This is a genomic window from Microbacterium sp. MM2322 (assembly GCF_964186585.1).
Taxonomy (GTDB): Bacteria; Actinomycetota; Actinomycetes; order Actinomycetales; family Microbacteriaceae; genus Microbacterium.
Genome location: NZ_OZ075067.1, coordinates 167,361 through 225,031 on the forward strand (window position 1 = coordinate 167,361; position 57,671 = coordinate 225,031).

Below are 57,671 nucleotides of genomic sequence, written 5' to 3' on the forward strand. Positions count from 1 at the left end.
ATAGGCCAGATGGCGCGTCAGGAGCTCGGCCGCATCGGCGGGACGGCGGCGATCATCGCCTCGCTGCTGATCATGCTGATCATCGTCGCGATCCTCGCGCTCGTCGTCGTCAACGCGCTCGGTGAGAGCCCGTGGGGCGTCTTCTCGGTCTCGATGACCATCCCCATCGCCCTGTTCATGGGCTTGTACCTGCGGTACCTCCGCCCCGGCAAGGTGACCGAGGTCTCGATCATCGGCTTCGTGCTGCTGATCGGCGCAATCGTCGCCGGCGGCTGGGTCGCCGAGACGGCGTGGGGCCAGGAGTACCTGCACCTCGACCGCACCGTCATCGCGTGGGGCATCATCATCTACGGCTTCATCGCCGCGATCCTCCCCGTCTGGCTGCTGCTCGCTCCCCGCGACTACCTGTCGACCTTCATGAAGATCGGCGTCATCGTGATGCTGGCCGGCGCGATCGTGCTCGTCCGCCCCGAGATCACGGTGCCGGCGGTGACCGACTTCGCCATCGCCGGAACCGGGCCGGTGTTCGCGGGGCCGCTCTTCCCCTTCTTGTTCGTGACGATCGCGTGCGGCGCCCTGTCGGGCTTCCATGCGCTCATCGCGTCGGGCACGACCCCGAAGCTCGTCGAGAAGGAGCGCCAGACGCGCTTCATCGGCTACGGCGGCATGATCATGGAGTCCTTCGTCGCGATCATGGCGCTCGTCGCCGCGATCTCGATCGACCAGGGCATCTACTACGCGATGAACGCGTCGGCGGCGTCGACGATGGGCACCGTGGAGGGCGCTGTCGCGTTCGTGAACTCGCTCGGCATCACCGGGGTGAACCTCACCCCCGAGATGCTGACGAGCACCGCGGCGGCCGTCGGTGAGGAGTCGATCGTCTCGCGCACCGGTGGCGCACCGACGCTCGCGCTCGGGCTCGCGCACATCATGCAGCAGGCCCTCGGCGGCCAGGCGATGATGGCGTTCTGGTACCACTTCGCGATCATGTTCGAGGCGCTGTTCATCCTCACCGCGGTGGATGCCGGTACCCGCGTCGCGCGCTTCATGCTGCAGGACTCGATCGGCCACTGGGTCCCCAAGTTCCGTGACGTCTCGTGGCGTCCGGGCGTCTGGATCACGACGGCGATCATGGTCGCCGGCTGGGGAGCGATCCTCATCCTCGGCGTCACCGACCCGCTCGGCGGCATCAACACGTTCTTCCCGCTGTTCGGCATCGCCAACCAGCTGCTCGCCGCGATCGCGCTCGCCGTCGTCCTTGCGATCATCGCCAAGCGCGGTCCGTCGTACGTGCGGTGGCTGTGGATCGTCGCCCTGCCGCTCGCGTTCGCCGCGGTCGTGACGATCACCGCGTCGGCGTACAAGATCTTCTCGCCGAACCCGGCGATCGGATACTGGTCGAACCACTTCCGCTACCGCGACGCCCTCGCCGCCGGCGACACGACCCTGGGCGAGCCCGCGGTCATGGAGGCCGTCATCCGCAACACCTTCGTCCAGGGCACCCTGTCGATCGTGTTCGTGGTGCTCGCCATCATCGTGATCATCGCCGCGGTGTGCGTCACGATCGCCGCGATCCGCCGCGGCGGCGGGGACAACAACGAGGACGAGCCGGTGCCCTCGCGCCGCTTCGCCCCCGCCGGGTTGCTGGCGTCGTCGAACGAGCGCGAGCTCGAGAAGCAGTGGGAGCCGATCCTGGCCGACGAGCGCGCGACGAACAGGCACTGACATGACTGCACAAACGGATGCCGCGGTCTCACCGATGCGGGCGATACTCGACCTCGTCGTGCGGGCGGGCCGCGGCATCCGCTGGTACATGACCACGCTCATGGGCGACACGGCCTACGGGACCTACGTCGCGCACCACCGCCGGGTTCACCCCGACGAGGAACCCATGACCGAGCGGCAGTTCTGGCGTCAGAAGATGGACGACCAGGACCGCAACCCGGGCGCCCGCTGCTGCTGACCCCCGGGATCTAGGCTCGTCGCATGACCGATGCCGTCGTCCTCGCCGCTGTGCTCGGCGTGGTCGGCGGCATCGTGCTGTCGGCGCTGCTCCTGCTCGCCCGGCGCTACGCGCGCGGGCCGGGCGGACTCGGGAGCGAAGCTGAGGAGGCGACCTACCGGGCGCTCCACCAGGCGAGCCTCGCCGCTCCCTATCTGCGCGGCGGGCTCGACACCGCCGACGTCGCTCGGGCTGCGCGGCACCTGCGCGCCGTCCTCGGGAGCCCGGCCGTGATGCTCGTGGTCGGCGATGTCGTCGTGGCCCGTGATGGACAGACCGAGGGATTGGATGCCGCGGCCCGCCGCATCGCGGCGCAGGTCGCCGAGACCGGCAAGCGCCGGGTCTTCCCTCGTGCCGACGGCGGGGACGGTCTCGAGGCGGTGGGCGCGCCCGTCCGCGTCGATGGCGCCGTCGCAGGGGTACTGATCGCCTTCGCCGCTCCCGTTCGCGCCGCGCTCGTCCGCGCGGCCGGCGAGGTTGCGGACTGGTGCGCGGCGCAGGCCACCCTGGGCGAACTCGACGCGTCGCGGGCAGCGCTCGCCGAGGCCGAGCTGAGGTCGCTCCGCGCGCAGATCTCGCCGCACTTCATCTACAACGCGCTCACCGCGATCGCCTCGTTCATCTCCACCGACCCACCGCGCGCCCGCGAACTGGTGCTCGAGTTCGCCGACTTCACGCGCTACTCGTTCCGGCGCCAGGGGGAGTTCACCACCGTCGCCGAGGAGCTCCGCAGCATCCACTCCTACCTCGAACTCGAGCACGCGCGCTTCGGCGGGCGGCTGTCGGTGACGCTGCGGATCGCACCCGAGACGCTGGCGACCGTCATCCCGTTCCTGTCGGTGCAGCCCCTGGTCGAGAACGCCGTCCGCCACGGGCTCGAGCCGGGGGAGGGTGGCGGCACGATCCTGATCGCGTCGGAGGATGCCGCGACCCACACCGAGATCACGGTCGAGGACGACGGCGCGGGGATGGACCCCGAAGAGCTGCACGCGCTCCTGACCCGCGCCGATGACGGCCGGAACGTCGGGCTGCGGAACGTCGACACGCGCCTCCGCCAGCTGTACGGCGCCGAGGGCGGACTCGTCGTCGAGACCGCGCCGGGCGCGGGTACCCTCGTCCGCATGCGGATCCCGAAGTCGCAGCCGCACCACCTGACGCGGGGCGAGGAGTGAGCGTCGTGATCGACGTCCTGGTCGCCGACGACGAGAAGCCCGCGCTCGACGAGCTCGCCTTCCTCCTGCGCTCCGACGACCGCATCGGCGAGGTGTTGACGGCGTCGTCGGGTGCCGAGGCGCTGCGCCTGCTCACCGAGCGTCCCGTCGCCGCGGCGTTCCTCGACATCCACATGCCGGGGATCACGGGCCTCGAGCTCGCCGGTGCCCTGCGTGGGCTCGCGACGCCCCCCGCCATCGTGTTCGTGACCGCCGACGACGCGCACGCGGTCGACGCGTTCGAGCTGCGCGCGCTCGACTACCTGCTCAAGCCCGTGCGGGTGGAGCGCCTGCGCCGCGCCGTCGACCGGATCGCCGTGGACGATCGCCCCGCCGAGTCCGACGAGGTGCTGCCCGTCACGGTCGGGTCGGCCGTGCGCTTCGTGCACCGCAGCGACGTCCGCTGGGTGCGCGCCGAGGGCGACTACACCCGGCTCCACACCGACGGCCCATCGGGGCATCTCGTCCGCATCCCGATCTCGGAACTCGAGACCCGGTGGGGGGATGCCGGCTTCGTCCGGGTCCATCGCTCGTTCCTCGTGCGGGCGGCATCCGTCACCGAGGTCCGTCTCGCGGGAGCCGAACCGACGGTCTGGATCGACGACATCGCGCTGCCGGTGAGTCGGCGCTTGCTACCCGCGGTGCGCGAAGCGCTCGTCGGGCGAGGCGGATCGTGACCCGGGAGCGGGTGCGCGTCACCGCGGGAGCCGGGCGCCCGGGCGCCCCGACGCGCGGCATCGCCCTGCCGGGTGCGCCGGTCGACGACGCGGAGGCGGCCTACGCGCGGGCGCTCCGGCGCTCGCAGTTGCGCCTCGCGCTCGGCACACTGCTCGGCTTCGTGACGGTGACCCTGGTGCTGCTCGGCGCGCTCACCCTCATCCCCGAGCTCGACGACATCGTGCTGCTCGGCGTGCCGCTGTCGTGGCTGCTGCACGCGTTCGGCTTCTACCCCGTGATCGCCGGGTTCGCGATCCTCTACGTCCGCGGAGCGAACCGCAACGAGCGGCGCTGGCGCGCGCTCCGCGACGAGGGCGCGTGAACGCGCTGCTCGACCTCGTCGCGGTCGCCGCCGTCGTCGGGGCGACCGCGCTCATCGGTGCGTACGGGCTGCGGGTCTCGCGGACCACGAGCGACTTCTTCGTGGCATCCCGCACCGTCCGGCCGGTGTGGAACGCCTCGGCGATCAGCGGGGAGTACCTCTCGGCGGGGACGTTCCTCGGCCTGTCGGGACTCGTGCTCCTGAGCGGTGCGGAGGGGTTCTGGTTTCCCATCGGGTACGCCGCCGGATACCTGCTCGTGCTGCTGTTCGTCGCCGCTCCCCTCCGCCGGAGCGGGGCGTACACGATCCCCGACTTCATCGAGGCACGCCTCGAGTCGCGCCTCGCCCGTCGGGTCACGAGCGCGGGATGCCTGCTCATCGGCTGGCTGTACATCGTGCCGCAGCTGCACGGTGCCGGCATCACCCTGCAGGTCGTGGCCGACATCCCGCCGTGGGTCGGTGCGGTCCTCGTCGCTGTGCTCGTCGCTGCCGCTGCGGCGGCGGGCGGGATGCGGTCCATCACCTACGTGCAGGCGTTCCAGTACTGGCTGAAGCTGACGGCGCTGCTCGTCCCGGCCGTGCTCATCGTGTTCGCCGTGACCGGGGGCGCACGCGACGTGGACCCGCTGGTCGTGTTCCCGGCAGAGGCGGGACCGTCGGGACTCGACGCGTACGCAGCGGGATCGCTGCTGCTCGCACTGCTGCTCGGCACGATGGGGCTCCCGCACGTGCTCGTGCGGTTCTACACGAGCCCCACGGGCGGCTCCGCGCGGCGGACGACGGTGCTCGTCATCGTCATGGTGAGCGTCTTCTACGCCGTCTCGAGCGTCATCGGTCTCCTCGCGCGGGTGGTCGCGCCCGACCTCGCCCGGCCGGGCGTCGCCGACACCGTCGCGCTCGTCCTGCCCGCGCGCGTGTTCCCCGGGGTCGTCGGTGAGCTGCTGACCGCGCTCGTCGTGGCCGGTGCGTTCGCGGCGTTCCTCGCGACCTCCGCGGGTCTCACCGTCTCGCTCGCCGGCGTCATCAGCCAGGACGTCTTCTCGGGGTCCGTCCGCTCGTTCCGCCTGTCGGCCGTCCTCGTCGCACTCGTCCCGCTCGCGATCGCGCTGCTCACGGTCCCGGCCGGGCTTGTCGCCTCGGTCGGTGCCGTGTTCGTGTTCGCGGCATCCGCTCTGTCGCCCGTCCTGCTGCTCTCGATCTGGTGGCCGCGGCTGACGGCCCGTGGCGCCGTGGCCGGCATGGTGACCGGCGCGGCGGCGTGCGGGGCGGCGTTCCTCGTGCACGCGGCGGTCGGCGGGGTCGGACTCGCGGCGCCGCTCCTCGCGCAGCCCGCCGCGTGGACGATCCCGCTCGCCACGACCGTCACCGTCGTCGTGTCGCTGACCGACCGCGCGGGCGCGCCCGTGAGCGCGGGCGCGTACCTCGCCCGTCTGCACACACCGGGGCGTGCCTGACCGCGCCGTGCCGCGCTCACCCGCGTGCGGCCGGCACAACTCCGGATGAATCGCAGTTGTGACCCACGAACGGCCCCGCGCGGCGGCATCCATCCGGAGAACGGCCGCCGGCCGGTCACTGCAGTGCGGCGAACCGTTCCGTTCGCGCGACGGGGCCGATGACGATGAGCGTGTCACCCTCGCCCACGACCGACGACGCGCCCGCGGCGTGCCACTCGCCGTCGGCGGCCTTGATTTTGACGATCGTGACACCGTGGCGGCGCCGCACCGCCGACTCCTCGAGGGTCCGGCCGACGATCTCGCTGGGCGCCGTCGTCTTGGCGACGACGAGGTCGCGGTCGAACTCGACGTAATCGAGCATCTGACCGCGCACCAGGTGTGCGACCCGGCGGCCCATGTCGGCCTCGGGGAAGATGACGTGCTCGATCCCGAGCTGCTCGAGGATGAGGCCGTGCTGCTCGCTGATGGCCTTCGCCCAGACCGAGCGCACCCCCATCCGCTTCAGCAGCGACGTCGTGAGGATGCTCGCCTGGATGTCGGACCCGATGCCGACGACGACGCGGTCGAAGTCGGCGATGCCGAGCTGATCGAGGGCGGCCTGCCGAGTCGAATCGGCCCGAACGACGTGCGTGAGCACCCCGTTGAGCGATTGCACGATGTCCTCGTCCGCGTCGACGCCGAGCACCTCCGTGCCGGATCGCGCGAGTTCGACGGCGAGGGCGCCGCCGAAGCGGCCGAGTCCGATGACGGCCACGGAGGTGGCTGAGCTGTCGCGGCGGCGCGACCAGAAGTGGTTATCCAATGATCGGACGCTCCTTCGGGAGTTCGTATTGACGTTTCTGCACGGTCAGGGCGAGAGCCGACCCGAGCAGCACGGGCCCGAGTCGTCCGATGAACATGAGGACCACGAGGATCGCCTGCGCCGCGATCGGCAGATCGGCGGTGATGCCCGTCGACAGGCCGACCGTCGCGAACGCCGAGATGACCTCGAACAGCACGCGGTCGAAAGCGAACGGACTCATCAGCATGATCGCCAGCGTGGCCGAGACGACCAGGCCGACCGACAGCAGCGCGACGGTGAGCGCCTCGCGGTGGGTCGAGCGAGGCAGACGCTTGCCGAACATGTTGACCGCTTCGCCGCCGCGGAGCTCGGTCACGATGATGAAGAACAGCACCGCGAACGTCGTGATCTTCAGGCCACCCGCCGTGCCGGCAGGGCCGCCGCCGATGAACATCAGGATGTCGGTGACGAGCCAGCTCTCGGAGTTCATCTGCGAGATGTCGATCGTGTTGAACCCGGCGGTGCGGGGCATCACCGAGGCGGTGAACCCGGCGAGCAGGCGCCCCGCCGGGTCGAGCGCGCCGAGGGTCGCGGGGTTCGACCATTCGAGCGCCGTGAGGGCGATCGTGCCGGCGACCAGCAGGACGAGCGTGCCGATGACGACGGTGACGGTGTTGAGGGTCCAGTGCCGCGGGCGACCCAGACGCCGTCGCAGCTCCATGATCACGGGGAAGCCGAGGCCGCCGAGGATGATGGCGCCGCAGATCGGCAGGCAGATCCACGGGTCGGTCACGAAGCCCATGAGGTTGTCGCTGAAGAGGGCGAACCCGGCGTTGTTGAAGGCGCTCATCGCGTGGAAGACACCGAGCCAGATCGCGTCCGGCAGGGTCTCGCCGTAGCCGAGCCACCAGCGGAGCGTCAGCATGGCGGCGACGACGGACTCGACGGCAAGGGTGATGAGGGCGACACCGGCGAGCACCCGTCGGACGTCGCCCACGGCGACCGTGTGCGTCTCGCTGACCGCGGTGAGCCGGGTGCGGAGCCCGAGGCGCCGCGCGACGAGCAGACCGAGAAGAGTCGCGAACGACATCACGCCGAAGCCGCCGATCTGGATGAGCGCGAGGATCACGCCCTGCCCGAACGGCGACCAGAAGGTCGGGGTGTCGACGATGACGTGACCGGTCACGCAGAGCGCGCTCGTGGCCGTGAACAGGGCCTCCATGAACGTCGCCGACCGCCCCTGCGTCGCCGCGGGCGTCAGCAGCACGCCGGTGCCGAGTGCCAGCACGGCGCCGAAGGCGAGGGCGATGGTCTGTCCCGGCCGCACGCGGGCCAGCAGCAGGGAGAGGCGGAGGGGTCTCATCGGTCGGGTCCTGATCGGTGGATGCCGGGGCGCACGCACCGTCGGCACCGAGGTTACTCTGCGGTTCTCCGGATGAACGGCGTCTGCCGCGCCGGAGATGGGCGTGCCGCGGCGTTCATCCGGAGAACGGCACACTCGTGCAGGAGCAGAATGTCGGTGTGCGTCGGTCACTGAGATGGTCTGCCCTCGGCGCGGTGCTCACCGCGTCGATCCTCGCCGGATGCTCGGCGTCGCCCGCGGCTTCCCCGCCGCCCGCGTCGAGCCCGTCGGCATCCACACCGTCTGCCCCTTCTCCGGCGCCGTCCGCCACGCCACCGGCGACACCCTCGCCGACGCCCTCGCCGACGCAGAGCCCGGTCGACGCCCTCACGCTCGAAGAGCGGGTCGGTCAGCTGTTCATGGTCGGGACGACAGCCACCGCCGCGTCACCGGCGACCCTGTCGGCCGTCGAGGACCGCCACGCCGGCGGCGTGTTCCTGAGCGGCCGATCGCACGCCGGCGTGCAGGCGACGGCCGATGTCGTCGCCCGCTTCACCGCCGCCGCGGGGACGCAGATTCCCTTGTGGGTCGCGACGGACCAGGAGGGCGGGGAGGTGCAGGTGCTCCAGGGCCCCGGATTCGATGCGATGCCCTACGGCATCCGCCAGGCCGACCTTTCCGACGATCAGCTCCGCGCGTCCGCCGAGACCTGGGGGAGGGAGCTCGCCGCCGCCGGCGTCAACGTCGACCTCGCTCCGATCGCCGACATCGTCACGAGCAAGGCGACCCGCTTCGACAACCCGCCGATTGGCGGCTTCGGACGGCAGTACGGGTACGACGCGTCGACCGTCGCCGCCAAGGCGGGCGCGTTCGCGGAGGGGATGCGGGATGCCGGGATCCTGCCCACGTTCAAGCACTTCCCGGGCCTCGGCCACGTCTCCGCGAACACCGACACCACGGCGGACGTGGTCGACTCCGTCGTCACGCCGGACGGGCCCGATGTGGACGTCTACCGTCCGCTCACCGAGGCGGGGCCGTCGACGGTGATGGTCTCGTCCGCGATCTACGACCGGATCGACGGGTCGACACTCGCCGTGTTCTCGCCGAAGGTGATCGGTCTTCTCCGCGGCGAGGTCGGCTTCGACGGCGTCGTGTTCTCCGATGACCTCTCGAAGGCGGTGGCCGTGTCGGCCTGGTCGCCGGCGGAGCGGGCCGTGAAGGCGATCTGCGCCGGCGTCGACGTCGTGCTGGTCTCGGCGGATCCGTCGGTGTTCCCTGCCATGTACGACGCGGTGCTCGCCCAGGCGAAGAAGGAACCGCAGTTCGCCGCGGAGGTCGACGCGGCGGCCGCGCGCGTGCTGGCGGCGAAGTCCGACATGCCCTGACGCGCCCGTCGCGTGTGCCCAGTGCAGGGCGAGACGCCGTCGGAGCCGGTTCGACGGCGCCCGGAGCCGATCCGACCTGCACCGGGCACACCGTCCCGACGCCCGTGAGGCAGACTCGAGGGATGAGTGCGACGCTGCGGGACCGGATCCCGGAGGGGTCGACTGCTGACGCCGTCTACGAGGGCTTCCTCGAATGGACGATCGAGCGCGGCATCGACCTGTACCCCGCGCAGGACGAAGCCGTCATGGAGCTCGCCTCCGGCTCGCACGTGATCCTCGCGACGCCGACCGGCACGGGCAAGTCGCTCGTCGCCGTCGCGGCACACGCGGCATCCCTCGCCCGCGGCGGCCGAACGTACTACACGGCTCCCATCAAAGCCCTCGTCAGCGAGAAGTTCTTCGCCCTCGTCGACATCTTCGGACCGGATGCCGTGGGCATGGTCACTGGTGATTCGTCGGTGAACCCCGACGCGCCGATCATCTGCTGCACCGCGGAGATCCTCGCGAACGTGGCACTGCGCGTCGGCCCGGATGCCGAGATCGACCAGGTGGTGATGGACGAGTTCCACTACTACGGCGATCCCGATCGCGGGTGGGCGTGGCAGGTCCCGCTGCTGCTGCTCCCGAAGGCGCAGTTCCTGCTGATGTCGGCGACCCTCGGCGACGTCTCGGCTATCAAGAGCGACCTCGAGCGGCGCACCGGTCGACTGGTCGCGCACATCGCGGGCGTCGAGCGCCCCGTGCCGCTCGACTACTCGTACGCCCGGCGGCCCGTGCACGAGGTGGTGGAGGGGCTGCTCGAGAACCGCGAAACGCCCGTCTACATCGTCCACTTCTCCCAGGCCGCGGCGCTCGAGCGGGCGCAGGCGCTGTCGAGCGTGAAGATCACGACCCGTGAGCAGCGCGACGAGATCGCCGATGCCATCGGCGGGTTCCGCTTCACGACCGGGTTCGGCAAGACGCTGTCGCGCCTCGTCCGCTCGGGCATCGGTGTGCATCACGCCGGGATGCTGCCGCGCTACCGGCGGCTCGTCGAGACGCTCGCGCAGCGCGGCCTCCTCCGCGTCATCTGCGGCACCGACACTTTAGGCGTCGGCATCAACGTCCCCATCCGGACGGTGCTGATCACGGCGCTGTCGAAGTACGACGGCACGAAGATGCGGCAGCTCTCGGCGCGCGAGTTCCACCAGATCGCCGGCCGCGCGGGACGGGCGGGGTACGACACGCACGGCAGCGTCATCGTGTTGGCGCCGGAGTGGGAGATCGAGAACGCGGTGGCGCTGGCGAAAGCCGGCGACGATGCCGCCAAGCGCAAGAAGATCGTCCGCAAGAAGGCGCCCACGGGTGTTGTGAACTGGGGCGAGGGCTCCTTCGAGCGGTTGGTCGCGGCCGAGCCCGAGCCGCTCTCCCCGCAGCTCAAGCTGACGACGGCGATGCTCATCAACGTCATCGGACGCGGCGGCGACGTGTTCGCGAACGTCCGCTCGCTCGTCTTCGACAACCACGAGCCGAAGGCGCGGCAGTACGACCTGGCCCGGCGGGCGATCGCGCTGTTCCGGACCCTCGTGGCGGCGGACATCGTCGTGGCGGATGCCGACGGCATCCGTCTCACCGTCGACCTGCAGCCGAACTTCGCACTCAATCAGCCCCTGTCGCCGTTCGCGCTCGCCGCGATCGACCTGCTCGATCCGGATGCCGGTGACGCCGGCGTCGGCAGTGGTCACTACGCGCTCGACGTGGTGAGCGTGATCGAGTCGACGCTCGACGATCCCCGCGCGATCCTGTCGCAGCAGGAGTACAAGGCGCGCGGCGAGGCGGTCGGTGCGATGAAGCGCGACGGCATCGAGTACGACGAGCGGATGGAGTTGCTCGAGTCGGTGACGTGGCCGAAGCCGCTCGCCGAGCTCCTCGCGCAGGCCTACGAGACGTTCGCGTCGAGCCAGCCGTGGGTGCGGGACTTCGAGCTGTCGCCGAAGTCGGTGGTGCGCGACATGTTCGAGCGGGCGATGTCGTTCGGCGAGTTCGTGTCGTTCTATCAGCTGGGGCGGAGCGAGGGACTGGTGCTGCGGTACCTGTCCGACGCGTATCGCGCGATCCGGCAGACGGTGCCGGCCGAGGCTCGCACTGACGAACTGCTCGATCTCATCGAGTGGCTCGGCGAGCTGGTGCGTCAGGTCGACTCGAGTCTGGTCGACGAGTGGCAGGCGCTGATCAACCCGGCCGCGGACCCTGAGGCGCCGGTGGTTCCGCCCGCGCCGCCGTCGGTGATCGCGAACCGGCGCGCGTTCGTCGTGCTGGTCCGCAACGAGATGTTCCGCCGGGTGCAGCTTGCCGCGCTGCAGAACGACGATGCGCTGGTCGAGTTGGATCCGGATGCCGGTTGGCCCGACGTCCTCGACCGTTACTTCGACGACCATGACGAGATCCTGACGGGCGGCGCCGCCCGCAGCCCCGCCCTGTGCGTCTTCGACGAGTCTGATGCCGCGAACGGCATATGGCGGGTGGAGAAGATCATCGACGACCCGGCCGGCGACCACGATTGGCGGATCCGGGCGGAGGTCGACCTCGAGGCATCCGTCGAAGAGGGCGCCGCCGTGGTGCGCGTGACCGAGGTCGTGCGGCTCTAGCTTTCGCGGGTCCAGCCGTCGCCGCTGCGCGCGTACACGATGCGGACGTGTCGACGGTCGGGCGATCCCTGCCAGAACTCGATGCGCTCGGGGATGAGCCGCCACAGCACCCACTCGCCGGGTTCGATGAGGGCGCCCGCGGGGCTGCCGCCGATGTCGGCCGCGCTCTCCTCTGGCGCCGCCTCGTTCACCGTGCCGCGAACGCGCACTGCTTGCATGACGGGCTGCCACCAGAAGTTCAGAGCGGCCGCAGGGTTCTCGGCGAGCTGGGCGCCTTTGGCCGATGATCGAGGGCCGGCGAACGCCCAGCCGTCGGTGTCGACGCCCTTGAGGATGAGGGTCCGCGCGTCGGGGCGACCACCGGCATCCGCTGTCGCGAGGGTGGTGGCGCGCGGCTCGGCGACGCCCACGTGGACGGCGTGGCGGATCCACGTGTCGAACAGCTCGTGCGGGTCTGCGGGGAGGTCGGTGGCGTCGAGCGGCGGCGGGGTTCCGATAAGGGAGGGCTGCTCGCGGAGCCAGCGCGTGAGCTCGTTCATGCTGTCCATCCTGCTCCTGTCGGCGGCGATGTCGGTTCGAGCGGGCAGACTGAGCGGGTGACGACGTATCTGGCGTTTCTGCGGGCTATCAATCTGGGGGCGAAGCGCGTGTTCCCGAAGGGCGACATCCGTCGTGTCGTCGAGGATGCCGGTTTCGGGAGCGTCGAGACGCACATCAACACGGGGAACGTGCGGTTCGAGTCGCGGATGCGCTCCCGCGAGCGGATTGAGCGAGTCCTCGAGGAGGCGTTCATGGCGGACCGGGGTTTCGAGGTGCCGACGATCGTGTATTCGGCCGCGGAGTTCCGGGCCGTCGCTCAGCAGACTCGTGAACTGGCCGACGCGCACCCGGGGATCGCGCGGCACTACGTCTACCTGCTGAAGGACGACCTGACCCCGGGGCAGGTCGCGGACGTCGAGGCCCGCGCCGACGGGCGGGGTCGGATGGTGGTGAGCGGGCGTGCCGCGCATGCGCTGCTGGAGCCGGGGTACCAGGAGGGCGCCGTCGACCCGCTGAGTGCCGCGAAGCTGCTGGGCGTCGCGACGAACCGCAACGCGAACGTCATCCGTACCCTCGCGGAGAAGTGGTGCGGCGCGTGACGTTCGTGGTGCGTGAGCCGCAGATGACGGATGCCGAGGCGATCGCCGCGCTCCACGTGGCGACGTGGCGCGAGACGTACGAGCATCTGCTGCCGGAGGGGTTCTTCACCGCTGACGTGGCGGACATGCGACGCCGGATGTGGACGCAGATCCTGTCGACGCGGCGGCCGGAGCACACCGTGCGGGTGGCGGAGGCGGGCGGGGGTCTGGTCGGCTTCGCGATGTCCGGCAGGTCGGCCGACGACGGCGCGCAGCTGTACATCCTGTACGTGCTGGCCGCACATCACGGGACAGGCGTGGGGCAGGCGCTGTTCGATGCGGTACTCGGTGAGGGTCCGGCGTCGCTGTGGGTGGCGACCGAGAACCCGCGGGCGATCGCGTTCTACCGCCGCAACGGTTTCGCGTTCGACGGCGCGGAGCAGTCCGACCCGGGCACGCCGGGGATCGTCGAGGCGAGGATGGTTCGGTGACTTCCGGGACCGATGCAGTGATTGCGGTGCTGAACGACGTGGACCCGTATGGGCTGGCGCCGGGTGAGCCGGATGGCGCTCCGCCGGACGAGTATGCCCCTGAGGCGTCGGAGCTTGCCGGGATACTCGCGCAACAGGGCAGCGTGTCATCGCAGGATGTCGACCGCGTGTGGCGGCACTGGTTCGGTGACGCTCTCACGGGCGTGATCGGCGCCGATGCGATGACGGCTTTCGTGGTGCGGCTGAACGAACTCGCGTCCGCGTCCTAGAACGGTGGTGGGTCGGTGGTGAACTGCGGGATGCGGCGTTCGGGCTGAACGAGGTAGACCCGTCCTGCGGGTGAGGTCCATTCGAGGGTTCCGCCGGGTTTCGCTCTGACCCGCCAGTCGGTGTGGTGTTTGAGGGTGTGGTGGCCTCGGCAGAGCGGGGCGAGGTTGCTCGCGTCGGTGTGGCCGCCGTGGTGCCAGTCGATGGTGTGGTCGATGTCGCACCGGTCGGCGGGAATCCCGCATCCGGGCGCCATGCACCGTGCTGCGCGCCACGCGACGAGGCGTCGGAGGTCGGCCGGTGGCCGGTACTGCTCGCGTCCGACGGAGAGGACGACACCCGTTTCGGGGTGGGTGAGAACCCGCATCCACCCGGATGCCGCACCACACAACTCCCGCGCCCGGTCGAGGGGGATCGGGCCGACGCCGTCGACCTGCGCGGCGGGACCGTCACCGGTGAGGAGTGTCAACGCGGGGACGGTGATCGCGACGGTCGGGCGGATGCCGCGGGCAGAGTCGGGGAGGGAGGTGGTTTCCCCGTCGATGAGGAGGTCCCCGAACACGTCGGCGCGTTTGTGGTCGAGGGTGCGTTCGTCGTCGAGGGTTTTCGCGATTGCGGTGAGCCTGCCGAGGATCGCGTGTGCTTCGACGGCGGGCAGGTGCGCGGTGAGCCACGCCATCCCGTCAACGCCCGGCTCTACGCGCACGTGGCGGTGGGTCACGGCGGCGGCGTGCTGCTCGGCGAGCGTCGCTTCTCGTTCCCGATCCACGATCCGTCGCACGTGGCGGCGGAATGGCCCGGTGGCCATCTCCTCCGCGGCCGCGAGAACCTCCGCGACGAGGTCCTCGCGCACACTCTCGAGCTGATCGAGTCCGTCGACGATGATCGTCGCGTGCGTGTCGGTGATCGCGGCCCGGCTCATGGAGTCGAGCACTGTCGGGTACCGGTAGACCAAGGCGCGCCCGAGGCCCATCAGCCGTCCGGCGGCGTGCTCGGTGATCCGCAGTGCGCCCGCGACTTCGAGGCGTACTGACCGTTCCACGAGCACTGCGTCACGGTCGTTCCTGTGTTCCTCCGCGATCGCGTCGTCCCAGAGTGCGACGATGCACCGGTAGCGCTGCGCTGCGTGAACGGTCGCCATGTCCGCGCACATCACCACCCAGTCCAGGGTTGACGGGACGTCGGGCGGCACCTCGGTGGGCCACCGCTCGAACTCCTCATCACCGGACATAGTCCCAGACTAGGAGGGGGTTCCGACATCGTCCCTGGAGTGGGAAACCGCCGCATCCGCTACCGTGACCACGGTGTTCCAGGTGCGGTGCACCCCGAAAGGATCCCCCGATGCCTCCCGCCGACGCAGCTCTCGTCACCATCCGCGACTACCGGGAATCCGACGCCGACGGCTGGGTCACGTGCCGGGTGCTGAGCTTCGTGCAGACCCAGTACTACGACGATGTGAAGCCGTCGCGGACTCGACTTCCCGATGGCGCGATCGAGCTCGTCGCAGTGGCGGACGGCGGTCGGATCGTCGGCATCCTCGACATCGAGGTCGACGGCGCAGAGGCCACGATCGACTCCGTCGCGGTGCGTCCCGGATGGCAGCATGCGGGCGTCGCCACGCGGCTTCTCTCGCATGCGCTGGTCGTGCTCGAGGGCCGCGGCGTCCGGACCCTCGATGCGTGGACCCGAGAAGATGCTGCCGCGAATCGCTGGTATCAGCGGAACGGCTTCGCGGAGACCACCCGCTACCTCCACGTCTACCTCGGCGACGGCGACGATCCGTCCGACTTCACCACGCCGGACGGTCTGAGCAGTCCGGTCACCGTATTCGTGCACGGACGCATCGAGGACGAAGCCGACCTCCGCGCGCGATATCGGCGGGTCTACGTGTGCCGTCGGTACGCCCGCGACCTCACCGTCCGCTGACCCCCGGCATCCCTTCCCCTTCCCCCGTCGCAAACTGCAGCACCCGACGGCGCGTCGTGACAGGGGAGCGACACCGAGCGGCATCCGCGCTTCCCCTGTCGCACACTGCAGCCCTCGACGGCGAGTCGGGACAGGCGAACGCGCGCCCCGAACGCGCCGAGCGACCTAAACCGAAAGCCCCCGCGCCCACGCGACCTCGCGCGCCAACTGCCCGGTCTCGACGAACGTCCGCACCTGGTGCGTGTCCGCCAGAACCCGCGCGAGCTCCGCGCGATCCGCCGCGGCGAACCCGAGCGACTGCCAGAACCCACCCGACCGGCGGCTGAACAGCCACGCCGTGGTCGCCCCGTCGGCGGCGGCCAGCTCCAGCGCCCACGTCGCCAGTTCGCGTCCGCGCCCGGCCAAGCGGCCCTCGGGACGCACCGCCACGCTCCGGATCAGCGCGTGCTTCCCGTCGCCGCTCAGCTCATATCCCGTGCTCCCGACGATCCGACCGTCGTCGTCGCGCTCGACCCACAGGCGCACTGCGGGCGCCTCCAGACCGGTCACGGTCAGGTCGACCTCACGCAGGAACGCCTCGACCTCACCGGCATCCGCCGCCGTGCACCTGATCAGTTCCATGCTCGCCCCTCCTCCCCATCCTCGCAAGGACGCCGAGACTCTCCACATCCGCAGATCGTGTCGGATGCCGCGGCTAGGGTTGACCGGGTGAGTGACGGCGGATGGCAGAACGACCCCTACGCCGATCTCGTGTGGGATCCCGATGACGTCGCGCCGCCGGAGGACTACGACTCGCCGCCTCCGCCAGACCCGCGTTACGACGACTACGCCGCATCCGTCGCACGCGCCTCGCGCGCCGAGCCCACGCCGCCCGCACAAGTGCGCCCCGCCCGCGCTCAGCCCGCCCGCCCCGCGGCACCGCCGGCATCCGTCCTGCAACTCGAACGACGTGATCACGTCGGAGACGATCCGGTCAAGGTCCTGACCGAGGTCTTCGGCTACACCGCCTTCCGCGGCGATCAGGGCGACATCGTCTCGCACGTCATCGCCGGCGGTGACGCGGTCGTCCTCATGCCCACCGGTGGCGGCAAGTCGATCACCTACCAGGTGCCTGCGCTCGTGCGTCCCGGCACGGGACTCGTCGTCAGCCCCCTCATCGCGCTGATGCACGACCAGGTCGAGGCGCTCATCGCTAACGGCGTCCGCGCGGCTTTCCTGAACTCGACGCAGAGCCCTGCCGAACGCGCCGGGGTCGAGCAGGCGCTCCTCGACGGCGAACTCGACCTCATCTACGTCGCGCCCGAGCGTCTCTCCGTTCCCGCGACCACCGCGCTCCTGCAGCGCGCGCAGCTCAGCGTGATCGCGATCGACGAGGCGCACTGCGTGTCGCAGTGGGGTCACGACTTCCGCCCTGACTACCTCGCGCTCGGCGATCTCGCGGAACGGTTCCCCGGCGTCCCGCGCATGGCGCTCACCGCCACCGCGACCCGCGCGACGCACACCGAGCTGACCGAGCGTCTGCACCTTCCCGACGCGCGCCACTTCGTCGCGAGCTTCGACCGGCCGAACATCCAGTACCGGATCGAGCCCAAGGTCGACATGCGCCGCCAGCTCGTGCAGTTCATCCGCTCCCAGCCCGAGGGCGCTGCCGGCATCGTGTACGCGCTCAGCCGCAAGTCCGTCGAGCAGACGGCCGAGTATCTGCGGACGCAGGGTCTCGACGCCCTGGCCTATCACGCGGGGTTGGATGCCTCGATCCGCGCCCGGCACCAGTCGCGCTTCCTCCGCGAAGACGGCGTCGTCATGGTCGCCACGATCGCGTTCGGCATGGGCATCGACAAGCCCGACGTCCGCTTCGTTGCGCACATCGACCTGCCGAAGTCCGTCGAGGGTTACTACCAGGAGACCGGTAGAGCCGGCCGCGACGGTGAGCCCGCCGTCGCGTGGATGGCCTACGGCCTCGGCGACGTCGTCCAGCAGCGACGCCTCATCGACCAGTCGCCCGGCGACCGCACCTACAAGATGCGCATGGGGCAGCACCTCGATGCGATGCTCGGCCTCTGCGAGACGGTCTCGTGCCGTCGTCAGAACCTCTTGAACTACTTCGGGCAGTCCTCGGATGCCTGTGGCAACTGCGACACCTGCCTCACCAAGCCCGACACCTGGGACGGCCTCATCGCCGCTCAGAAGCTCCTCTCAACGATCGTGCGACTGCAGCGCGAGCGGAACCAGGCGTTCGGCGCCGGCCACCTCATCGACATCGTCCGCGGCGCCTCGACCGAGCGCATCCGCCAGCAGGGCCACGACAAGCTCTCGACCTACGGGGTCGGGAACGATCTGTCCGAGCAGGACTGGCGCTCGGTGGTCCGTCAGCTGCTGGCCCGCGGCATCCTCGTCGCGCAGGGGGAGTACGGGGTTCTCGTTGTCGGCGACGCGGGCATGCCGGTGCTCCGCGGCGAGGAGCCGGTGCCGCTCCGCCGCGACGTCCTGGGCCGCACCGGCGGCGGATCGACTCGCGCGAAGAAGCAGTCGGCCGCCGACGCGCTGCCCGAGGGCGACCGCGACCTCTTCGAGGCGCTCCGCGCGTGGCGTGCCGAGCAGGCGAAAGAGCAGGGAGTTCCCGCCTACATCGTCTTCGGCGACGCGACCCTGCGCGCCCTCGCCGAGCACCGTCCGACGTCGGTCGCCGACCTCGACGGCATCACCGGCATCGGCGCGAAGAAGCGAGAGGCGTACGGCGAGGCCGTCGTCGCCGTCATCGCGAACGCCTGAGCCGAGTCAGCCCCAGACGTCCCGCTCGACCCGCACATCGACACCCGTCCGGGCCGACTCGCCGATCGCGAGTCCCAGCAGGTGGTCCTGGCAGGCATCCGCCAGTGGGTAAGGCTCGGGCTCGTCGCCGCGAGCCCACTCGCCGGTGAGTTCGAGCAGCGAGGCGACCGCGATGTCGTCCTCCGACAGGCGTGTCCCCACCCACGGGTTCCGATAGACGACGCGCCCCTCGAAGGCGGCCGACACCACGTCGTTGCCCTCGAGGTTCAGGTCGACACCGGTGCGGCGGTAGGTGATCGGCGACGTGATAACCTCGTCGCCCTCGAAGCGGCGCACCGTGTCGTCGACGAGCTCGCCGTGCGAGCCGCGGAGGACGATCCGGCGCGACAGGATCGGGTTCCACCACTGGTTGTCGACGAAGTCGTAGAGCCCCATCCGACCATCGCCGAAATCGAGCGTCGCGATCGTCGTCATCCGCTCCTTCGGGGCGAGATCCCCCGACCAGCCCGCCGGGCTCAGCGGGTCGACGAGCGGCGCGACGAAGGTGCGCGCCGACACGGTCGCCGCGGCCATCCCGGCATCGAGGAACGTCCGGATCATCGAGGTCGCGTGGTACAGATGCGTCGACGAGACCTGCACCCCGCCGATGGTTCCGAGTGCCCCCGAGCGCACCACCTCGAGGCGGGCGGCGTGGCCCGGCATGAGCATGTACTGCTCCGCCACCTGCACGAGTCGGCTGCCGCCGACGTCGTGCCAGAGCTTCCGGAGACCGTCGGCATCGGGCGCCGGCGGCGTCTCGGCCAGCACGCGCACTCCGCGTTCCACGAGCTCGGTGACGACCCCCGGCATGGCCGGCCAGCTCACCGACGCGATCACGAAATCGGGTCGCGCGGCGAGCAGGTCGTCGAGCGACCGATGCACCGGCACGTCCCACCCGGCGACTCGGGCAGCAGACGCATCGGACCGGGCGAGCACGCCCACCGCCTGCAGCCGAGCGGGCGCCGCAGCAGCTACCCGCAAGAAGAACTCCGAGCGCCAGCCCGTGCCGATGATCGCGAATCGCGCCGGTTCCGTCATGAGACTCCTTCGTCGTGCCCCGATGCGGGCGCCCCCGGCATCCTTCAGGTCTGCCCGTCCCGGGTCAACCCCGGTGCGTCACTCCCCGGCGCCGAGTCTCCCGCTGAGTCGACCGTGGAACGCGGATGCCGTGTCGTTCAACCCGACGATCGTCACCGCCGTCCCGATCCGGTCGTACTTGCTGACGATCGCGTCGAGCGCGGCGACCGTCGAGGCATCCCACACGTGCGAGCGCGACATGTCGATCACGACGTTCGCCGGATCGATCGAGTACGAGAACTGCGTCGTCAGGTCGTTGCTCGACGCGAAGAACAGCTCGCCGTCGACTGCGTAGTGGGCGGTGGATGCCGCGGCATCCACCGTTCGCGTGACCGTCACGAAGTGCGCGACGCGGCGCGCGAACATGACCATCGCGGCGATGACGCCGAGCACCACGCCGATCGCGAGGTTGTGGGTCCAGACGGTGGCGACGACGGTGATGACCATGACGGCGGTCTCGCTCTTGGGCATGCGACGCAGCGTCGAGATCCGCACGCTGTGCCAGTCGAACGTGCCGATGCAGACCATGATCATGACGGCGACGAGCGCGGCCATCGGGATGATCGCCACGACGTCGCCGAGCGCGAGCACGAGGATGAGCAGGAACACGCCGGCGAGGAAGGTCGAGATGCGCGTGCGCGCGCCCGAGGCCTTCACGTTGATCATCGTCTGGCCGATCATGGCGCAGCCGCCCATGCCGCCGAACGCTCCCGACAGGATGTTCGCGGCGCCCTGACCCAGAGCTTCGCGGGTCTTGGAGGAGTGCGTGTCGGTGATGTCGTCGACGAGCTTCGCGGTCATGAGGGACTCGAGCAGCCCGACGACCGCCATCGCGATGGCGAACGGGGCGATGATCTGCAGGGTCTCGAGCGTCAGCGGCACGTTCGGGATGAAGAGCGACGGGAGGCTTTCGGGGAGCTCGCCCTGGTCGCCCACGGTGGGTACGTTCCACGCGAAGATGACGACGGCGGCGGTGATCAGCACGATCGTGACGAGGGGAGCGGGGACCGCCTTCGTGAGTCGGGGCATCGCGTAGAGGATGAGGAGTCCCACCGCCAGCAGCGGCCACACGAGCCAGGGGATGCCGTCGCCGAACAGCTGCGGCAGCTGCGCGAGGAAGATCAGGATCGCGAGGGCGTTCACGAAGCCGACCATCACGCTCCGGGGGATGAAGCGCATGAGCTTCGCGACGCCGACGGCACCGAACAGGATCTGGATGGCGCCGCCGAGCAGCACCGTCGCGATGAAGTAGTCCATCCCGTGCTCGCGGGCGACGGGGGCGATGACGAGCGCGACGGCGCCGGTCGCGGCCGTGATCATCGCGGGGCGTCCGCCGAGGAACGAGATGGCGACCGCCATGATGAACGACGAGAAGAGCCCCACGCGGGGGTCGACGCCCGCGATGATCGAGAAGGCGATCGCCTCGGGGATGAGGGCGATGGCCACGACGAGTCCGGCGAGGACTTCACGGGTCAGCAGTCGCGGGCTTCGTAGCGCCTGCAGCACGGTCGGTTCGATCCGGGGGCGCACGGGTGCGGTGGTGGTCATGAGGGCTCCGATGACTCGGGGATGCGCGCGGCATGCCGGCAACGCGGAAGAATGGGGGCGCGCACATCGCGCACGACCGAACCTAACGTAACGTGAGGTTTGCGTCCATTCGAAGGGAAGAACGTGGCGGAGAGCACGATGCGCATCGGCGAGGTCGCCGAGCGGACCGAACTCTCGTTCCGCACCCTCCGGCACTACGACGAGATCGGACTCGTCACCCCGTCCGCCCGCACCGACGGCGGCTTCCGGCTCTACACGGAGGGCGACGTCGCCCGCATCCTGCTCATCCGGCGCATGAAGCCGCTCGGGTTCACGCTCGACGAGATGCGAGAGCTCCTCGAGGTGGTCGATGCGATCGAAGCGGATGCCGCCGACCCGCAGGTGCGGGCTCGCCTCGACGGTGTGCGCGCCGAGGCCGCGGCCCGTCGCGAGAAGCTCAGTCGTCAGGTCGAGATGGCCGACGAGTTCCTCGACCAGCTCGAGCGGATCTGACGACTCGCGTCAGAGTGCGGTGAGCTCGACGACGACGGACTGCTGCGGGTTCTGCACGGGCGGTCGGAGGCCCACGACCGCGAGCTGACGTCCCGTCAGGACCGTCTCGTGGTGCGCCCACTCGAGCGGCGACTGCGCGGGGATCTGCACGAGCCCGCCGGGCGTGACCAGCTGCACCCGGTACGTCCGATCCGCGTCCAGCCCCGGGAGCCGCACGCGTCCCGCCGGCGACGAGATCAGCGTCTGGGTCTGCGTGATCGTGAAGAACGCGGATGCCGCATCTGCCGCGACCACGCCGCGGACATCGAGTCCGGGGTCGGCGACATCCGCGTTCATCAGGCGGCCCGTGGCGACGAGGGGGCGCACGCGCTTGGCGAGCGCGACCCACGCGCCGACAGCCGCGGCATCCGTCTCGGACAGCGTCGTGACGTCCCACTCGATGCCGAAGTGGCCGAAGAGGGCCACGGCGCCGCTCATCGTGAGCGACACGGTGCGGCCGGTGGAGTGGACGTGCGGGGTGGTGAGGTGCATGCCCATCATCTCCGGCGGCACGACGAGCGCGGTGTATCGCTGGTTCTCGAGGCGTTCGACGGGGTCGAGGCAGTCGCTCGTCCAGATGCGGTCGGTGCGGTCGAGGATGCCGAGGTCGACCCGGGCACCGCCCGATGCGCAGCTCTCGATCTCGAGACCCGGGTGGGTGGCTTTGAGCTCGTCGATGAGGCGGTAGACCGCGAGGGTCTGCGCGTGCACGCGTGCGGCACCGCCGGGGCCGGCCGCGGCGTCGACGAGGTCGCGGTTGTGGTCCCACTTGATGTACGAGATCGGATACTCGTCGAGGATCGCCGAGATGACGCCGAGGACGTAGTCGTACGCCTCGGGGTGGGCGAGGTTCAGTACCTGCTGCTGACGGGCCGAGGGCGGCAGGTCGGTGCGACCGCGGAGGATCCAGTCGGGGTGCGAGCGGGCGAGGTCGCTGTCGGGGTTGACCATCTCGGGCTCGAACCAGAGGCCGAACTCCATGCCCTTCGCCACGACGTGGTCGGCGATGGGGTGGAGGCCCTCGGGCCAGACGGTCTCGTCGACGTACCAGTCGCCGAGGCCCGCCGTGTCGTCGCGGCGGTGGCGGAACCAGCCGTCGTCGAGGACGTACCGCTCGACGCCGACCTCGGCCGCCGCGTCGGCGAGGGCGACGAGCTTGGGCAGGCGGTGGTCGAAGTAGACCGCCTCCCACGTGTTGAGGGTGATCGGCCGGGGCCGCGTCGGGTGCTGCGGCCGCGCGCGCCACTCCCCGTGGAACCGTGCCGCGAGCTCGTCCAGGCCGTCGCCCCACGAGCCGAGGAGTTCGGGCGTCGCGATCTCCTCACCCGGGGCCAGACGGATCTCGCCCGGCAGATAGAGCTCGCCGGCGCCGAGGAAGGATTCGCCCGTCGGGATCCGCTCGGCGAAGATGCGCGAGTTGCCGCTCCACGCGAGGTGCGCGCCGTGGACGAGGCCCCGTTCGAATCCGAACCCGGGGATGCCGGCCGCCAGCAGCAGCGTGGCGTCGGCGCCGGGTCGACCGCGGCGCGATTCGCGCAGGTGCGTGCCGAAGGTGAGCTCGTGTCGCTGCGCCGACCGCTCGCGGAGGTGACGCCCGGTCGTGTCGAGAATCTCGGTCGCGTCCCACGGCAGCGGCAGCGTCGTGTGCAGCGCCTGCACCGTGTAGACACCCGCGCCGTCGTTGCGCAGCGTCGTCCGCACTCGCACGAGACCGGATGCCGTCACCCGCAGCTCGTAGCGAGCCGACAGCTCCGCCTCGGGGTCGGTGAACTGCAGCGCGAGCGAGTCGCCGGTCGCGTTCACGTCGGTCAGCGCGAAGAGTGTGCTGACCGCCTCGCCATCGCGGTGACCCTCGATCGAGGGAGTGCCCGCCCATCCGGATGCCGCGGTGCGGACGACACCGAGCCGCACCGTGTGGTCGAGTCCGCCGGAGATCCGCTGGAGCCGCGCGGCCGTGGCGAGCGACACCAGCGTCTCGTGCGGGGCGTCGCCCAGATCCTCGCCCCAGTGGACGATCGCCGGGACCTCGCCGGGCTGTAGGTCGACGACGACGCTGGTGCCGCCGGAACGAAGGTGGACGACGCTCGCGTCGGAGGGGAGAACGGGCATCCCACAAGTGTGTCAGGACTCTGGGAGCGTGCACACTCGGTGGCGCACACCTATGACGGGCACTTCTCCCCATCGCCGCCGAGCGGCGGAGTGGATAGTGTCGGAGCGGAGGGTGACGCTATGGCGATGGCCGATGGACTGAGCGGGGGTGCGGAACGATGAGTGCGGTCAAGTCCCTGTTCCGCCAGCTGCGCGAGTCTGTCCTGACCGGGACTTCTCGAGCGAAAGACAAGCTCCACCAGTTCACGGACAATATCGACTCGCATCTCGACACCGTGGTGAAACGGGTTAACGACCGTGACACCTACGACGGTCCCGGCGGCGGGTCTGGCAACGGGGCCGGCAGCCCCGGCGGCGGCTCCTCCGGTCCCGGCGCATCACCCACGGGTTCCGGCCCCTCGTACACGCACGGTGTCCGGTTCTTCGGCGCCGAGCAGCTGAAGTACTACACAACCCCCGGCTCCACGCTCGGCCCTCCCGGTTCCGCGGTGTTCATGATGCCGGCGGAGGACGCGGTCAACGTCCACGACGCGATGAGTGCCGCCATCGAGAGCGGTATGGCCCCGAGCGTCACTCAGGCGTGGCGCAACGGCGAGCCCGTGTACGGAGCCCTGATCCCGATCGACCACCTCCCCCAGCGGCTCCCCACCTCGGCCGACGCCGGTGGCTTCGAGCACTACCTGCCCGGTGGCAACACGGCGGTCAACGTGGGCGGCATCCACTTCGTGAACCCGACGCGGGAGATCGTCGTCGACGGAGGCACGCCGCTGCGGCCGGGGACCGCCGTCTTCGAGCTGGGCAACGGGGGGACCTGGGATATCTTGGGCATCTATGGCTAGCGCAGACGCATCACAGCGGTCCGAGCTCGACCGGCTCGCGACGCGGGCCCAGTCGGGCGGGCAGAACGATCAGGACGCGCTCATCGAGGCGTTCCTCGCCGCAGTGATCGTCGTGCCGTTGGCGTCGGACCCGACGACGGGGCCGTTCGAACCGGTGATGACCGACATCGACGGCGTTCCGCACATGCTCGTCTGCGACTCGCTCGCCGCGACGCATGAGGTGCAGGATCTGGCGAGGTTCGCGACGTCCATGCGAGGTCTCGACGTCGTCAGAGGGCTGCAGCCCGGTTACGCGATCCTCGTGCGCACCCCGTCGACGCGGTTCGCCCTCGACGAGGCGCTGCTCGGCGAGGCGCGGGCACGGCACGCGTGACGCAGATCGCTCGCCCTGGTGCGTGCGAGGTGTGCACGGCGTACTGGGTGACCGGCGTCGGCCGTTTCGTCACACTGGGCGAGAGTCCCGCCCGGATGGCGGAGATCTGGAGATGCCGGGTGTGCGGTGCCTACTGGCAGGTCGGGGACTTCGATCGGCCGAAGGTGATCCGAGCCGACGACGCGCGCAGTGCGCTCCCCGATCTCGACGTCATCGAGGCGACGCTCGGCGTGGATTTTCCGCAGGCGCCGCCGTTGCCACCGGCGCCGTGACGGCCGCCGCGGACGCTCGCGTGTAGGCGCCGCACAACCGTGTCGGACCACGTCCGCCCTCGCTCTTGTCCGTCCTGCACAACCAAGTTGGTCAGGCGTTAGAGGACTCCTACCGTGAATGTCGAACTTCCCTGTCCCGTCGCCTCACCCGGCGTCCTCAGAAAGGCCAGTGATGACCGACACCGTCGTCCGCTCCTCCACCCCCGCCACCGACAAGCGCACGCCCGCCGGCGGCGCTCCTGCCGCGCCCCACTCCGCTGACGAGGCGCACGAGGCCCGCATCGATATCGACGCCGTGGGAGCGATGCTCCGCGGCACGTGGGGCGAGACCCGCCTCACGGTCCGTGAGCTGATCAAGGACCCCGCGTACTGGCGCATCGACGGGCAGAGCGTCGCCGACCACCGCGAGCGCGTCATGGGTCAGGTGCGCCTGCTCGCGAAGAACGGCGGCTCCACCCGTGCCCTCCCGAAGGAGTACGGCGGTGAAGAGGACAACGGTGCGAACCTCGCCGGCTTCGAGGAGCTCGTCCTCGCCGACCCGAGCATGCAGATCAAGTCCGGCGTGCAGTGGGGGCTTTTCGGCTCCGCCGTTCTGCAGCTCGGCACGAAGGAACACCACGACAAGTGGATCCCCGACATCCGCGATGCCACGCTCCCCGGCGCCTTCGCCATGACCGAGATCGGACACGGTTCCGACGTCGCCGCCATCGGTACCACGGCGACCTACGACCCCGAGGCCGAAGAGTTCGTCATCCACACCCCGTTCCGCGCGGCGTGGAAGGACTACCTCGGCAACGCCGCCGTCCACGGCCAGGCGGCGACCGTCTTCGCGCAGCTCATCACGAAGGGCGTGAACCACGGGGTTCACTGCTTCTTCGTCCCGATCCGCACCACCGACGGTGAGCTGCTCCCGGGCGTGCAGAGCGAGGATGACGGGGTCAAGGGCGGCCTCAACGGCATCGACAACGGCCGTCTCGCCTTCGATCACGTCCGTGTGCCGCGGACGAACCTCCTGAACCGCTACGGCGACGTCGCCGCCGACGGCACGTACTCGAGCCCCATCGAGAGCACGGGCCGTCGCTTCTTCACGATGCTCGGCGCCCTCGTGCAGGGCCGCGTCTCGCTCGACGGTTCGGCGACGATCGCGTCGTCGCTCGCCCTCCACATCGCGCTCACCTACGCCAACCAGCGTCGCCAGTTCGACTCGGGCGCGGGTACCGACGAGGTCACCCTGCTCGACTACGGCAAGCACCAGCGGCGCCTGCTGCCGCTCCTCGCGCAGAACTACGCGCAGTACTTCGCGCACGACGAGCTCCTCCGCACCTTCGACGGCGTCTTCAGCGGCAAGGCCGACACCCCCGCCGAGCGCGAAAACCTCGAGACGCTCGCCGCGGCGCTCAAGCCCCTCAGCACCTGGAACGCGCTGAACACGATCCAGGAGGCCCGCGAGGCCTGCGGCGGGTCCGGCTTCATGGCCGAGAACCGTCTCGTCGGTCTCCGCTCCGACCTCGACGTCTACGTCACCTTCGAGGGCGACAACAACGTCCTCCTGCAGCTCGTCGGCAAGCGACTGCTCGCGGACTTCGCGAAGCAGTTCAAGGGGGCGGATGCCGCGACCCTCGCGAAGTTCGCCGTCGGTCAGACTGCGGGCAACATCTTCCACGGCGCGGGCCTGCGGAGTCTCGGCCAGACGGTCGCCGACTTCGGTTCGACGGCACGCTCGGTCGAGCTCGGGCTCCGCGCCGAGCAGCAGCACGAGCTGCTGGCCGGACGAGTCGAGCAGATGGTCGCCGACATCGCGGGGGCGCTGCGCCCGGCATCCAAGCTGCCCTCCGACCAGGCGGCGGTGCTGTTCAATCAGCACCAGGCCGAGCTCATCGAGGCGGCGCGCGCGCACGGCGAACTGCTGCAGTGGGAGGCCTTCTCCGATGCGGTCAAGGCGACCGCCGACGACGGCACGCGCCAGGTCCTGACGTGGCTCCGCGACCTCTTCGGTCTCGTGCTCATCGAGAAGCACCTCGCGTGGCACCTCATCAACGGGCGGCTGTCGACTCAGCGCGGCGCGGCGGTGTCGAAGTACATCGACCGGCTGTGCGCGCGGCTGCGTCCGCACGCGCAGGATCTCGTCGACGCGTTCGGTCTCGCTCCCGAGCACGTCCGCGCACCGATCGCATCGGGCGTCGAGCAGGAGCGGCAGAACGAGGCTCGCGCCTATTACGCCGATCTTGCGGCCCGCGGCGAGGCGCCGATCCCCGAGAAGTCCCTCAAGAAGAAGTGAACGTCGGAGGCCGTCGGTAGCCTGAGCGCGTGGAACTGCGTCTCGGGCCCGACGGTCTCCTCCGGTGCGGGTGGGTCGGCGACGATGCCGAGTACCGCCGGTATCACGATGAAGAGTGGGGCCGGCCGCTCCACGGAGACCGTCCCCTGTTCGAGAAGATGAGCCTCGAGGGGTTCCAGGCCGGGTTGTCGTGGATCACGATCCTCCGCAAGCGACCGCGCTTCCGTGAGGTGTTCGCCGGTTTCGAGCCCGAGATCGTGGCAGCCTTCGGCGACGCGGAGGTCGACCGACTGATGGCGGATGCCGGCATCATCCGCAACCGTGCCAAGATCCTCGCCACGATCGGCAACGCGCGCCTCGTCACAGAGATGGCCCCTGGCGAGCTGGACGCCTTCATGTGGTCGTTCGCCCCGGCATCCCACCGTCGTCCGTCGTCGTTCGCCGAGGTCCCCGCGACGACGACCGAGTCCGACGCGATGTCGAAGGGGCTCCGCGCCCGCGGGTTCCGGTTCGTCGGCTCCACCACGATGTACGCGCTCATGCAGTCGTCCGGAATGGTCGACGATCACGTCGTCGGCTGCCATCGCGCCGACGACTGAGCCGCGAAAGTGGGGAGGAGTCCCCATGGGCAGGTCCGCGCCGGATCGGTAGCGTCGATGCCGATCGGGGGTGACGATGAGCGACGTGCAGCTGGACCTGGCGGAGTTGGCCGCAGCCAGGGACCGTGCCGTCGCCGCATACGACACCTTCTCGTCGGCGGACACGGTGAGTGGGGACCTCGCCGACCTCACCGGCGAGGCACGGCTGGCGGGCAAAGTCCGAGACTTCGCGGCGAACTGGGACTACAACCGCGGAAAGCTCGAGGACCAGCTCGTCACCGTGCGTGATCTGCTCACGGCGATCGTCGACTCCTTCACGGAGCTCGACGCACAGGGGGGACGCCGGCCGTGAGCGCATTGTCCGCAGAGTTCGAGGACCTCTTCGACGGTCGTCCCGACGACCTCGAGGGCCGGGCCGGGGACCTGGGGAGGACGGCCGAGGCGATCGCGTCCGCGGCCCTGGCGCTGCGGGACCTCGTCCGGCAGCAGCAGAGTCTGTCGACGGATGCCGCGGGCACAGCCTCGAGCGAGGCCGCGGCCGGACTGCAGCGCGCGCAGGATCGATATCAGGGGACATCGACTGCGCTCGTGACGTATGCGGTGGAGTTGGGGGACATCCAGCGCGAGGCGCGCGTCGCCATCGAGGAGGGCGACGCGCACCTCGGTCAGATCCCGCTGCGCGAGGCGGAGATCCACGACCTTGAGAACGCGCTCACCCTCGCGATCGCGAAGGGGGAGTCGACGAGCACGATCGAGGACCGGCTGGGGGAGGCGCGCGTCGCTCTCAGCACCGCGATGGGGGCAGCGGAGGACGCGCGGCAGGCGCTGAACTCGGCGCGACGGCGATTGTGGGACGCCGCCGACCGCGCCGGAGACCAGATATCGACCGCGATCGAGGAGGGCGCCGACTCGTTCGGCGACAACTGGAACCAGTTCTGGGAGGGCGTCGGCGAGGTATTCGCGATCGCCCGGGACTGGGCCGAAGGGGTCCTCGCGGCGATCGTCTTCGAGCTGGCGGAGATGGTCAGCGCCCTCGTCTCGGCCGCCGTCGTCGCGGTCATGATCCTCGTGGGCGTCCTCGCGCTCGGCTTCGTGTTCCTGACGCTGGGAGGAGCGGGCCTGCTCCTGCTCGTCGCCCTCGTCTCGGCATCCCTCATGACGATGGCGATCCGCGAGTTGATGGCGCCACCCGTCGTGCAGCGCATCGACCGATTCGAGGTGTCGGACGATCTCGAATCCCGTGACTACCGCGACCTGTTCGGCGAGCTCGCCGCGCAAGACGGCGCCGGTGGCGAGGAGTACACCGAGATCCGGGTGGTCGCGGTCCGCGACCAATCGGGGGAGACCGTCGCCTGGCGCGTGCAGCTGCCGAGCACGCAGCAGTGGTCGCCGACGAACACCGACGGGGCGCTCAACGACCTCCGCACCGACGTGATGCTGTCGATGTTCCCCGAGCTGCAGACCCAGTACGAGCAGGCCGCGTGGGAGGCGATGACGGATGCCGGTGTCTTCGACAGCGACGCGCCGATCATGTTCACGGGGTGGTCGCTGGGCGGCATGATGGCCGGCGAGATGGCAACGGATCCGCGCGTGTCGAACCGGGTCGAGTCCGTCGTGACGGCGGGGTCAGCCATCGACAAGCACTACAGCGACATGCCTCCCGACGTCCGTGTGACGCAGTTCAACAACGGCATCGACCCGGTGCACACGCTCGAATTCTTCGGTCTCGACGTCGGGGACTACCTCCGCACCGACCAGGATTGGCAGACGTACCGGCCTCTCAGCTGGCCGATGCACGACGCCACGATGTACGGCGATGCCGCCGAGCGGTATCTCCCTGAGCCGCGTCCCGGCGACGACATCTTCTTCGCGGGTGCCGGAGGCTCGGGAAGCGAAGAGGTCTACGTCGCCGAGTACACCCGAGGATCGTGAGGATCGCATGCCGCGTCAGCGCCGCTCCCTGACCGCCTTCGCCCTCGCGGCGATCACGGTCTGCGCCGGGACGATCGGCCTCTCCGGCTGCGCCGCTGCCGCCGCCCCCGACACGGCGGGGCTCGAGAGCGAGCTCGCGTCGGTCGCGGGGGTCAACGGCGCCTTCGTGTGGACGACGCATCCCAACGCGCCGTGGGTGACGCGGGTGCAGGTGATGCTGTTCCTCGACGACCCATCGGATGCCGGAGTGGTCGACGCCGTGCGCGCCGCCGCCCCCGTCCTGTCGGCCGATGACGCGGTTGCCGACGCCGACGCGGTGGGTCTGACCTTCATCGATGGTCGGCGAAGCGACTACACCGCCCGCGGTGAGGCGAACCGCGACGTCATCGGGCTCTCGCCCGAGATCGCGACCACCCTCGGTGCGAAGGATGCCGGCAAACGCCAACTGCTCGTCTCGCCCGACGAACTGCGGGCGCTCACCGAGGCGGAGTGAGCGTGACGGCGCGGCTCGCCTTCGCCCTGCCGGGCACGTGGCTTGCGATCGACCCCGGGGACGAAGCGGCATCCTTCGACCGGGTGGATGCCGCGGTCCGCGACGTCGTGGGAACGGCCGACGACGCCGCCACGACCCGACGGCGGCTGCGCGATCAGCTCCGGGCCGTCGTGGCGGCGGCCCGGACGTCGGGGGCGCAGGGCGTCTTCCTGTGTCGGGAGGTCGCGCCCGGGGTTCCGCTGCCGGCGACGCTCACGGTGCACGCGCCGTCGGCGATGACCATGACGCCCGCGATCGGCACCGCTCCGGATGCCGTGCTCGACACCCTCCATCACAGCCTGCAGACGCTGGCCGCCGCCGGGGCTGACACCGCCGTCCGCGTGCCGGCGCCAGACGGGGGAGCGCTCCGCATCCACCGTCGCATCGACGAGCAGCTCGAGACGGCGGCCGCAGAGCCGCCCGTGCAGCGGCTCGAAGCGGACTACTGGTACCCCGTTCCCGGTTCCAAGCGCGTCGTGCTCGCGAGCTTCGCGACGCCGCTCGGTCATCTGCACGACGCGATGCTGAACCTCTTCGACTCGATCGCCGCCGCCGCGAGGTTCGAGTCCGCCGCTACTGGCCTTGCCCCGTGAGGTCCGATCCCGCGATCATGTGGAGACGGCGACCGGGAGGCGGACATGGCAGGTTACGAGATCACCGAGATCGGCCGGCTCGACCAGTGGCGCGACCACTTCGGCGGGTTCGCCCCCGCGCGTTCCCGTGACGGGAGGCGCGTCGTCGATCACGAGCTCGCGATGCAGTTCATCGGGCTGACGGCCAACGCGCTCGAACCGGGTGAGGAGGCGGGCTACTGGCACACCCACTCCGAGGTCGAGGAGCTCTATGTCTTCCTCGAAGGACGCGGCCAGATGGGCCTCGACGACGATCTCGTCGACGTCGGTCCGGGGTCGGTCGTCCGCGTCGCGCAGGGCGTGTGGCGCACCTGGCGTGCGCACCCCGAGAGCCCGGGACAGCTCCGGTGGCTGTGCATCCGCGCGGGCGGCGAGGAGCTTCCCCATCTGCCGTCCGACGCCTCGCGCGATGAGCGGCCGATGCCCTGGCCCACCGCGGGAGCCTGAGCCGTGGCATCCGATGCGCACGTCGCCGACGCGCACGATGTCATCCGCGTCCTCGGGGCGCGGGAGAACAACCTCAAGGACATCGACGTCGAGATCCCGAAGCGGCGGCTGACGGTCTTCACGGGCGTGAGCGGGTCGGGCAAGTCCTCGCTCGTCTTCGGCACGATCGCCGTCGAATCGCAGCGACTCATCAACGAGACGTACCCGACGTTCGTGCAGCAGTTCATGGCGCAGTTGAACCGGCCGGACGTCGACGGGCTCGAGAACATCAGCCCCGCGATCATCGTCGATCAGGAGCGGATGGGGTCGAACGCGCGGTCGACGGTCGGGACGGTGACCGACGCCTACGCGATGCTGCGTCTGCTGTTCAGCAGGCTCGGGCAGCCGCACGTGGGCTCTGCGCAGGCGTTCTCGTTCAACATCCCCTCCGCGCCGGGGGCCGACACCGTGACCGGTGGCATGTGCCCGCGCTGCGAGGGGCTCGGCGACGTCAGCGACGTCGACCTCGACGAGCTGTTCGATCGGTCGAAGTCGCTCGCCGAAGGGGCGATCACCGTTCCCGGATACAACGTCGACGGCTGGATGGTCCGCATCTTCACCGAGTCCGGGTTCCTGGATGCCGCGAAGCCGATCGCCGACTACTCCGACCAGGAGCGTGCGGACTTCCTCTACAAGGAGCCCACCAAGGTGAAGCTCCAGAACATGAACATGACCTACGAGGGTCTCGTTCCGAAGATCACGAAGTCGTTCCTGCAGAAGGACCGCGAAGCCCTGCAGCCGCACGTCCGTGCCTTCGTCGACCGTGCGGTCAAGTTCCTGCCGTGCCCGGAGTGCGGGGGCAGCCGGCTCAACGAGGGCGCCCGTTCGTCGAAGATCGGCGGCGTCGACATCGCAGAGGTGTCGGCGATGCAGATCACCGACCTCGCCGCGTGGCTCGACACGGTCGATCCGACGGCGATCGGTCCGCTCCTGTCGTCGCTCAAGAAGGTCATCGCCTCGTTCATCGACATCGGACTCGGATACCTGTCGATCGATCGCTCGTCCGGGACGCTTTCCGGCGGCGAGGCGCAGCGGACCAAGATGATCCGTCATCTCGGCTCGGCGCTGACCGACGTGACGTACGTCTTCGACGAGCCGACGGCGGGCCTTCACCCGCACGACATCCAGCGGATGAACGAGCTGCTCCTCCTCCTCCGCGACAAGGGCAATACCGTGCTCGTCGTCGAGCACAAGCCCGAGGTCATCGCGATCGCCGACCACGTCGTCGACCTCGGTCCGCGGGCGGGTTCGCGGGGCGGCGAGATCATGTACGAGGGGGATGTCGCGGGACTCCGCGCATCCGACACGCTCACCGGGCGGCACCTCGACCACCGGGCGACGCTCAAGACCACCACCCGGCGGGCGACCGGGACGCTGCCCATCCGCGGCGCGACCCAGCACAACCTCACGGGCGTCGACGTCGACATCCCTCTCGGCGTGCTGACGGTCGTCACGGGCGTGGCGGGTTCGGGCAAGTCCTCGCTCATTCACGGGAACGTCCCCGCTTTCGACGACGTCGTGGTCGTCGACCAATCGCCGATCAAGGGATCGCGTCGTTCGAGCCCGGCCACCTACACGGGAGTCCTCGACGCGATCCGCACGGCGTTCGCCAAGGCCAACGGGGTGAAGGCTTCGCTGTTCAGCGCGAACTCCGAAGGAGCGTGCCCCGCCTGCAAGGGGTTGGGTGTGATCATCACCAACCTCGGGTTCACGCAGAGCGTCGAGACGCGCTGCGAGGTCTGCGAGGGGTCCGGGTTCAGCGACGCCGTGCTCGGCTACACCCTCGACGGCAAGAACATCGCCGAGGTCCTGGCGATGTCTGCCGAGGAGGCGCACGGCTTCACGACGGGAGCGGCGAAGACGACCCTCGCCCGCATGACCGACGTGGGACTCGGCTACATCACCCTCGGGCAGGCGCTCAACACGCTCTCCGGCGGCGAGCGGCAGCGGTTGAAGCTCGCGATCGCGATGGCGAAGAAGGGGGCGGTCTACGTCCTCGACGAGCCGACGACGGGTCTGCACCTCGCCGACGTCGACAACCTCCTGGCCCTCCTCGACCGGTTGGTGGATGCTGGCAACTCCGTCATCGTCATCGAGCACCACCAGGCGGTCATGGCGCACGCCGACCACCTCATCGATCTCGGTCCCGGCGCAGGGCGCGACGGCGGTCGCATCGTCTTCGAGGGGACGCCGGCGGAGCTCGTGGAGGCGCGGAGCACACTTACCGGGGAGCATCTCGCCCGGTACGTGGGAGCAGCCTGACACCGCCTCGCGCGCGATGAACGCGGAAGCATAGATGGGGAGAACTCCCCACGTCACGCGCTCGCCGGATATTCGTCGCTCGCTTAGTCTTTATGACGTCCACACACCGTCGAACCCGGTCCCCAGTCCGGCCGACGTCGTTTTCGCATGCCTGTCTGCCCGGGGGGAGCCAGCACTCTCATGAAGTCGTTCTCTTGGCTCCGTTCTCGGCCGAAAACACTCGCATCGATCGGCGCGGTGACCGCCGCCGTCGTCGCCGTCAGCGTCCTGGCGCTCACCTACGAGGGCGAGCCGACGACCGAGGTAGACCTCAACGACGGCGGGGTGTGGCTGACGAAGCAGACGAGCCTTCTCGTCGGACACTTCAACAACGAATCGCGTGTGCTGGACGGTGGTCTTCGCACGCTGTCGGGCGACTACGACATCCAGCAGGCGGGCAATCGCGTGCTCGTCACGGATCAGACCGAGAACACCGCGACCGCGATCGACCCGGCCCGCGTCGTGCTCTCGGACAGCGCCGACATCCCATCCGGTTCGACGGTGGTCCTGGGCGGACCCACCGTCGCGACGATCGACGAGGACGGCGCGCTCCGGGCGGCTCCGTTCACGTCGATCGCGGCGGTGGGCAAAGAGGCGGGCGATCCGATCGCGAAGCTCGGCCGCGGCGCCGCCGTGACGGTCAGCACCGCCGGCGTCGTCTACGCCGTGTCGGCGAAGTCGGGCAAGATCTTCGCGTACGGGCCCAACGCGGAAGGCACGTTCGCGCAGACCGCCGAACGGGAACTCGAGGGCATCGACGCCGGCGATGAGCTCGCGATCACCGCTGTCGGCGGGGTGAGCGTCGTCCTCGATCGCACCACGTCGACGCTGTACACGACCGACGGGCTGCAGACCGACGCCCCGAAGGATGCCGTCCTCCAGCAGCCCTCCAACGTGACCGACACCGTCGCTCTGGCGACCCCGTCGCAGCTGGTGCGCGTACCGCTCGACGGGAGCGAACCCGTCGTGAAGGATGCCGGCGGCGAAGGCAGCCCGGCACAGCCGGTGTACGTCGCGGGATGCGCGTACGGCGCCTGGTCGGGCAGCGGCGCGTTCGTGCGCGACTGCGCCGGCGATTCCGACGACGTCCAGAAGACCATCAAGGGCGTCGATCAGAAGAGCCAGCTCCGTTTCCGCGTGAACCGCGACGTCGTCGTCCTCAACGACGTCTTCGGCGGGTCGGCCTGGATGGCGAGCGACGCGCTGCAGCAGGTCGACAACTGGGAGGACATCACGCCTCCCGAGGGTGAGGGCGAAGAAGAGGAGGAGACGACCGAGGAGACGATCCAGTCCACCCTCCCCGAGCGCAGCGACAAGAACACGCCACCCGTTGCGGAGAGCGACCGGTACGGCGTCCGTCCCGGCCGCACGACGGTGCTCCCCGTCCTCGAGAACGACCTCGACGCCGACGGCGACGTCCTCGTCGCGAAGGTCGCCTCGCCCCCGTCGATCGGCAAGATCACCCCCATCTACAACGGCACCGCCCTGCAGATCGCCATGCCCGAGGATGCGAGCGGGACGACCTCGTTCACGTACGAGGTGTCGGACGGTCGCGGCGGAAAGGACAGCGCCCGCGTCGCGCTGACGGTTCGGCCGCTCAGCGAGAACTCCGCGCCGATCCAGAAGCGCAAGACCGCGATCACCGTGGAGAACAGCGGTGTCGTCTCGTACAACGTGCTCACCGACTGGGTCGACCCCGACGGCGACGACATCTTCCTGCAGTCGGTTTCGCCCGACGGCGGTGACGAGGCCGAGTTCACCTCGGATGGCCAGATCACGTACCGCGCGATCGGCGGAACGCAGGGCCGCAAGGACGTCCCCATCACCGTGTCGGACGGGACCGACAGCGGCCAGGGCGTCGCGCGGTACGACATCCGTCCTCTCGGAACCACGCTTCCCGTGACCAACGCCGACCACGTCGTGACCCGGCCCGACCGTCCCGTCACCGTGCGCCCGCTGAGCAACGACACGAGCACCGGGAGTGAGCAGCTGCGCCTCACCCGCGTCGACGACGTCGAGGGCGGCGGCACCGTGACGCGCGATTACTCCGACAAGTCGTTCACGTTCCAGTCCGCCAAGACGGGCACGTACTACGCCACCTACCTGGCGTCCGCGGGTGCGAACTCCGCCCCGGGTATCGTGCGCATCGACGTCCTGCCCGAAGAGGATTCCGACGTCGCACCGATCGCGGTGCGCGACGTCGCGCTCCTCCCCGCCGGCGGCGACGTGCTCGTCAACGTGCTGGGCAACGACACCGACCCGGCCGGCGGCATCCTCGTCGTCCAGTCCGTGACCGTCGAAGAGGACAGCGGCATCGCTGCGGCTGTCCTCGGGCACGAGACGATCCGGGTGAGCGACCAGGCCTCTCTCGACAAGCAGGTCCGCCTCTCGTACACGATCTCGAACGGATCGCAGTCCGCGAAGGGCGAGGTCATCGTCATCCCCATCCCGGCGCCCGAGAAGCTCCGGCCGCCGATCGCCGTCGACGACGAGGTGGTCGTCCGTGTCGGCGACGTCGTCACGATCCCGGTGATGGACAACGACTACCACCCGAACAACGACGAGATCCACATCTCTCCCGAACTCGTGCCGCCGCTCGTGGACGAGGCCGACGGCGACCTCTTCGTCTCCGAGGACACGCTCCGCTTCCGCGCCGGTCCCGAACCCAAGACGGTGAACGCGACGTACGAGGTCGAGGATTCGACGGGGCAGCGGGATGCCGGGTACGTCACGATCCGCATCCTTCCCCGTGACGACGACGCCAACGCGGCACCGCGCCCGCGCGATGTGACGGTCCGCGCGCTCGGCGGGTCGGGCGTCACCGTCCCCATCGACCTGAACGGGATCGACGCCGACGGCGACTCCGTCGAGCTCGTCGGTCTCGCGTCCTCGCCTCAGAAGGGGAAGGTCTCGGCCATCGAGGCGGACTCGTTCACCTACACCGCGTTCGAGGATTCCGTCGGCGTCGACCGGTTCCGCTACCGCGTGCGCGATGCTCTCGGCAAGGAGGCGACGGCGACCGTCGAGGTCGGCATCGCCCCCGCTGAGTCCACCAACCAGGCGCCCTACGCCGTGCGCGACTCGATCACGATGCGACCCGGCCGCACCGTCGCGGTCGACGTCCTGCAGAACGACTCCGACCCCGACGGCGACAAGTTCAACTTCGCCAAGGATGCCGTCGAGGTCCCCGACGTTCCTCAGCTCAGCGCGAAGGTGTCGGGGCAGCAGCTGCTGATCACGGCACCCGACAAGCCGATGCAGACGAGCGTCCTGTACACGATCGCCGACGAGCGCGGCCTCCGCGCCACGACATCGGTGCAGATCACCGTCGATCCCGAGGTGCCCCTCGCGCTACCGATCGCCCGTGACGACCGCGTCCTTCCCGACCAGGTCGCGGAAGACGGCACGGTGACGGTCGACGTGCTCGCCAACGACGACGATCCCGATGGCACGAGGTCCGCCCTCGAGGTGTCGCTGGGCGAGGGCGGCGACAGGGCGCGCGTCGGTTCCGGCGGTCGCGTCAGCCTCACGGTCACCGACAAGCGGCAGCTGATCACGTACCTCGTCAAGGACGAAGACGATCAGGTCGCGGCCGCGTTCATCCACGTTCCCGGACTCGCCGATCTGCCGCCGTCACTCATCTCGACCCAGGGCGTCACCGTCAAGAGCGGTGAGACGATCGACCTGCCGCTGAGCGAGTACGTGCGCGCCTCGGGCGGCGGCGCCGTCGTCGTCACCGAGGCCGAGAAGGTCTCTGCGGCGCACAGCAACGGTGCGAGCCTCGTCAAGAACGAGACGACGCTCACCTACACGTCGGCCGAGCGCTACTTCGGTTCCGACGCGATCACGTTCGAGGTCACCGACGGCAGTGGGCCGGACGACGACAAGGGTCGCAAGGCGACGTTGACCATCCCGATCACGGTGACGCCTCCCGACAACGAGCCGCCCACGATGACGGGCGCCTCGATCTCGGTCGCCCCCGGCGAGGGTCCCGCAACGCTGGGTCTGCGCGAACTCGTGAGCGATCCGGACCCGGGCGACATGGACAAGCTGACGTTCTCGCTCGCCTCCGACGCGCCCTCCGGCGTGAACGCGTCGATGGACGGGGATTCCCTCCAAGTCTCGGCTCAGCCGGACGTCGACAAGGGCACGCGATTCTCGTTGACGGTCCGTGTCACCGACGGCGAGACCGACCCGGTCGAAGCGAACATCCAGGTGACGGTCACGGCGTCGACCCGCGAGCTGCCGTCGGTCAACGACGATGTCGTCCCGCAGGCGGACCAGGGCGAGACCGTGTCGGTCAACGTCTTGAAGAACGACGTCAACCCGTTCCCGGAAAAGGCGCTCGAGATCGTCAACACGCAGATCGAGACGGGCGACGTCACGAGCGTGAGGGCGTCCGGCCCGAATGTGGACGTGACCACGGCGAAGGAGTTCGTCGGCAACGTCGTCGTCCGCTACACGGTGCAGGATGCGACGGGCGACGCTGACCGCCGCGTCGATGGTCGCGTCCGCATCACCGTCCAGGGGCGCCCGGATGCTCCCGGCAAGCCGACCGTCACCACCGTCCGGAGCCGGACCGTGGTCCTCAGCTGGACCCCGCCGGTCGACAACGGTCGCCGGATCTCGGGCTACACGGTCACCTCGACCGCGGGTGGGTACACCCGGGACTGCCCGTCCACGACGTGCACCCTCGACGGGCTCACGAACAACGTCGAGTACAACTTCGTCGTCACCGCGACCAACAGCGTCGGCGAGTCCGACCCGTCGGTGCCGTCCGAGACCGCGCGTCCCGACGTGCGGCCCGACCAGCCGGCGCCCCCGTCGCTCACGTTCGGCGACCGCAGTCTCGATGTCGCATGGAAGACGCCGCGCACGGAGGGGTCGCCGGTCGAGAGCTACACGCTCGAGATCTCGCCCGCGCCGCCCTCCGGCGTCGCCCAGAAGACGGGTGTGACCGGGACCAAGGTGAAGTGGGACGGCCTGCAGAACGGTACGGAGTACCAGGTGCGGGTTCGCGCGCACAACCGCGCGCCCGAGCCGTCGGACTTCTCGCAGTGGTCTGCCGGGGAGATCCCGGCCGCCCCGCCGGCGGCGGCAGGGGCGCCCACGGTCGCACGTCTCGAGCCGGTCGGAAACCGTGCGCAGATGCGCGTCTCGTGGAACCCGCCTGCCGAGAACGGCGACGCCATCGCCGCCTACGAACTGCGCGTCATCCGCGGCGGCAGCGTCGTGCAGAAGATCTCGGTACCTGCGGGTCAGACCAGCCAGGCCGTCGTCGTCGACACCTCGCAGACCGACTACACGTACAGTGTGGCGGCGCGCAACAAGGCAGGGTGGGGCAAGTTCAGTCCCCAGTCGGCCCCCCGCCGCGCCTTCACGCCGCCGGGCGCGCCGTCGGGTGTCACCGCGGGCGAAGGCGACAACCAGGTCACGGTCCAGTGGCAGCCGGCCGCGGCGAACGGCGCGAACGCGAACGAGATCCAGTACCAGTACAACGTGAACGGTGGCGGATGGCGTGCCGACTGGGTCGCGGGCGGCGGTTCGGGCACGTCCGGCACGATCGGCAACGGCGTCGTCAACAACAACGGCGCGTACACGGTCCAGATTCGGGCCGTGGCCACCGCGGACGGCACGACGTACGAGGGACCCGCGTCGGCGGCATCCAACCAGGTCGCGCCGTACGGACAGATCGGCAACCCTGCCGCCAGCGCATCGCGCGCCGGCAACGGGCAGACGATCTCGATGAGCTGGTCGTCGCCCGCACCCAACGGGCGGCCGGTCACGACCGAGATCCGCACGGGTGACGGCCGAGGATGGCGCGTCGTGGCGGCCTCGGGCACCGAGAACTACGACGTGGGCTACAGCAAGACGCGCACGATCGAAGTGCGCACGAGCGCTGCGGGCAGCCAGACCACGACCGCGCAGGCGAGCGCGACGACCGTTGACGCTCCGCCGCCGCCGCAGCCGGAGGTGTGGGTGACCAAGGGAGACGGTGGTCCGGAAGCATGCGCCAACGGCTGCTACTACTTCGTCGTCAACACCAAGAACTTCCCCGGGGGAAGCTATCGGATCGACTGCAACGCGACCGGTGACCCCAACTTCAACAACTACAACGGACCGTTCAACGTTCCCTCCGACGGATCGGTGCAGCTCACGTGCTGGCACGGTTCCGACGACGTGGACGTCTGGGTGGACATCCTCGGGTGGGGCGGCGACGTGGACACCGAGAAACGCTTCTGGGCCAAGTAGGACCAGTGCACACGATGACGATCACGAAGAAGGACTGAACGAATGAGCATGACCCCCGAACAGGCGGCCTGGTTCCGCGAGACGTTCACCCGACTCGTCGACAACGTCGACCAGGCGCTGATGGGCAAGCGCGAGGTCGTCGGTCTCGTCCTGGCCGCCATGCTGGCCGAGGGCCACGTGCTGCTCGAGGACGCGCCCGGCACGGGTAAGACGAGCCTCGCGAAGGCGCTCGCCGCCAGCGTGCAGGGCTCGTCCACCCGCATCCAGTTCACGCCCGACCTGCTGCCCTCCGACGTGACCGGTGTCACGATCTACGACCAGCAGAACCACAAGTTCGAGTTCCACAAGGGGCCGGTCTTCGCGTCGATCGTGCTCGCGGACGAGATCAACCGTGCGTCGCCGAAGACCCAGTCCGCGCTCCTCGAGGTCATGGAGGAGTCCCGCGTGACCGTCGACGGTGTGCCCCACGAGGTGGGTCGCCCGTTCCTCGTCATCGCGACGCAGAACCCGATCGAGCAGGCCGGCACGTACAAGCTGCCCGAGGCGCAGCTCGACCGCTTCATGATCAAGACCTCGATCGGCTACCCGTCGCTCGCCGTCGCGGAGCGGATCCTCGCCGGCGACGTCGATCGCAACCCCTCGTCGAAGCTCAGCCCCGTCATCACCACGAAGGCGGTCGCCGACATGGCCGACCTCGCCGCCACGGTCCACGTCGACCCCGCCGTCGCGCGCTACGCCGCGCAGCTGGTCGAGTCGACCCGCGAGTCCGACGACACCAAGCTCGGCGTCTCGGTGCGCGGCGCGATCTCGATGATGCGCATCGCGCGCGTGGTCGCGGCATCCCAGGGGCGGCACTACATCATCCCCGACGACGTGAAGGCACTCGCCGCTCCCGTCTGGACCCACCGTCTCGTCCTCGACCCTGAGGCCGAGTTCTCGGGAACGACGCCCGTGTCGATCATCGAACGTGCGCTCGCTCAGGTCGAGGCACCTCTCGCGAGGGCGTCCGCCTGATGACGATGACGCCGGAGACGGTCGCCGAGGCGCCGGAGGCGCCCGGCGCCTCCGGCGTCCCCGAGAACACCGCCGAGGACGCGCCGCAGCTCGCCCCGCGGGAGGCCACGCGTGCCGAGAAGCTGCGCGAGGATGCGGTCGTGTGGGCGCGCCGCGCAGGTCGCCGCGCCGCCATCATCGCCGAGGTCATCCAGCTCACGGGGTGGGTGGTCATCGCCGTCGGCATCGTGCTCTGGATCACCGCCTTCGCGCTCGGGTGGCAGGAGGCGTTCGTCGCGGCCATCGTTGCGACCGTGGTCGCGCTCCTGTGCGTCGGATTCCTCTTCGGTCGGACCGCCTACGAGGTCGACCTCGACCTCACTCGCACCCGCGTCGTGGTGGGCGAGCGAGCCGTCGGCGCGCTGAAGCTGGCCAACCGCACCTCCCGCCCCCTGCTCCCCGCCGAAATCGTCCTCCCGGTCGGATCCGGTCGCGGCGTCTTCCAAGTGCCGCGCCTCCAGGCGGGGGAGGACCACGAGGAACTCTTCGCGATCCCCACGACGCACCGCGCGGTGTTGGCCGTCGGTCCGGTGAGCGTCCTCCGGGGCGATCCGCTCGGCCTCTTCGAGCGCACGAACGACCGACGCCAGGCCGTCGACCTGTTCGTCCACCCGCGGACGCTGCCTCTCGAGGGTCTCTCACTCGGTCAGATGCGCGACCTCGAGGGTCTGCCCGACCAGCACCTCGCCCGCGACGACGTGTCGTTCCACGCGCTCCGCGAGTACCAGCCGGGCGATGACCTCCGCCACGTGCACTGGAAGTCCACCGCCCGGACGGGGACCCTCATGGTCCGCGAGTACGAGCAGACCCGCCGGTCGCACTTCGTCGTCGCCCTGTCGACGCATCCCGGTGAGTACCGCGATGCCGAGGAGTTCGAAACCGCCATCTCCATCGCCGGTTCCGTCGGACTCCGGGCGCTCCGCGATTCGCGCACGCTCGACGTCCGCACCTCGGCGGGCAAGATCCGTGCCGAGACCGGCCGCCGCTACCTCGACTCGCTCTCTGCCCTCGAGACGACGAAGCCCCGTGACGGCGGCATCGTCGCGCTCGCCGGCATCCTGGCCGCGCATTCACCGGATGCCGCTGTCGCCGTCCTCCTGTGCGGGTCGACGGTCGACCCGGCACAGCTCCGCCTCGCCTGCGCGCGCGTGCCGTTCGGCGTCCGCACCCTCGCGATCGTCGCCGACTCGCGTCTCGACTCTCCCGTGCTGCGCCGCGTGGGCGACGCCGACGTCGTCGCCCTGGGCGAACTCGATCAGCTTCCCAACGCGCTCCGCAAGGTGCTGTCATGAATCGTCTGGCCGTTCTCCAGATCCCGGGCGCGACGTGGCGGCGTCTCATCGCCGACGTCAGCGCCATCGTTCTCCTCCTGGCCGTCGGCATCGTCGGGTTCGCCGCGACCTTCGACGGCCCCTCCTACATCGTCGCGTCGGCGGGGGCGCTGGTGCTCGGACTCGCGCTCGCCTGGGTGGGAGCGCGGTGGCGATGGGGCATCCTGTCGCTCGCGGGGGCGACGGTGGCCCTCTACTTCCTTCTCGGTGGCGCGCTGGCTCTGCCCCGCACGACCTTCCTCGGCGTCGTCCCGACGCTTGAGACCTGGCGGCAGTTGGCGATCGGCGTCGTCACATCCTGGAAGGACCTCCTGACCACGGTGCCGCCGGTCGACGCGGGGGACGGGCACCTGATCGTGCCCTTCCTCACGACGCTCGTGGCCGCGGTCACCACCGCGTCGCTGGCCTTCCGGCTGCGCCGCGCGGCGGGGGCGCTGATTCCCGCTTCGCTCTACATCGCCGGCGAGATCCTGATGGGTACGGCGCAGACCGTGGCCCCCGTCGTCCAGGGCGCTCTGTTCGTCGTGGTCGCGGTCATCTGGCTCTCGCTCCGCACGATGTGGAGCCCGGAGCGCACCGCGGTCGAGGCCGCCGCCCCCGGAGTGGATGCCTCGCGCGCCGCGCGGCTGCGTCGTCTCGTCTCGGGTGGGATCGTCCTCGCCCTGGCGACCGGCGCGGGAGCCGCCGTCGCGGCCACCGCTGCCCCGCCCACGCAGCGCTACATCCTGCGGGACTTCGTCGTCCCGCCCTTCGACATCCACGATTACGCGAGCCCGCTGCAGTCCTGGCGCAAGTACGTCCGCGACTTCAAGACGGAGCCGCTGTTCACCGTCACGGGTTTCCCGAAGGACGGGCGCGTCCGACTCGCGACGATGGACGCCTACGACGGTGTCGTCTACAACGTCGCCGAGGACGGTGCGGGCTCCTCCAGCGCGTTCACCGCCGTCCGGTCGAACATGTCGCCGGAGGCCGAGGGCAGTGAGACCAAGGTGCGCGTCGACATCGAGAACCTCTCCGGGGTCTGGTTGCCGTCCGTCGGTTCGGCACGCGACATCACCTTCGACGGCGATCGTGCGAACGATCTGCGCCGGGGCGCCCACTTCAACGACGCGACCGGGACCGCTGTGGTCACCTCGGGTGTCCGCTCGGGAGACGCGTACACGATCGACACGATCATCCCGCGGATCCCGGCGGACGAGCAGATCGCCGACGAGCCGTTCGCGCCGCTGAAGATGCCGAAGCAGACCGGCATCCCGCAGGCACTCAGTGAGATCGCCTCGGATGCCACGGAAGACGCCGAGACGCCGATCGAGCAGGCGCGCGCTCTCGAGAGCTACCTGCAGACCGACGGCTACTTCAGCCACGGTCTCGCCGACGACGTGTACTCGCCGTCGGGTCACGGTGCCGCGCGCATCAACACGCTCGTGTCGAACGAGCAGATGGTCGGCGACGACGAGCAGTACGCCGTCGCGATGGCACTCATGGCCACCCAGCTCGGCATGCCCGCGCGGGTCGTCATGGGCTGGCACCCCGCCGAGGGCGAGAAGGATGCCGGTGGTGTCTTCACCGCGACGGGCGACAACATGCACGCCTGGGTCGAGATCGCTTTCGAGGGGGCCGGCTGGGTGCCCTTCGACCCGACTCCCGATGAGGACAACGAGCCGAGCCAGCAGAACACCAAGCCGCGCGCCAATCCCAAGCCGCAGGTTCTGCAGCCGCCGCCGCCTGCGCAGGAGCCGGCTGAGCTTCCGCCGGCCCTCGCTGAGGAGCGCGACCAGGACGAAGAAGAAGACCCCGGCCCCGACTGGCTCGGACCGGTGCTGCTGTGGACGGCCGGAGGGCTCGGCACGATTCTCCTGTTGATGTCGCCGTTCCTCGTGGTCGGCGGGATCAAGGCTGCTCGGCGCACGCGCCGCCTCCGTGCCGAGCGCACGGCCGACCGGGTCTCCGGCGGCTGGGACGAGCTCGTCGACCGCGCCGTCGATTACCGCGTGAGCGTTCCGCCGGGATCCACCCGCGCCGAGAGTGCGACCGTCGTGGGTGAGGCCTTCGACGGACCCCGCGTTGCGACGCTCGCTCAGCGGGCCGACGCCGACGTGTACGGTCCCGGCGACCCGACCCCCGAGGACGTGGACACGTTCTGGCGCGAGATCGATGAGATCGTCGCCGGAATGGCCGGCGGCTCGACGTTCTGGCAGCGCCTGCGCGCGCGATTGAGCCTTCGGTCGCTGCGCCGGAACCGGGCGAACCGATCGGTGCGCCGGCGATGACCGAGCGTCCGCCAGCGACGATGCGTCACCGCATCCTCGCGGTCGTCATCGACTCCGCGTTGGGCGGAGCCGTTGCCGCGGTGGTGTCCGGGATCGTCGTGGCGCTCTCGGTGCTCTCGGCCGGCGCCGTGTCGATACTTCTCCTTGCGCCGGTATTGGCCGTCGCCCTGACCGCATGGTTCTTCGTCTACACGGCCCTGCAAGGCGGCCGGGGGTCGTTCGGCATGCGGTTCATGGGACTGCGACTCGAGCATGCCGCGGACGATGCCGGCCTCGGTTTCGGCCGCGCGCTGGGCCGGAACCTCGTCTGGGCAGTGACCAGCAGCGTCGTGGTGGGACTGTTCTCGCCCCTGTTCGACGCGTCCCGGTGGCGCCGCGGCTGGCACGACTTCGCCTCCGGCGCCGTCATGATCGACGCCGTTCCGGTTCCGGCGCCCCGGCCCCCCGCGACCGTCGAGGCGGTCCCGGCGCACGTCGAACCGGTCCATGCCCCCGTGGCTGCTGCCGTCTCCGCGCCCGTCGCGGCGGCGACCCCGGAAGGGGGGAACCTGCCGGCGCCCGCGTGGGCCCCGGCATCCGTCCCGCCGAACCGCCGCATGCCCCGGACGCTTCCGGTCGACGTGATCTCGACGGTTCCGGGTGTGCCGCACCGCGAGGGGCGGCCCACATCGGCGGAGCGGGCCGCGCCGCCCGTGATCGCGATCCTCCGGTGGGATGACGGCACCCGCCACACCGTGTACGAGGACACCCTGTTCGGGCGCGGACCCGGGCAGCAGGCCGGACGGGCGAGTGTGCCGGTTCGCGACGAGACGCTGTCGCTGTCCAAGACGCACTTCGAGATCGGCGCGGATGACGCGGGCACGTGGGTTCTCGACCGGCACTCGCTCAACGGCGTCGTGATCGTCCGCGGCGGACAGCCGCAGCGGCTCGTCCCCGGGACACCTGCCCGTATCTGGTCGGGTGACGCGCTCGAGCTCGGCGATCGACGCCTGACCGTGGAGACTGCCCGATGACCGCGATCGACGTCCAGGCGGGCGCGGCGACGCATCCGGGCCTGCGTCGCCGCGTCAACGAGGACTCCCACCTGGCGGAATACCCCCTCTTCCTCGTCGCCGACGGCATGGGCGGCCACGACGCCGGAGCCGCCGCGAGCGCAGCCGTCGTCCGCGAGTTCCGCTCACTGGTCGGCCTCGCGTCCGTCGGCATCGACGGGATGCGGACCGCCCTCGCGCGCGCCCGCGCCGTCGTCGATCGCATCGGCCACGAGGGTCGGGCAGCGGGCACCACCCTCACGGGCGTCGCGGTCACCGACGTCGGCGGCCACGGCTACTGGCTTACGATCAACGTCGGCGACTCGCGCACCTATCGCTTCGCCGAGGGTGAGCTCGAGCAGATCAGCGTCGACCATTCCGTGGTCCAGGAGCTGATCGATTCCGGTCAGCTGACGGGCGAAGCGGCGGGCCGTGATTCGCGCCGCAACGAGATCACCCGCGCGATCGGGGCGGGCAGCGGCGGCGAGGCCGACTTCTGGCTCATCTCGGCCGAACCGGGCGACCGGATGCTCATCTGCTCGGATGGCCTGTCGGGCGAGGTGCCGGAGGAGCGGATCAGCGGCATCCTCCGCGACGTCGCCGACCCGCAGGAAGCGGCGACCCGCCTCGTCCACGAAGCGATGCTGCACGGCGGACGCGACAACATCACGGCCATCGTGGTCGATGCCGTCCGCGTGGCGGGGCAGGATGATGATGCGTACGACACCTCGCCCGCACGGGGCGCGTCGGACGCCGACGAAGACACACGGCCGCGGGCAGCGGCAGGAGGAGACGCCTGATGCGCGCAATGCGATATCGGCCCGATGGCAATGCAGAGGCGTGGCGCGCCGCCGTGAGCGGGTCAGCGCTGGCTGTGCTGCCGCCGGCTGTGACGCCGCACGCGGTCGAGGGCGTGTGGCGCCGACTCGAGAGCGGCGGAATCGGGGCTGTCCTCGAGTCGCTCACCGGCGCGTTCGGCACGTCGCTCGCCGCGATCCCGCCTTTCGGGCTCGCCGTCGCGGAGGGTGACGGGGTGCGGGTGGCCGTCCGGGGACCCGTCACGCTCCTGGTCGAGACGGCGGGGGGCATCGAGGCGGTCAGTGGTGCCGGCGTCGCCACATGGACGGAGCGGTTCCTCGCGGGCGTCGTCCGCGTGAGCGTCGACCTCGGGACGGGGACGGATGCCGACCTGCTGCCGATCGAATCGGGTGTGGTCCCTGCATCAGAGGTCGTCTTCGACGTCGTCGAGCGGGACGTGCCCGCCGTGGTGCCCGTCCCCGCACCCGCGGCGGCGGAACCGGAGCCGGCGGACGCGGAACCGGAACCGGAGCCCGCGGAGGCAGAACCGGAACCGGAGCACGCGGAACCGGAACCGGCCGAGATCGTCGACGACGGGGATGACGAGCCCGCACCCTCCGACACGGAATCGTCCGAGGCGACTCCCGCTCCGGACGCATCCGAAGAGCTCGGTGAGACCATCGCCACGCCCCGCACCCTCTCGAAGCAGTCCGAACCGGCCGCCGAGACGCAGGCGCCGGGCCTCGTCACGGGTGTCCCGCCGATGCACACCCTCGGCGGGACGCCGCTGTCGGCCCCCGTCGAGAGCGAGCCGGCCGATCCCGCCGAGACCGTGTCCGCCGTCGAGGAGGACCCCGCCCTGGGTTCCACGGTCGTCAGCCCGCGGACGGCCGCGCAGGGAACGGCGCCCGTCCCGGCCCTCCCCCCGTTCGTTCCGTCGCACCCGGTCCCTCCCGTCCCCCCGCTGCCGGACGCCCCGCCCGCGGCGCTCGGTGACCACGACGGCGCCACCGTGTCGGTCGCGGAGGCTCGCGCGATGCGCGCATCATCCGATTTCGACTCCATCGACGACGTCCCGCCGCGGAGCCCGTCACGGGGCCGCATCCGCCTTGCCGATGGTCGCGTCGTCGAGCTCGAGCGCACAGTCATCGTCGGCCGTCGCCCCCGCTCGACCCGGCCGGCCGAGAACGAGTTGCCGACCCTCGTCGCCGTCGACGGTCCGCAGCACGACATCTCGCGCAACCACGTCGAGATCCGCGCGGAGGGCGAGCACGTCCTGGCCGTCGACCTCGCGAGCACCAACGGGACCGTCCTGCTCCGGGGCGGGCACGACCCGGTCCGCCTCCACCCGAACGAGCCGACCATGGTCATCGATGCCGACGTGCTCGACCTCGGCGACGGCGTCACCCTGACCTTCGAGGACCTGCCGTGAGCTCGAAGCGCGCTCCTGCCGCGCCACCCCAGCTGCCCGGTTTCTCGTACCTCGAGGTGCTGGGCTCCGGCGGCTTCGCCGATGTGTACCTGTACGAGCAGGCGCTCCCTCGCCGTCGGGTCGCGGTCAAGGTGCTGCTCGCCGACAAGATGACGAGCGGCGCGGTCGAGCAGTTCCAGGCCGAAGCGAACGTCATGGCGATGCTGTCGACGCATCCCGCCATCGTCACGATCTACCAGGCCGGTGTCGCCGAGGACGGCCGGTCCTACCTCGTCATGGAGTACTGCTCCAAGCCGAATCTGCAGGTGCGCGCCCGGTCGGCGCCCATCTCGGTCGCCGAGGCGCTGCGCGTCGGCATCCAGGTCGCTGCGGCCGTCGAGACGGCGCACCGCGCCGGCATCCTCCACCGCGACATCAAACCCGCCAACATCCTCGTCACCGAATACAACCGGCCCGCGCTCACCGACTTCGGGATCGCGACGACCGCGGACGGCGTCGATCCGTCCGCGGGGATGTCGATCCCGTGGTCGCCGCCGGAGTCCTTCGCCGACACCGCCGAGTTCACGGTCCGTTCGGACGTCTGGGCGCTGGGCGCCACGGTCTACAACCTGCTCGCCGGCCGGTCGCCGTTCGAGGTGCCCGGCGGGCGCAACGGCGGGGCGGACCTGATCCGTCGGATCGAGTCCGAGCCGCTCGCCCGCCTCGAGCGCGCCGACGTCCCCGCCTCGCTCTTCCAGGTGCTCGAGCGGGCCATGGCGAAGCGACCGGGCGACCGGTACGAGTCCGCGGTCGCCTTCGCCCGTGCGCTGCAGAAGGTGCAGATCGAGCTCGCCCACTCGGTCACTCCGATCGACATCCTCGACGACGCGCCCCCCATCGAGGATCAGGAGGAGGACGGCGAGCTCACCCGCGTCCGCGGCATCGTGAGCATCGACCCGCACACCGCCCCCGCGGCGGGTCCCACGTGGGAGCGCACGGCGCTGGCGGCCGGCCTCGGCGCCGGAGTGGATGCCACGGGTCGCCGCGACACCTCGGGGTGGGCACCCGGCGCCGCCGCTCCGGGCCTCGACGCCACCGTTCTGCGTCCCCCGACGGCCATCCCCGCGTCGGCGCCCGTCGCGCCCGCCGCCGACGAGGGCACGATCGTCCGGGGCCCGCAGCGCATCGCCGCCGGAGGCGCGACCTCCGAGACCTCGCCGGCCCTTCCGCTCGCGCCCGCTGCGGGGCAGGGCGGCCACACGACGCCTCCGGCGGCGTCGCGCAAGAAGGTGTGGGTGGGGGTCGTCGCCGCCGCCGTCGTGGCTGTGGTCGTGGTCGGAGCGGTTGTGGTCGCGTCGCTTCTGACGCCGCCCGCCGACGAAGCGGTGCCCACGAAGACACCGTCGGCGTCTGCGGTTCCGCAGGATCCGGTGTCCGAGTTCATCGCGGCGCCCACCGAGGGGCAGGGGCGGATCAAGGACGGCCGCGCGAGCTTCCGCTGGATCAACCCCGATCCGAAGGAAGGCGACACCTACCTGTGGCAGCCGGTTCGCCTCGACGGCGGCGAGGCGACGGCCTCGAACGCGCGGGAGACCTCGGTCAGCGTGCGGCTGCGCGGCGAGACCCAGTTCTGCATCGATGTCAGTGTGCGCCGGGAGAACGGCGCGACGAGTGACCCGCTCCGCATCTGCGCGGCATCCTGATCCGGCGTCTCAGCTCCGGTCGAGCACCTTCACGATGACCGAGCGGCGCCGCAGCTCCGCCACCGTGCGGGTCTCTTCGTGCGCGTCGCGGCCGAGCGCCTTGACGTCGGTGACGACGAGCACGTCGCCGGCACCGAGGCGTCCGAACAGTCGCGTGAGTCGTTGCTCCCAGGTCTCCCCGATATCGGGCGCCGGATGCCGGAACCCCTCGATCGGCACTCCGAACCGCGCGAGCGCCTCGCGCTGGGCGACGATGCTCGGCATGTCGGGTCGCGAGACGACGAGCCCCACGAGCCGCGAACCGGCGGGAAGAGCCAGCCACCATTCCGGACTGGGCTGCAGGGCCGCGAAGCCGGGGGCATCCGCGATCGGGTCGTCGGGGATCGCGATCGTGCGCGACTCGGCGTAGTCCCCGGGCGCCGGTTCGTCCGCGCGTGCGTCCACTGTGATCTCCTCCGCGAGCGATGACGCAGTCAGCGCCGTCGCAGTCCATTGTGTCCGATCGCCCCATTCTGTCCGACTGTCCGGATGCCGCGAGCACGGATCCGGGCATCGATGCAACCCGTGTGTTCCCGGCGTCGGCCGGAGTACCGTCCCGGGCATGACCTTCAACCCGAACGCGGATGTGCGGGGAAAGAGCGCGACCCGGGGCGGCGGCCGCGGCCCGATGATCGCCGGTGGGGCCGGCGTCGGCGTCATCGGCATCGCGGTGCTCCTCATCTCGCTCTTCACCGGCCAAGACCTCAGCGGCCTCTTGGGCGGCTCTCCCGAGGGGGGCTCCCGCAGCGAGGGGACCGCGCTCGAGGGCTGCGAGACCGGCCGCGATGCCAACAACGACGACTCCTGCCGGCTCGACGCCGGCGAAGAGGTCATCAATTCGTACTGGCAGAACGAGCTCTCCGGCTACCGCGCACCCGACCTCCGACTCGTCGACGGGCAGCAGCAGACCCCGTGCGGCACGGCATCCACTCAGACGGGTCCGTTCTACTGCCCGACCGACGAGACCGTCTACATCGACCCCGCGTTCTGGTCCATCCTGCGGAGCCAGCTCGGCGCCGAGGGCGGCGATCTCGCGCAGCTGTACGTGCTCGCCCATGAGTACGGGCACCACGTGCAGCACCTGGAGGGCGTCTTCGACGATCACCCGCGCGACGGCACCGGCGAGGACAGCAACTCCGTCCGCACCGAGCTGCAGGCCGACTGCTACGCGGGCGCGTGGACGGCGAAGGCGCCCGAGCAGAAGGACGCGAACGGTCAGTCCTATCTGGTGACGCCGACTCAGGCGCAGATCGACGACGCTCTCTCGGCCGCTGCCGCAGTCGGCGACGACCACATCCAGCAGCAGTCGGGACGGGTGAATCCGGAGAGCTGGACGCACGGCTCGAGCGAGCAGCGGCAGAGATGGTTCATGACCGGATACCGTGAAGGTCGCACCGCGTGCGACACGTTCGCAGTCTCCGGAAGGGAACTATGAAGACCCAGGCCCGACTCGACGGCATCCTCTACCCGAAGATCAAGCCGCACCGCACGGGCGAGCTCCTCGTCGGCGACGGCCAGCGCGTCTTCTGGGAGGAGTCGGGCAATCCCGACGGCAAGCCGGTCGTGTTCCTGCACGGCGGTCCGGGCGCGGGCACCTCGCCCTGGCATCGCCGGTTCTTCGATCCCGAGCGCTATCGCATCATCCTCATGGACCAGCGCGGATGCGGGCGCAGCACGCCCCACGTGAGCGAACCCGACGCCGACCTCCGTCACAACACGACGTGGCATCTCGTCGCCGACCTCGAGCTGCTGCGCAAGAACCTCGGCATCGAGACCTGGCAGGTGTTCGGGGGATCGTGGGGGAGCGCGCTCGCACTCGCCTACGCCGAGACCCACCCCGAGTCGGTGTCCGAACTCCTCCTGCGGGGGGTCTTCACGCTCCGCCGGCACGAGCTCGAGTGGTTCTACGAGGGCGGCGCGGCCGCCGTCTTCCCCGACCTGTGGGAGAAGTTCCTCGAGCCGGTCCCCGTGTCGGAGCGGTCCCACATGATCGACGCCTACCACCGCCTGCTGTTCGATCCGGACCCCGCCGTGCACGTGCCGGCCGCGGTCGCGTGGACGACGTGGGAGGCATCCACTCTCACTCTCCACCCCGACCCCAAGCTGGTCGCGTCGATGCTGGGGGATGCCCGGGCCACCGCGTTCGCGCGCATCGAGAATCACTTCTTCGTGAACAAGGGGTGGTTCGAGGGCGACCAGCTGATCAACGGGGTCGACGCGATCCGCGGCATCCCGACCGTCATCGTGCAGGGCCGCTACGACATGTGCACGCCGATGATGACGGCCTGGGACCTGCATCGGGCCCTCCCCGAGGCGGAGTTCGTCGTCGTGGACGACGCCGGTCACTCGGCCAGCGAGCCGGGCATTGCGGCGGCGCTGCGGGCGGCGACCGATCGCTTCGCAGCCTCCTGAGGGGAGCGACTGCTACGCTGGACGGGTTGCGGCGCCTTTCCTGGTGCCCCTCGCGTCGTAGAACGCATCATCCGCTGCCGATCCATCGATCGTCGCTGGCGACCTTTCTCACGGCGAACCCGTCTGCGCACTCGCACTCGGGACACCGATCCGGGCGAACACGCCCGAGTTAGTTCTCTCATGACTGAACCCACGTTCGGCACGCTCGGCGTGCCCGCTCCCCTCGTCGCCGCTCTGGCTGCCGACGGCAAGACCACCGCGTTCCCGATCCAGATCGACACGCTCCCCGACACGCTCGCCGGTCGCGACGTGCTCGGCCGCGGCCGCACCGGCTCGGGCAAGACCCTCGCCTTCTCGATCCCCATGGTCGCCCGCCTCGGGCAGGAGCTCGCCGGCGGCACCCGCCGACGCGGCCGCATCCTCGGCCTCGTGCTCGCCCCGACCCGCGAGCTCGCGACGCAGATCGACCGCGTGCTCGCTCCGCTGGCAGCCGCCTACGGGATGAAGACCGCCACCGTCTTCGGCGGTGTGAACCAGAACCGTCAGGTCGAGGCCATCCGCGCCGGCGCCGACATCGTCGTGGCCTGCCCGGGCCGCCTCGAGGACCTCATGCAGCAGAAGCTCGTGAGCCTCGACGCCGTCGAGATCACCGTCATCGACGAGGCCGACCACATGGCCGACCTCGGCTTCCTGCCCGGGGTCACCCGCATCCTGAACGCGACCCCGCAGGGTTCGCAGCGCCTGCTGTTCAGCGCCACGCTCGACAACGGCGTGGACAAGCTGGTCAACCGCTTCCTGCAGAACGAGGTGCTCCACTCGGTCGACGAGGCGCACTCGCCCGTCACCGCCATGACCCACCACGTGTTCCACGTGCCCGGCTCCGACGAGAAGAAGGAGCTCGTGCGCTTCCTCGCCTCGGGCACCGGCCGTCGCATCCTGTTCCTTCGCACCAAGCACGCCGCGAAGAAGCTCGCCAAGCAGCTGACCTCGCAGGGCATCCCGTCGGTCGACCTGCACGGCAACCTGTCGCAGCCGCAGCGCGACCGCAACCTCGCAGCCTTCTCCGCCGGCACCGCCCGTGTGCTCGTCGCGACCGACGTCGCCGCCCGCGGTGTGCACGTCGACAACGTCGAGCTCGTCGTCCACGTCGACCCGCCCATGGAGCACAAGGCGTACCTGCACCGTTCGGGCCGCACCGCCCGCGCCGGCGCCGAGGGCGCCGTCGTCACGATCGTCCTGCCCGAGCAGCGTCGCGACGTCGACTCGCTGCTGCGCAAGGCCGCGATCTCCGTCACGCCCGAGACCGTGACCGCGGCATCCGCCTCGGTCGTCGAGCTCGTCGGCGAGGTCGCCGCGCACGTCACCCCGGCACCCGAGCAGCCGCAGGTCCGCGGCGGCGGACAGAGCCAGGGTGCCAACGCGCAGCGCAAGCGCGCCGCTCGTGAGGGCCAGGGCGACCGCGGTCGTTCGGGCCAGGGTGGCGGCGGCCGAGGCCGTGGCCAGGGCCGCAGCACCGAGGCCCCGCGTCGCGACGCGCAGCCGACCCGCGGGGCCGGACACGCCTCGGGCGGTCAGGCTGCCGCGCACGGCACCCCGAAGGCAGCCCCGGCCGGCGGCGCGCGTCGCACCGGTCGCCGCGCCACCGGCGGCGGACTGAGCGTCGGATCGGTCGTGCGCCAGAACGGCGCAGGCCGCCGCGCCGGTCGCTGACCCGCAGCATCCTCGTCGAGAGCCGCACCCCGCTGACGGGGTGCGGCTCTCTTCGTGTCCGTCCCGCACATCGTTGGGCGGGACGGGTCTGTGGGGCGGATCGCGCTCAGCCGGGGGCGTCCACCTGGGGGTCGATGACGACTCCGACGAGCGACACCGTCCGCCCACGGATCGCCGCGATGCGGAACACGGTCGCCTGCGGGGGCGTCGAGACGTCGAGCGGGAGGATGACGACCTCCACCTCGTACGTCCCGACGGTGAGGATGCCGTGCCCCGGACCGTCCACGAAGACCGAGTAGGTCCTCGCCCGGCCGTGCGGCCGGCGCGATCCGGACCCGGTCCGCGACCCCGGGGCGGGCGATCGCGGGAAGATGCGACGCAGTGAGGGCGGCGGGACGTCGGGAGGGAACTCTCCCCGTATCCGCAGCGGGAACAGGGCGAGCATCTGTCCGACGAACAGCTCGATGACGCCGTCGGGACGCCGCGGTTGCGCGGCATCCTCCGGCGCGGGTGTCACGCCGTCTCGGAACGGAACTCGCGTTCGTGGAGCGTCTCGGCCGAGGCGACCTCGAGTGCACGGCGGAGTTGCGTGCTGGACGTGTGCGCCGTGTACGGGAAGTAGACGACCTCGACTCCCACCTTCGCGAACTCACGCTCGAGGCGGATGCCCTTCTCGGTGCCGCGCCAGTCGTCGCCCTTGAAGAAGTGCGTGAAGCCGACTTCGCGCCACACGGCCAGCTTGTCGGGCACCCGCTCGATGTGAACGTGGTCGACGAAGCGGATGCCGCGCACGATGTCTGCGCGCTCAGCTGTCGGGATGAACGGGTCGACGCCCTTCACCTCGTGCAGCATCTCGTCGCTGACCACTCCCGCGACGAGCATGTCGCAGTTCTTCCTCGCATGTCGAAGGATGTTCAGGTGCCCCACGTGGAACAGATCGAACGCTCCCGCGGCATAGCCGATACGCACAGTCATAGCGAGCTCCCCAGCTGCTGACAATTCGAGCCCCAACTCGAAACCAGGCCCCCAAAGCCCGATGTCAGGACACTACACCACGCCAGGCACCGCCGTCAGGGCGCGGTGCGGCGAAGCGCTCGTTCGAACGCATCGCGATGCTGCACGCCGGCGGCAGCCCACTCGCGCCGGGTGAGATCGGGCGTCGCGCCGCGCGTCCGGGAGTCCTCCCACGCTCGCTCGATGTCGGCCGAGGTGATCACGCCCCCGAACACGTGGACCCATCCGGGACCGCACTCTTCTGCGAGCGCGCGGTTGACCGGGTTGTCGGGGACGAGGACCGGCCGGTTCAGCGAGAGCACCGCGAGGGCCGTCCCGCTGTTGTGCATGTGCCGGTACGGCAGCACGACCAGCTCCGACGAGCTGATCGCCTGGGCGAAGTCGGCGTCGTCGAGGTATCGCGGGTCGATCGAGATGCGGTCGTCGGACGCCGCGGCAGTTCGCAGGCCGTCGAGGAGCGTGGCAGAAGACGGCTTGCCTGCGATGTGCAGCGTCGCGGCGGGCTGGTCCCATCCCGCGAAGGCGCTCACGAGATCCTCGACGCCCTTGTACCGGCGGATCAGTCCGACGTATCCCACGCGCCCCGCCGTCGGAGGTGTCGAGGGGTGCGTCGCGAACCAGTCGCGGTAGTGGCCGTGCGGGATGGTGACCAGCGGCACACCGGCGCGCTGCGGCGTGAGGCCGTTGAGCGCGATGTCGAGCGTCGTCGCCGCATCGATCCCCGTCAGCACGGCGTGGTCGAACCGCGAGATGCCGTCCGGGCGTTCCACGTTGTGGAGAGTGCGGATGACGGGCGTCCGGGTGATCCGCCAGCGCGCGACGGTGAGGGCGGCGAGTGCTCGTCGCGCCAGTCGGCCGAGTGCCCTGTGGCCGTCCACCATCAGCTCCGGCCAGTGCGCGTGCACGACGTCGTACCGTCCGAGCAACGCGGTCCGCCAGTCGAACGTGAGCAGGGTGAGGTCGGGCGTCGTGCTCAGGCTGGAGTGCAACTGACTGATGTAGGGATTCGTCGTGGCTTTGGGCGGCCCGAACGTCTCCAGCACGCGGATCGGGGACGTTCTGCGCCGTGCACTCGCGCCGAGGGCCTCGCGGTACCACCCGTCGACGAGGTCCGGAAGGCGTCGCACCGACCACCGATCGTGGGGTTCACCGCCGGCGGCGGCTGCTGCGATGAGCTGCTGAGCGACGGCGGTGGGGATGTCGCCGTCGAGGCGCGCGACATGGGCGTTGTCGCCGGCGAGGAGCGGTGGCCCTCCGAGCGGCAGGCACACGACCGGGCACCCCATCGCGCTCGCCTCCGCCGCGACCCAGCCGGCTTGGTCGTGCATGGACGGGAAGAGGAACACCTCGGCGCGGGCGATCGCTTCGAGGACCTCGGGACGAGGACGATGACCAGCGAAGGTGATGCGATCACTCAGACCGAGACGGCGCGTCATCCGCTCGAGCCTGCCGCGCTCGTACCCGTCTCCGAAGATCGTGAGCGTCCACTCCGCCGCCTCGGGACGGGCGAGTGCGTCGATGGCGACCGCGGCGCCCTTCCACGCGAGCAGCCGGCCGGCGAACACGGCGTGCCGCGAGCGGACGAGGGACGGCAGGCGGGCAGGCAGGTCGTCGAGGCACGCGTTGGGCTCCACCACGATCGAGCGGCCCGGGCCGTCGAACACGCGGGCGACATCCGGGTTCTGCGCGATGATGAGCGCGGCACGCTTCGCCACCGGTTCTCCCCAGATGCGGCGGAAGACACCGGTGGTGAGACCCCTGACGAGCTCGGTGACCGTTCCCCGGACGCCGAGCCACCGGCGAAGTCGCGAGAGCGGCACCGTACTGGATCCCCCCACGGGACCCCAGACGAGGGGCACATCCCGCAGCGCCGTGAGGCCGCACGGCATCCAATCGTTCGCGAATGTCACGTGGTGCGCGATGTCGAAGCCGGTCGCCGCGTGCAACGAGCGCGCCCGTCGACCGAGAGCGCGCTGCCAGAGGGCGTAGTACCAGTACAGGTCGACACTGCGGCGCTTGTGGCGCAGGATGCGGGGCGGCAGGTCGAGGTAGGCGACGTGGAGGTGTTCACGGAGCGACGCATCCGTCTGCAACACCGCATCGATGGCGTCCCGGAACCGGGGCCGTGTGATGACCCAGACGTCGTGAGAACGCGCTGCCGCAGTCGCGACCTGCCAGCCCGCGCTGGCTTCCGGCTCTGGCACCGGACCGCACGCGTACGCGCTGATCAGCACGCGAAGCCGGCCGCCGCGCGCGCGCCCCTCTGTGTGTTCCACACGACCCCCATCACCGTGGACAGACCTCGCCCGTCATCTGCCCCAAGAGGCGAGGTCAGAGCGATACTAGCGACACCACGCCGTTTGCACGTCATACTGTCCGTGGGGAGGGCGCTCTTTGCGTCCGCAATGTCGAGCTACTTGGGGGTGGCGCGAATGGCTTCGTTCGTGGGGGAAACGAGAACGACGCGGCCGTCGATGACGGCCGTACGCGTCGTCATGCCGGTGCACAATGCCGCGGGCTATGTCGTCGCGGCGCTCGAGAGCGTCCTGAGGGATCTGCCCGAGAGCGGCGAGGTCGTCGTCGTCGACGATGGGTCGAGCGACGGCAGCGGCGGACTGGTCGATACGCTCGCAGCGCGCGACGATCGCGTCGTCGTCCTCCGCAACGATGCGCCGACCGGAGTC

General features: G+C 70.2%; 49 protein-coding genes (2 of these 49 cut by a window edge). 37 read left to right on the plus strand and 12 right to left on the minus strand.

The window, feature by feature from the left end; genetic code table 11:
- The 6 genes in view from ABQ271_RS00855 to ABQ271_RS00880 are tightly spaced (at most 23 nt apart) and all read left to right on the plus strand, a layout consistent with a single transcriptional unit that may run on beyond the window.
- Positions 1-1,725, plus strand: partial view of a carbon starvation CstA family protein gene (locus tag ABQ271_RS00855; protein WP_349309680.1) — the 3' portion only. Its footprint begins 537 nt before the window's first position; the window shows 1,725 of its 2,262 coding nt (coding positions 538-2,262); the start codon falls outside the window, past its left edge; it ends in the stop codon at positions 1,723-1,725.
- 1 nt (position 1,726) lies between these two features.
- Complete coding sequence (locus tag ABQ271_RS00860) at positions 1,727-1,963, plus strand: YbdD/YjiX family protein (protein ID WP_349309681.1); 237 nt, start codon at positions 1,727-1,729, stop codon at positions 1,961-1,963.
- A gap of 23 nt (positions 1,964-1,986) precedes the next feature.
- Positions 1,987-3,174, plus strand: a complete 1,188-nt coding sequence (locus ABQ271_RS00865; RefSeq protein WP_349309682.1) for a histidine kinase — start codon at positions 1,987-1,989, stop codon at positions 3,172-3,174.
- Positions 3,171-3,890 (plus strand): LytTR family DNA-binding domain-containing protein, encoded by a 720-nt coding sequence (locus ABQ271_RS00870; RefSeq protein ID WP_349309683.1) that lies wholly within the window; start codon positions 3,171-3,173, stop codon positions 3,888-3,890. Before ABQ271_RS00865 ends, ABQ271_RS00870 begins: the two co-directional genes overlap by 4 nt.
- Positions 3,887-4,252, plus strand: coding sequence for a heavy metal transporter (locus ABQ271_RS00875; RefSeq protein WP_349309684.1), 366 nt, complete (start codon positions 3,887-3,889; stop codon positions 4,250-4,252). The genes ABQ271_RS00870 and ABQ271_RS00875 overlap by 4 nt, the downstream gene beginning before the upstream one ends.
- Positions 4,249-5,706 (plus strand): cation acetate symporter, encoded by a 1,458-nt coding sequence (locus ABQ271_RS00880; protein WP_349309685.1) that lies wholly within the window; start codon positions 4,249-4,251, stop codon positions 5,704-5,706. Before ABQ271_RS00875 ends, ABQ271_RS00880 begins: the two co-directional genes overlap by 4 nt.
- Positions 5,707-5,821: 115 nt before the next feature.
- Here ABQ271_RS00880 and ABQ271_RS00885 read toward each other — a convergent pair whose 3' ends face one another.
- On the minus strand, positions 5,822-6,508 hold the full coding sequence (locus tag ABQ271_RS00885) for a TrkA family potassium uptake protein (RefSeq protein WP_052009429.1): 687 nt from the start codon (positions 6,506-6,508) through the stop codon (positions 5,822-5,824).
- Positions 6,501-7,850 (minus strand): potassium transporter TrkG, encoded by a 1,350-nt coding sequence (locus tag ABQ271_RS00890; RefSeq protein WP_349309686.1) that lies wholly within the window; start codon positions 7,848-7,850, stop codon positions 6,501-6,503. Before ABQ271_RS00890 ends, ABQ271_RS00885 begins: the two co-directional genes overlap by 8 nt.
- 158 nt (positions 7,851-8,008) lie before the next feature.
- Here ABQ271_RS00890 and ABQ271_RS00895 point away from each other — a divergent pair, with 158 nt between their 5' ends.
- Positions 8,009-9,214, plus strand: a complete 1,206-nt coding sequence (locus ABQ271_RS00895) for a glycoside hydrolase family 3 N-terminal domain-containing protein (RefSeq protein ID WP_349309687.1) — start codon at positions 8,009-8,011, stop codon at positions 9,212-9,214.
- Positions 9,215-9,336: 122 nt separating this feature from the next.
- Positions 9,337-11,841 (plus strand): DUF3516 domain-containing protein, encoded by a 2,505-nt coding sequence (locus tag ABQ271_RS00900; protein ID WP_349309688.1) that lies wholly within the window; start codon positions 9,337-9,339, stop codon positions 11,839-11,841.
- On the opposite strand, the gene ABQ271_RS00905 is transcribed toward ABQ271_RS00900, so the two are convergent.
- Complete coding sequence (locus ABQ271_RS00905) at positions 11,838-12,380, minus strand: pyridoxamine 5'-phosphate oxidase family protein (RefSeq protein ID WP_349309689.1); 543 nt, start codon at positions 12,378-12,380, stop codon at positions 11,838-11,840. The genes ABQ271_RS00900 and ABQ271_RS00905 overlap by 4 nt on opposite strands.
- A 57-nt stretch (positions 12,381-12,437) precedes the next feature.
- Between ABQ271_RS00905 and ABQ271_RS00910 the strand changes: the two genes are divergently transcribed.
- From ABQ271_RS00910 to ABQ271_RS00920, 3 genes are read left to right on the plus strand one after another with little or no spacing between them, the layout of a single operon-like run.
- Positions 12,438-12,980 (plus strand): DUF1697 domain-containing protein, encoded by a 543-nt coding sequence (locus ABQ271_RS00910; RefSeq protein WP_349309690.1) that lies wholly within the window; start codon positions 12,438-12,440, stop codon positions 12,978-12,980.
- Positions 12,965-13,450 (plus strand): GNAT family N-acetyltransferase, encoded by a 486-nt coding sequence (locus ABQ271_RS00915; protein ID WP_349309691.1) that lies wholly within the window; start codon positions 12,965-12,967, stop codon positions 13,448-13,450. Before ABQ271_RS00910 ends, ABQ271_RS00915 begins: the two co-directional genes overlap by 16 nt.
- Positions 13,447-13,719, plus strand: a complete 273-nt coding sequence (locus tag ABQ271_RS00920; RefSeq protein ID WP_349309692.1) for a hypothetical protein — start codon at positions 13,447-13,449, stop codon at positions 13,717-13,719. Before ABQ271_RS00915 ends, ABQ271_RS00920 begins: the two co-directional genes overlap by 4 nt.
- Here ABQ271_RS00920 and ABQ271_RS00925 read toward each other — a convergent pair.
- On the minus strand, positions 13,716-14,948 hold the full coding sequence (locus ABQ271_RS00925; protein ID WP_349309693.1) for a DUF222 domain-containing protein: 1,233 nt from the start codon (positions 14,946-14,948) through the stop codon (positions 13,716-13,718). The two genes, ABQ271_RS00920 and ABQ271_RS00925, sit on opposite strands and share 4 nt — an antisense overlap.
- 110 nt (positions 14,949-15,058) lie before the next feature.
- On the opposite strand from ABQ271_RS00925, the gene ABQ271_RS00930 reads away from it, so the two are divergent.
- Positions 15,059-15,643, plus strand: coding sequence for a GNAT family N-acetyltransferase (locus tag ABQ271_RS00930; protein WP_349309694.1), 585 nt, complete (start codon positions 15,059-15,061; stop codon positions 15,641-15,643).
- A gap of 165 nt (positions 15,644-15,808) precedes the next feature.
- On the opposite strand, the gene ABQ271_RS00935 is transcribed toward ABQ271_RS00930, so the two are convergent.
- Positions 15,809-16,264: a GNAT family N-acetyltransferase gene (locus tag ABQ271_RS00935; protein WP_349309695.1), complete on the minus strand. Its 456-nt coding sequence runs from the start codon at positions 16,262-16,264 to the stop codon at positions 15,809-15,811.
- A gap of 87 nt (positions 16,265-16,351) precedes the next feature.
- Between ABQ271_RS00935 and recQ the strand changes: the two genes are divergently transcribed.
- A complete protein-coding gene (recQ, locus tag ABQ271_RS00940; protein ID WP_349309696.1) occupies positions 16,352-18,415 on the plus strand; it encodes a DNA helicase RecQ in 2,064 nt (687 codons plus the stop codon).
- A 6-nt stretch (positions 18,416-18,421) separates the two neighbouring features.
- Here the strand turns inward: recQ and ABQ271_RS00945 are convergent, their stop codons facing one another.
- Together ABQ271_RS00945 and ABQ271_RS00950 are read right to left on the minus strand one after the other, a co-directional pair.
- Positions 18,422-19,492, minus strand: a complete 1,071-nt coding sequence (locus tag ABQ271_RS00945) for a Gfo/Idh/MocA family oxidoreductase (RefSeq protein ID WP_349309697.1) — start codon at positions 19,490-19,492, stop codon at positions 18,422-18,424.
- A gap of 78 nt (positions 19,493-19,570) precedes the next feature.
- The gene (locus tag ABQ271_RS00950) at positions 19,571-21,079 is read right to left on the minus strand and encodes a SulP family inorganic anion transporter (protein ID WP_349309698.1); all 1,509 of its coding nucleotides are present in this window, start codon (positions 21,077-21,079) and stop codon (positions 19,571-19,573) included.
- A 123-nt stretch (positions 21,080-21,202) separates the two neighbouring features.
- On the opposite strand from ABQ271_RS00950, the gene ABQ271_RS00955 reads away from it, so the two are divergent.
- A complete protein-coding gene (locus tag ABQ271_RS00955) occupies positions 21,203-21,571 on the plus strand; it encodes a MerR family transcriptional regulator (protein WP_349309699.1) in 369 nt (122 codons plus the stop codon).
- 9 nt (positions 21,572-21,580) lie between these two features.
- On the opposite strand, the gene ABQ271_RS00960 is transcribed toward ABQ271_RS00955, so the two are convergent.
- On the minus strand, positions 21,581-23,719 hold the full coding sequence (locus ABQ271_RS00960; protein WP_349309700.1) for an alpha-galactosidase: 2,139 nt from the start codon (positions 23,717-23,719) through the stop codon (positions 21,581-21,583).
- A 158-nt stretch (positions 23,720-23,877) separates the two neighbouring features.
- On the opposite strand from ABQ271_RS00960, the gene ABQ271_RS00965 reads away from it, so the two are divergent.
- From ABQ271_RS00965 to ABQ271_RS01055, 19 genes are all read left to right on the plus strand, one after another.
- Entirely contained in the window at positions 23,878-24,558 is a 681-nt protein-coding gene (locus ABQ271_RS00965; protein WP_349309701.1) for a hypothetical protein, read from the plus strand.
- Positions 24,551-24,931, plus strand: coding sequence for a hypothetical protein (locus tag ABQ271_RS00970; RefSeq protein WP_349309702.1), 381 nt, complete (start codon positions 24,551-24,553; stop codon positions 24,929-24,931). The genes ABQ271_RS00965 and ABQ271_RS00970 overlap by 8 nt, the downstream gene beginning before the upstream one ends.
- A 95-nt stretch (positions 24,932-25,026) precedes the next feature.
- The gene (locus ABQ271_RS00975; protein ID WP_349309703.1) at positions 25,027-25,203 is read left to right on the plus strand and encodes a hypothetical protein; all 177 of its coding nucleotides are present in this window, start codon (positions 25,027-25,029) and stop codon (positions 25,201-25,203) included.
- Positions 25,204-25,375: 172 nt separating this feature from the next.
- Entirely contained in the window at positions 25,376-27,481 is a 2,106-nt protein-coding gene (locus tag ABQ271_RS00980) for an acyl-CoA dehydrogenase (RefSeq protein WP_349309704.1), read from the plus strand.
- A gap of 29 nt (positions 27,482-27,510) precedes the next feature.
- Positions 27,511-28,080: a DNA-3-methyladenine glycosylase I gene (locus ABQ271_RS00985; protein WP_349309705.1), complete on the plus strand. Its 570-nt coding sequence runs from the start codon at positions 27,511-27,513 to the stop codon at positions 28,078-28,080.
- 76 nt (positions 28,081-28,156) lie between these two features.
- The gene (locus tag ABQ271_RS00990; protein WP_349309706.1) at positions 28,157-28,432 is read left to right on the plus strand and encodes a hypothetical protein; all 276 of its coding nucleotides are present in this window, start codon (positions 28,157-28,159) and stop codon (positions 28,430-28,432) included.
- On the plus strand, positions 28,429-30,012 hold the full coding sequence (locus ABQ271_RS00995) for a hypothetical protein (protein WP_349309707.1): 1,584 nt from the start codon (positions 28,429-28,431) through the stop codon (positions 30,010-30,012). The genes ABQ271_RS00990 and ABQ271_RS00995 overlap by 4 nt, the downstream gene beginning before the upstream one ends.
- A gap of 7 nt (positions 30,013-30,019) precedes the next feature.
- Positions 30,020-30,505: a hypothetical protein gene (locus ABQ271_RS01000; protein WP_349309708.1), complete on the plus strand. Its 486-nt coding sequence runs from the start codon at positions 30,020-30,022 to the stop codon at positions 30,503-30,505.
- A 2-nt stretch (positions 30,506-30,507) separates the two neighbouring features.
- Positions 30,508-31,137, plus strand: a complete 630-nt coding sequence (locus ABQ271_RS01005; protein ID WP_349309709.1) for a hypothetical protein — start codon at positions 30,508-30,510, stop codon at positions 31,135-31,137.
- A gap of 45 nt (positions 31,138-31,182) precedes the next feature.
- Positions 31,183-31,623, plus strand: a complete 441-nt coding sequence (locus ABQ271_RS01010; protein WP_349309710.1) for a cupin domain-containing protein — start codon at positions 31,183-31,185, stop codon at positions 31,621-31,623.
- Positions 31,624-31,626: 3 nt separating this feature from the next.
- A complete protein-coding gene (locus tag ABQ271_RS01015) occupies positions 31,627-33,924 on the plus strand; it encodes an excinuclease ABC subunit UvrA (RefSeq protein WP_349309711.1) in 2,298 nt (765 codons plus the stop codon).
- Between the two features lie 237 nt (positions 33,925-34,161).
- Positions 34,162-40,215 (plus strand): Ig-like domain-containing protein, encoded by a 6,054-nt coding sequence (locus tag ABQ271_RS01020; protein WP_349309712.1) that lies wholly within the window; start codon positions 34,162-34,164, stop codon positions 40,213-40,215.
- 42 nt (positions 40,216-40,257) lie between these two features.
- Positions 40,258-41,229 (plus strand): MoxR family ATPase, encoded by a 972-nt coding sequence (locus ABQ271_RS01025; protein WP_349309713.1) that lies wholly within the window; start codon positions 40,258-40,260, stop codon positions 41,227-41,229.
- On the plus strand, positions 41,229-42,560 hold the full coding sequence (locus ABQ271_RS01030; protein WP_349309714.1) for a DUF58 domain-containing protein: 1,332 nt from the start codon (positions 41,229-41,231) through the stop codon (positions 42,558-42,560). Before ABQ271_RS01025 ends, ABQ271_RS01030 begins: the two co-directional genes overlap by 1 nt.
- Positions 42,557-44,869, plus strand: coding sequence for a transglutaminaseTgpA domain-containing protein (locus tag ABQ271_RS01035; RefSeq protein ID WP_349309715.1), 2,313 nt, complete (start codon positions 42,557-42,559; stop codon positions 44,867-44,869). Before ABQ271_RS01030 ends, ABQ271_RS01035 begins: the two co-directional genes overlap by 4 nt.
- Positions 44,866-45,882, plus strand: a complete 1,017-nt coding sequence (locus ABQ271_RS01040) for an RDD family protein (protein WP_349309716.1) — start codon at positions 44,866-44,868, stop codon at positions 45,880-45,882. The genes ABQ271_RS01035 and ABQ271_RS01040 overlap by 4 nt, the downstream gene beginning before the upstream one ends.
- Positions 45,879-46,700, plus strand: a complete 822-nt coding sequence (locus tag ABQ271_RS01045; RefSeq protein ID WP_349309717.1) for a protein phosphatase 2C domain-containing protein — start codon at positions 45,879-45,881, stop codon at positions 46,698-46,700. The genes ABQ271_RS01040 and ABQ271_RS01045 overlap by 4 nt, the downstream gene beginning before the upstream one ends.
- Positions 46,700-48,130 carry an FHA domain-containing protein gene (locus ABQ271_RS01050; protein ID WP_349309718.1) on the plus strand — a complete coding sequence of 477 codons (1,431 nt, stop codon included), beginning with the start codon at positions 46,700-46,702 and terminating at the stop codon, positions 48,128-48,130. The genes ABQ271_RS01045 and ABQ271_RS01050 overlap by 1 nt, the downstream gene beginning before the upstream one ends.
- A complete protein-coding gene (locus ABQ271_RS01055; RefSeq protein WP_349309719.1) occupies positions 48,127-49,812 on the plus strand; it encodes a serine/threonine-protein kinase in 1,686 nt (561 codons plus the stop codon). The genes ABQ271_RS01050 and ABQ271_RS01055 overlap by 4 nt, the downstream gene beginning before the upstream one ends.
- Before the next feature lie 9 nt (positions 49,813-49,821).
- Here the strand turns inward: ABQ271_RS01055 and ABQ271_RS01060 are convergent, their stop codons facing one another.
- Positions 49,822-50,256 (minus strand): recombinase family protein, encoded by a 435-nt coding sequence (locus tag ABQ271_RS01060; protein WP_349309720.1) that lies wholly within the window; start codon positions 50,254-50,256, stop codon positions 49,822-49,824.
- Between the two features lie 157 nt (positions 50,257-50,413).
- Between ABQ271_RS01060 and ABQ271_RS01065 the strand changes: the two genes are divergently transcribed.
- The 3 genes from ABQ271_RS01065 (at position 50,414) to ABQ271_RS01075 (ending at position 53,973) form a co-directional block, all read left to right on the plus strand.
- Entirely contained in the window at positions 50,414-51,286 is an 873-nt protein-coding gene (locus ABQ271_RS01065) for a neutral zinc metallopeptidase (protein WP_349309721.1), read from the plus strand.
- Positions 51,283-52,263 (plus strand): prolyl aminopeptidase, encoded by a 981-nt coding sequence (gene pip / locus ABQ271_RS01070; RefSeq protein ID WP_349309722.1) that lies wholly within the window; start codon positions 51,283-51,285, stop codon positions 52,261-52,263. The genes ABQ271_RS01065 and pip overlap by 4 nt, the downstream gene beginning before the upstream one ends.
- A gap of 180 nt (positions 52,264-52,443) precedes the next feature.
- Entirely contained in the window at positions 52,444-53,973 is a 1,530-nt protein-coding gene (locus tag ABQ271_RS01075) for a DEAD/DEAH box helicase (RefSeq protein WP_349309723.1), read from the plus strand.
- Positions 53,974-54,079: 106 nt separating this feature from the next.
- Here ABQ271_RS01075 and ABQ271_RS01080 read toward each other — a convergent pair whose 3' ends face one another.
- From ABQ271_RS01080 to ABQ271_RS01090, 3 genes are all read right to left on the minus strand, one after another.
- Positions 54,080-54,490 (minus strand): hypothetical protein, encoded by a 411-nt coding sequence (locus ABQ271_RS01080; protein ID WP_349309724.1) that lies wholly within the window; start codon positions 54,488-54,490, stop codon positions 54,080-54,082.
- Positions 54,487-54,948 carry an adenylyltransferase/cytidyltransferase family protein gene (locus ABQ271_RS01085; RefSeq protein ID WP_349309725.1) on the minus strand — a complete coding sequence of 154 codons (462 nt, stop codon included), beginning with the start codon at positions 54,946-54,948 and terminating at the stop codon, positions 54,487-54,489. Before ABQ271_RS01085 ends, ABQ271_RS01080 begins: the two co-directional genes overlap by 4 nt.
- Before the next feature lie 95 nt (positions 54,949-55,043).
- Complete coding sequence (locus ABQ271_RS01090; RefSeq protein ID WP_349309726.1) at positions 55,044-57,263, minus strand: glycosyltransferase; 2,220 nt, start codon at positions 57,261-57,263, stop codon at positions 55,044-55,046.
- Between the two features lie 198 nt (positions 57,264-57,461).
- Here ABQ271_RS01090 and ABQ271_RS01095 point away from each other — a divergent pair, with 198 nt between their 5' ends.
- Positions 57,462-57,671, plus strand: the start of a protein-coding gene (locus ABQ271_RS01095; RefSeq protein WP_349309727.1) for a glycosyltransferase family 2 protein. The gene runs 732 nt beyond the window's last position; 210 of the gene's 942 nt are visible here — the first part of the coding sequence; the start codon lies at positions 57,462-57,464; its stop codon lies off the right edge, out of view.

Coding starts and splice junctions, on each gene's coding strand:
- ABQ271_RS00860 (WP_349309681.1), top strand. CDS start 1,727: ATGACTGCACAAACGGATGCCGCGGTCTCACCGATGCGGGCGATACTC.
- ABQ271_RS00865 (WP_349309682.1), top strand. CDS start 1,987: ATGACCGATGCCGTCGTCCTCGCCGCTGTGCTCGGCGTGGTCGGCGGC.
- ABQ271_RS00890 (WP_349309686.1), bottom strand. CDS start 7,850: ATGAGACCCCTCCGCCTCTCCCTGCTGCTGGCCCGCGTGCGGCCGGGA.
- ABQ271_RS00900 (WP_349309688.1), top strand. CDS start 9,337: ATGAGTGCGACGCTGCGGGACCGGATCCCGGAGGGGTCGACTGCTGAC.
- ABQ271_RS00905 (WP_349309689.1), bottom strand. CDS start 12,380: ATGAACGAGCTCACGCGCTGGCTCCGCGAGCAGCCCTCCCTTATCGGA.
- ABQ271_RS00925 (WP_349309693.1), bottom strand. CDS start 14,948: ATGTCCGGTGATGAGGAGTTCGAGCGGTGGCCCACCGAGGTGCCGCCC.
- ABQ271_RS00930 (WP_349309694.1), top strand. CDS start 15,059: ATGCCTCCCGCCGACGCAGCTCTCGTCACCATCCGCGACTACCGGGAA.
- ABQ271_RS00935 (WP_349309695.1), bottom strand. CDS start 16,264: ATGGAACTGATCAGGTGCACGGCGGCGGATGCCGGTGAGGTCGAGGCG.
- ABQ271_RS00945 (WP_349309697.1), bottom strand. CDS start 19,492: ATGACGGAACCGGCGCGATTCGCGATCATCGGCACGGGCTGGCGCTCG.
- ABQ271_RS00950 (WP_349309698.1), bottom strand. CDS start 21,079: ATGACCACCACCGCACCCGTGCGCCCCCGGATCGAACCGACCGTGCTG.
- ABQ271_RS00960 (WP_349309700.1), bottom strand. CDS start 23,719: ATGCCCGTTCTCCCCTCCGACGCGAGCGTCGTCCACCTTCGTTCCGGC.
- ABQ271_RS00965 (WP_349309701.1), top strand. CDS start 23,878: ATGAGTGCGGTCAAGTCCCTGTTCCGCCAGCTGCGCGAGTCTGTCCTG.
- ABQ271_RS00970 (WP_349309702.1), top strand. CDS start 24,551: ATGGCTAGCGCAGACGCATCACAGCGGTCCGAGCTCGACCGGCTCGCG.
- ABQ271_RS00975 (WP_349309703.1), top strand. CDS start 25,027: ATGGCGGAGATCTGGAGATGCCGGGTGTGCGGTGCCTACTGGCAGGTC.
- ABQ271_RS00980 (WP_349309704.1), top strand. CDS start 25,376: ATGACCGACACCGTCGTCCGCTCCTCCACCCCCGCCACCGACAAGCGC.
- ABQ271_RS00990 (WP_349309706.1), top strand. CDS start 28,157: ATGAGCGACGTGCAGCTGGACCTGGCGGAGTTGGCCGCAGCCAGGGAC.
- ABQ271_RS01000 (WP_349309708.1), top strand. CDS start 30,020: ATGCCGCGTCAGCGCCGCTCCCTGACCGCCTTCGCCCTCGCGGCGATC.
- ABQ271_RS01010 (WP_349309710.1), top strand. CDS start 31,183: ATGGCAGGTTACGAGATCACCGAGATCGGCCGGCTCGACCAGTGGCGC.
- ABQ271_RS01025 (WP_349309713.1), top strand. CDS start 40,258: ATGAGCATGACCCCCGAACAGGCGGCCTGGTTCCGCGAGACGTTCACC.
- ABQ271_RS01030 (WP_349309714.1), top strand. CDS start 41,229: ATGACGATGACGCCGGAGACGGTCGCCGAGGCGCCGGAGGCGCCCGGC.
- ABQ271_RS01035 (WP_349309715.1), top strand. CDS start 42,557: ATGAATCGTCTGGCCGTTCTCCAGATCCCGGGCGCGACGTGGCGGCGT.
- ABQ271_RS01040 (WP_349309716.1), top strand. CDS start 44,866: ATGACCGAGCGTCCGCCAGCGACGATGCGTCACCGCATCCTCGCGGTC.
- ABQ271_RS01045 (WP_349309717.1), top strand. CDS start 45,879: ATGACCGCGATCGACGTCCAGGCGGGCGCGGCGACGCATCCGGGCCTG.
- ABQ271_RS01050 (WP_349309718.1), top strand. CDS start 46,700: ATGCGCGCAATGCGATATCGGCCCGATGGCAATGCAGAGGCGTGGCGC.
- ABQ271_RS01065 (WP_349309721.1), top strand. CDS start 50,414: ATGACCTTCAACCCGAACGCGGATGTGCGGGGAAAGAGCGCGACCCGG.
- pip (WP_349309722.1), top strand. CDS start 51,283: ATGAAGACCCAGGCCCGACTCGACGGCATCCTCTACCCGAAGATCAAG.
- ABQ271_RS01075 (WP_349309723.1), top strand. CDS start 52,444: ATGACTGAACCCACGTTCGGCACGCTCGGCGTGCCCGCTCCCCTCGTC.
- ABQ271_RS01085 (WP_349309725.1), bottom strand. CDS start 54,948: ATGACTGTGCGTATCGGCTATGCCGCGGGAGCGTTCGATCTGTTCCAC.